Source organism: Thermoplasma sp. (assembly GCF_008709555.1).
In the GTDB taxonomy this organism is placed as follows: domain Archaea; phylum Thermoplasmatota; class Thermoplasmata; order Thermoplasmatales; family Thermoplasmataceae; genus Thermoplasma.
Genome location: NZ_VYIJ01000011.1, coordinates 1 through 49,174, shown reverse-complemented (window position 1 = coordinate 49,174; position 49,174 = coordinate 1). Strand labels below are relative to the sequence as shown.

Below are 49,174 nucleotides of genomic sequence, written 5' to 3'. Positions count from 1 at the left end.
GACAGTCCGTCCCCTCGTAATCTCCTAATGTTTCTGGTCTTAAACCTGTATACGCCATTAATGAAACCGATACCCTCGCTCTTGGAGTAGCCATTCTTAATATCTTTCCCAATTCTTCCTTATTTGGCACTCTCTCATTTTCTGACCTGATATTGCGGTTTTCATCTTTTATGTTGATACTTAGTTTTACGTTAATCCCATTGAATTTAAGCCACGAAATCAAGGGTTTCTCTGCATACGAAATATATGAACCAGCTTTGCCTTCTGCCTCAAATCTCCTTATGACGTCCATGATCCTATATCTAAAATCTTCCCGTCTTGCAAGTTCTAAGAGTTCCATAGGGTTTGTATTGTCTCTATCGCACCATAAAAGTAAGTGTCTAAAATAAGTCTCTGCGGTGATTACTGAATGTGCCTTCAGATTCTCATACCACCTTTTCAGTTGCAGATTAAATTCAGGGCTACCCTCTGTAATGTATTTTTTATATTTCGGCTCACGGGTCATAAGTAGATAATCTGAAATGGTATATAAGATATCCGTTTATTTAATTAAAAGGATAGGTAGGGATTCGAACCCTAGTAGATGGGATCTGCAGTCCCACGCATGACCTCTCTGCCACCTATCCGCACTAACGGCAATTATTCAACAATATTTTATCCTTTCCACATTGAAATAGCAAGAATGCCGATAGAATTCATGTTAATCCTATCGCTCTCTCATAACTTGCTACCATTTCATTCGCAACGGACCATATCGTGAGCTCTTGATCGAATATCGCGTATCTCTCCTGGACAAAAGAAATATCGCTGAGGAAATCCCCCTCCGAGAATCCACCGATTATGACAAGAATGTCTGATCTATCAATAAATTCCGATGGTTTCTTCATTTCACCCTTAGGATGCAGGAGGATAGTTCTATCGCGCCTTATTGAGTCTATTAAATCGCGCAGATTTGAATCCTCCATTGAAAGAAGTTTCTTCCCGTTATTTGTTATTATCCTCTTTTCAAAAAGATCCTCAAAAAGCCCTATGAACCTGTTATAAGATTTAGGCATCCTTGTGATGGGGCTTATATGGATAACTTGATTGTTTCTGGTATGGATGTATGTCCTCAGCTGATTCTTATGATTGAGGATAGACTCCTGCGTCATCTCCAGAAGCAGGTATATTATGTCTGGCCTACCACGTCTCTTGGATTCATTTGGAAAATAACGATCTATTGCTGTGTGCATGTAATTGGAATCGAGTATTATCCTATCGATACGCTTGTTTCTCTTTTTGGCAAACCGCCTTATGGATGGATCTTCTAGCATCTGCTCAGGTATTGTCTCTAACTCGGCGTCTGCGATGACTAAATGAAGCATGCCATTGGATGTTTATCGGAGATATTATGTTTCTTGTTTTGTCAAATGTTGATGGAAACATCCTCTATAGAAATGAAGCATATCATCATTCTCATTGCTAGAACAAACAACATTAATATATCAATTGATACTTTATATATTATGATAATCACTAAAGCTCTATCAAAAGAAGTGCTCGGCGAGTATTTCGATGAAAACTTATTTGAATTTGGGGGGCGATATCTTGGAAAAACTTACTGAAAAGCGCGATCAACCCACAGCTGATTCATCCGTTCAGAAGCTCTTATCCATAATTGTTGAAATGGACAGGAGCGGTATAATGGATATAATTTACAGGATGCTAGCAGATGAGGACGTCACCAGCGCGATTAAGAAGATGCTTTCTAGTGGCTTTTTGATGAATCTTATAGAGAATTCTGAAGTCATAATGAACTCTCTCACAACAATAGATCTCAGTATGTTTCCACACTACACCAATGCCATCAAGTCTGTAGAGATAGCAATCAAGACTGAAGACGTGGAACCGGTTGGAGGCTTGAAAGGCATACTTGACAAGATGAAGGATGAAGATACCCAGAAGGGGATCGGAATTGTGTTTTCACTGCTCAAGAGTCTTGGAAGAACCTGTTCCGAAGTTGAGGGTTGTCCCTTCCAAACCGAAGAAAATGATCAGCATTGATTGCGTTCCTTTTCTGTAATAATCATGGATGTTCCGTGTTGGTATGCCTTGAGACCTAAGCTGAGAATCAGTTAAGGGATGTTAGATGTTTAAGAGTAGCTGTAAATCTCTATCTTCTGACCTAAGATACATAGGTTTCTTCTAGTAGAAAAATTCATACAACAATACCGCAATAAACATTTTGAAAATTGTATTTACAAAATAGGTGTGGTGCGATCAGAATATATGGCTATGAAGATCGCAGCGCCCAGCTTGTCTATTATATATCTGTACATCTAGGTGTTTCTTCACTGAATGGAATCTCCGGTGCTTTAGCTGAGGAATAGCTCACTTTGAGAATCTTATTGCGATGTTTCCACCTTGTTTCAGTATCTCATGTATCAAAATTTAAATAACCCTCCTAAATATTGAATCGACGTTGTGGAACCAAGCTAACAAAAATGAGTAGGGAGGACTAGCCCGACTTTATGCCTGCCATGGCTGAATTATATTATGGTTCCCTATGATGCCTAGCAGGAACTTCTCAGGAGAACAATGAGAAGAGGTCAGAGATAAGGTGAATCAAGATGATATCAAATAAAGATGATGCAGAAGAGTATGCCACCAGAGCAAAGAATGCGGTAAATTCAGGCGATTATGATAGCGCAATAAGTGACATAGAAAAAGCCATAAAGGCTAGTCCAAGATCAGTTCCATATCACCTGATAAAGGCCGATGCACTCTATAGAAAGGGGGATTACGAGAGTGCCCTAGATGTATTGAATTTTGCAGAAAACATAGAAAAGAACAATCCCGAGATCCATTCACTCAAGAGTATCTGCTACGGATCAATGGGTAAATTCAACGACTCCAAGACAGAAGCCGCAAAGGCCATAAAAGCGGATCCAAGTTATCCATTCGCCTACTATAACAGAGCAAAGGCCGAGCAGTATCTCGAGGAGTACGATCTTGCAAAAAAAGACCTTCAAAAATATCTAGAAATGCAACCCAACGACCCAGACGCCTATCTCGATCTTGCCGATATGGAGTATCACGAAGGCGATTACAAGAAGGCCCTTCAAAATGTTAATACAGCAATAAAGAAGGATAAGGAAAACACCGATGCACATGATCTGAAGCTGAACATACTTCTTGCGCAGAAGGATATTGAAAGCTATCTCAAAGAGTTACTTGAAGCGTTCAAGGATACTGAGGACTTTAAGTACGTGGGCACCCTTGTCGAGACCCTTAAGAGTGTGGGATCCTTCGATACAGCTGAAGACATCCTTAAAGAGTTCATTAAGATCTACAAGGAAGAACCCTTTCTGTATGATGCACTTGCCAGAGTATATTATGACCAAAACAGAAAGGATGATGCCTACAAGACGTATGAAGACCTTCTCAAAGCTAACGCTGATAGAGAGGCAAAGATATACTGGTTCGACTTCCTCCTGGATGATGGCTCCTATGATCGCCTTATCGATGAGATAGATAAGAGCGGCCTGAAAGATGATGAGGTACTTGAGATCAAATACTTGGCCGAAGATCAGAAGGGAGACCACAATGCCGCGCTGCATACTGCGGAGGAACTCATGGAGCTGGACAGAACCCCTTACAATGTCAGCCTCTATGGATCCCAGCTTCGAAAACTTGGAAAGATTGACGAATCTATCAAGGCCATGTCCGAATTTGATGAGGACCCTGATGTCGCCTACGAGCTGTTTCTTTCATACATGGACAGAGATGATGTTGGTTCTGCATCCAGATACCTGAAGATTGCCATCGAGAATAGTGAAGATGATGAGGACATCATATCTAACGTACTCGAAGGGGTATCAAAGCTGATGGATAACTCTGATTTCCAAAGCGTGAACAGTTTCCTAGACGGTCTTGACAAGGAAAATGATGATCTCTCAATTCTTACTGATGCCATGCATGCTATCAATTCAGGTGTATTTGAGGGCTACGAAAAGGGCAAGGAAAAACTCCTTGGGATAGATGAACACCGCGAGGAGGTGTGCGAATTCGTAAACAATATAGTTCAGCTCACTGAGGGCAAAGCAAAGGTGTTTCTGGAGAAATTCATCGAAGAGAACTGCAGTGAAGAGGATGAAGAGGATTGATTGATCATCAGACAGCCCACCATATTTTGAAAAAGTAGGCCGACCATTTCATAATTTTAACCAGACATATTTTAATCTAACTGATTTATGGCTTTTGAAGAGCTCTGTTTATAACGATCAGATGTATCATAATGGCTTCTGTAATTTATTGAGCTAGTCCAAGTCTTGAATTTGGAAGTTCCTTGCCAGATGAGGTCTGCCCATGGGAAATTCGTATAATGCACGCACAATCTTAACAGGTATTCCTCTAATGAGATGCTCCTAAGCCAAACTAGGGATTTTCATTTTTCAGTCAAGATTCTATATATACGGGCATATACCGTAGAGGCGAAGTTACTTACAGGCATCGATTCCGTGGCAACCTTCACCTGATCATGGCACAGGTATGAATGCTGTCAATCGATTTTTACATTGGGGACACTCCCGTATCTCTAGTCTGTAGGATGGTTTTACAGCTTATCCATAACCAATAACTTCTCCATAATTTTGGTCCCCATAACGCCATCTATCGTTAGGAAAAGCTTGTATATCTCATCGCAGAATTCTCTCGTCTCAAAGTCTTATCCATACTCATGCCAAATTCGCAGGCTTATGTCAGACCTTGCTAAGGATCCGCCTGAAAGACCATTTATATATCAAAGCCATTCTAGAATGTGGAGATCAGAAGAATAGTTGATCCAGATCAAATAGATGGTTTCCTCAATGTCATAAGATCAGCCTGGAAGACGGATTCCGTGGATGGGGCCTTTAGAGATACGATCGCCTCCATGAGGTACCATGGCGGCCTTTTGTTGGGCGCATTCGATGATGATGGCAGGATAATAGGGATGTCGTTCGGATATCCGGGATTCAGAAATGGCAAAGTGTATCTTTACTCCCACATGGCTGGAGTTGTTGAGGGAAGGAAGTATTCAAATGTTGGCTACTCACTCAAGATGAAACAGAGAGAACTTGCCGGTTCTATGGGTTACGACCTGATAGCATGGACGTTTGATCCTTTCAATCCACTCAATGCATACTTCAATATTTCCAAGTTGGGTGCTATCACTCGTACCTATATCAAGAATTTTTACGGAACCATGAACGATGGCATAAACAGGGGAATGCGTACCGACAGGGTAGTTGCTGAATGGTGGATAAAACTGCCAATCGATAGAGAATGCAATGATATCGTCTTCGTCAACGATGCAGATCGCTACACGGATATACGGATACCCGCTGAGACTGGGTGTCTGGGCTTCTACGTGCCGCCAAGTGTGTCCTATTTCACTGAAGACCGTGCATCAGGATCAGAATTGAAGAATGCCGCGGCCGAGACGTTTAATCATCTATTCAGCATGGGGTTTTCCATAGTACATTATGAAAAGGGCAAGTCGAATTACTTCATTTTCAAGAAGTTGGAAAACATAAAAACTAAAGTTTTTGATTCAAACGTGGAATGATATGCAAATCATCTTTGAACATCCATTTCTAGAAGACAATTCATCCTCATCTTAAAATGCATCTAGCAGAATAGAAATATTGTGAATTTGTCCATTACCATGAATGTGATTTTTTCTGGGAACGTTTCTGATGATGAAATTCAGTTGAAATTTGCCAATTCTAGGAACTAAAAATTAGTAATACCATCTATTATATATTATGTTAAAATTGATAACAAATCATTTTTAAATAAAAAAGAAAGATAGTTAATTCATGTCTGATGTGAAGATTCTTATCCTTGGTGGGAGATTTGGTGGTCTTCAGACTGCCTACGACCTCAAGAGATATCTGAAAAACAAAGCAGATATCAAAATAATAGAAAAAAACAGGTACATCTATTTCAGACCCGCTCTCCCACACGTTGGGATAGGGCTGGAGCGCGCAGAGGATCTCCGTATAGATCTGGCACAGGTTCTACCGGACAGGGGTATAGGATACATACAGGGAACTGTCACGAAGATAGATCCTGAGAAGAACCTAGTTGAGTATTCACGGGAAGGATCTGGCGGTTACAAGGAAAAGTACGATTTTCTTGTGGTAGCACTTGGTTCGCATCTTGCAAGTGAGATGATAGCAGGTTTCGACAAATATGGATCAAGCGTGTGCGAGGCGGATCTTGCCGAAAACATGTGGAAGAAACTCAAGGATTTCAAAGGTGGAAATATAACTCTAGGTTCTGCAAAATTCATACAGGATACAAAGAACCGCCCGACCAGCACCCCTGACAGATATGCACCGATTGCAGATTCCGCATGTGAGGGCCCGGTTTTTGAGATGTCAATAATGCTCTATGATTACTTTAAGGCAAAGAATATGTTAGACAAGGTAAAGATGACCGTTTACTCGCCTGGGGAATATCTCAGCGATCTTTCAAGGACAAGCAGGACCACCGTCGCCGCAATGTACAAGGGCATGAACATAGAACTTGTAGATAATTTTGTGCTGAAAGAGGTCACTGAGAAGGAGGTCATAAGCGAAGATGGCAGAAGGTTGCCATCCGATATAAGCTTCATTCTGCCCCCATACACAGGACAAAAACTGGTAAAGGATGCTGGGCTTGGGGATGACGTTGGATTTGTCCTTACAGATACCGACATGAAATCGGTAAAGTACGACAATGTATATGCCGTGGGTGATGTTAACGCCCTCATAGTGCCAAAGATGGCCTTTCTGGCAGTGAAAACAGCGAGAATAGTAGCCGCAAACATAGCTAATAGGATGGGTATGTCCGTACCAGTGGAGATCTACGATCCAAAGATAGTATGTGTCGCAGATAGCCCATACGGTAACTATGCCGTGGCCGTTGCGGATTCCACCTTCTATGGAGGTAATCTCTCTGAGGCGGTGCCGTCTCCGGCTAACCATCTCAAGAAGACTCTGTTCACAAGGTATTTTCTCTGGAGCAAGGGCGACCTTGCAATGGATAAATATCTGACCAGCTGGTGATCATATGTCGTTGTTAAGTCAATTGGATAATTTAAGCAAAATTACGCCTGAGGATATAGAAATAATGCAGAAGCTCTCCAGAATAGCTCAGAAACTCCAGAAACTCGGACTGCTCGACGTCGTTGAGGGTGTTCTCGATGATGACAGAACCATAGGAGCCATAGCTTCATTTCTCACCAGCGACACGATGCTGGAGATTCTGGTAAACCGAGATAATCTTATCAAACTAATTGCACTGCTTTCCAAGAATGAAACATACGCAAACCTATCAGCAATACTGGAAAAGCTGAGTTGAGAACATAATATTTTCATTTATTCCATATTTTGCGGGCGCAGTCATAAAGGAAAAAGTAAATAAACGGGTTATAGATTGCGTTAAAATCAGGTGTAAGAATGGCAAGAATGCATACAAGGAAGAGAGGAAGATCAGGTTCAAAGAAAGTTTACGGTGTTCAACCTTCCTGGATACAGTACAGCAAGGACGAGATAGTAAATACTATAGTCAATCTCAAAAAATCTGGTGTACCTCCCTCTGTTATAGGTATAAGGCTTAGGGATCAATATGGGATACCGACTGTCAAGGCCGTCCTTGGAACAAAACTTGGAAAGATACTGGCAGAAAAGGGCCTGAAGGACGAAGTGCCTGAGGATCTAAGCAACCTCATAAGGAGATACAATAACGTTGCTAAACACGTTGAACTGAATCCCAAGGATCAGGCCAACAAGAGGGGAAGGGATCTGATAATGGCCAAGATGCTCCGCCTGGTTAAATACTACAAGAGAACCGGAGTACTTGACGAGAAATGGAACCTAAGTAAGGTTCTGAGATGATTGAAGATCTCTTACCAAAGGATCTTTTTGATAAGTACGCTAAGGCCAGGGATCTGATCCTTGGTGCTGATTTTTTGCGCTTAATAGTGCATTATGATGGGGACGGTACCAGCTCAGCGATCATACTCACAAACATGCTCAAGCGACTAAACAAGAAGTTTCACCTGAGCTATATCAAGGAATTGAACGAATCTGGATTCAAGTCACTGATAACCGACGACCCCACAATAGTTGCGGATGCTGGGTCCGATCAGCTCAGGTTTATACCTGACAAGGAAAATGTGGTTGTACTGGATCATCATTTCTATACAAAGGATAACTGGAAGGGCATAAATATAAACGCAAGGGATCATGGAATAGATGGGACGCACGAAGCCTGTGGATCGACCATGTCCTACATAATGGCGCTTGTCATAGATGAAAAAAATGCAGACCTGTTTCCGTTCTTCATGAGTGGACTTATCGCCGACAAGCAGGACCTAGGTGGTATATCAGGGTTGAATCTGAAGTTGGTGGAATCGTATGGGGCGAGGTTCAGAAAGGATCATACCCTGAATCTTGAGGGATCGACCCTGAAAGACTCGCTCACATATTCCACGGATCCGTTCTTCAGGAACATAACTGGGTTCCCGGACAGCGCAGAATCCTTCCTAAAATCCATCGGTGTTGATCCAGAAAAGAGGCCGCAGGATCTTTCTGAAGACGAGAAGAGACTTCTTGCAAATGCACTTGGCCTTAAACTGCTGGAACAGAAGGCCGGCTATGAGGCCCTTTCCTATATTGAGGGGGATCTCTATTACTTTGACGTTGGGTATTCATCCAAGCAACTGTCATCGATCATAGATGGTAACGGTAAGATGGGTAAGAATTCCGTTCCGGTGGCTTACTTCCTGGGCTATCAGGATTTCAAGCAGGAGATGGAAACCAATTGGAAACTCTTCAAGACAAAAATAATTGACTACACTTACAGGTCGCTAGGAGAGATGTTCACCACAGCACATATCTCCTATTTCTATGCGCCGGAGTCAGAGATGGCGGGTGCAATATCCGGTATAGTGATGCTCTATCTGGCTGATCAATCGAAACCGGTAATAGGCTTCAGCGTGGGAAAGGACGAAACCAAGGTGTCATCCCGCGGAACTAGAAAGCTCGTGAGCAGGGGGCTGAATCTATCCATTGTGATGCGCGAAGCAAGTGCAGCCGTAGGCGGATCCGGTGGTGGACATGATATTGCCGCCGGTGCCGTGATTCCAAAAGGTAAGGAGATACAGTTCCTTGAGGCCGCGGAAAAGGTTGTCGAATCCCAGATAGGTAGGTTAACGGTAAAGGCGAGGTAGAAATATTATTGTTGAAAATTTATATATAAATTTTACCGCAAAAAATTTAAATGATGATTCGATAATTATATGAATGCCAAGGGTTGGTATAATAACGTCTGATTTCAGATTCTATCATGATGTTATAAAACAACTTAGGTTGTGGAAGATACCTTTTGTCAGCCTTGATCTGAAGGGCAGTATCCCAGACGATGTTGTTGTTATACTGAGTTCGATCAGAGATGAGATCGATCTTCCAGACCAGGTGAAGGCACAGGATGGTATAGATGGCATAAGAAGGGCTATACCAAGGCTTCTTAACAAGACCATGTTCAAGGATCTCATCATAGGGATAGATCCCGGACCGAAGCCAGGAATTGCTGTTTTCGGGGATGATGTGCTTCTTGAGGCATTTGAATGTCCAACCGTGTCCTCTGTGAGGAAGTTCGTTGATTCCATAAGCATGAGCTACAGCTATGAGAATATAGTGATCAAGATAGGAAACGGAGACAAACCAAACCGAGAAATAATAATTAACAGACTGTCCGATATGGATATCTCCATCGAGGTCGTGAACGAAAAAAACACGAGCACCCCCCATAAAATCCATGATAATGCCCTTTCGGCGGCTAGAATAGCACAGATAAACGGGCTTTATCCCATCAAGAGGATACCAGTTAAGTTCAGCAGAAAGAACGTGTATGAGAAGGAATTTGTGACTTTGAAGAATGTCATAGAGGGTACAGGTGCGGCGGAAAGGAGAGGAACCAACAGCACCTGATAACTATCTCTAACCGTTATTCTGTGGAAAATTGGAAATGATGCGAGAATGAGTTTTGGAGAGTTTCATTTAAGAATAAAAATTGATCATTTCTTTGATTTCTTCCATTTCGGCTGGTTTCTTCCCCTGCCTGATCCTAGAACCATAACCACCATGAACACAAGCACAAACGCGAATACGTAGTATATCCAATTATAGTCTGGAGGGGTACCATAGTAGAACCTCGTGCTTATGGAGTTAGAGTTTCCATCTATCTTTATGTTTGCGTTGTTCAGAGTTACAGTCAATGTATGCGATCCGTGTCCCAGGTTTGGATTGACATAGGTGGCGTTGACCTCAACAGTTGAACCTGGCATTATTTTCTGAACGGTCTTCTGCATTACTGGCACTCCATCGATGTAGAATGTAGCGGTAACGTTATACACAAGATATGATGTTGGATTACTTAGGAATACATGAAAGTATATCGGTGATATCACGGAGATCATTATCATCTCAGAATAGTTGTACTGGACGCCGTCAAAATCGGCAGATGTGACTATGTACAGATAAAGTGTCTGTGGAGTTTCTGGAGCGGTGATCGTGGCAGTATAGTTGTATTTGCTTGCATAGTATTGATGTATGGTATTCGTCGGGCTGATCCCGGTAAGATTGGTACCTGCGATATATATGGTAAAATTGTAATTGCTGAATCCGGCCGTGCTAATTATCGTTATGTTGAACTGCTGGCCTGTGCCAACATCCGAAGGATAGCTTACCTGCGATGAGTAAAACGGAGCTGTTTGTGCACTGGCCACTGAACCGGCCAGCAGCAACACGAACGTAGCGATCATGACCGGTATAATGAAGTATCTGTTCATCTCTTACGCCTCCCCCTGTATGCGGATATGCTAAGTCCAGCAACGACAGTAACCGCTATGAGTATCAGACCTATGATCAGGCTAAGATATGGATCTGCGGTGTAATTATTTATTACACCATTTCCACTGGCCGTTACACTCGCCTTGGATAGCTGGGGATACGTGCCTGTGATCGTGACCTTATGTAATGAACCGTATCCGCTCACGTTAACGATCACCGACACCTGCGGGGCCGGTGTGGGTGAAGTAGGTACGAGCGTTATGTTGACTACCCTTGAGGAATATGCAGGAACTGAGATGCTGGCAGGGTAGTGCACAGAGTAATCGAGTTCAGAGATGTTAGCTATCTCAGAGGATGGTATAGTTAGATTGACTGTGATGTTGGTATTTCCTGTATTGTTTATTATTATAGGCAGCTCTAGATCCGTGCCGTTCACGGCACTGCTTCCAGACGATACGGTGAAGGAAGTAACTGATGGAAATTCTGCGTACAGGTATTTTGTGGTATTACCGCCAGTATAGCTTATATTGACGGGTATCTTGATCTGGCCTGAATTCATCATCTTAAGTGGAGTTATATTTACTGTAACGTTTTCCTCCTGGCCCGGCATAAGCTCCAGTTTTCCGCCGGTCATATTCTTTGCAGCGAACACCATGGCGAAACTGCTGGAATTGCCTGATGAAAGGGTTATGTTCACCATCGAGTTTCCTGTATTCATCACCGTGAAATTATAGGTCAATGGATGGTATATTACTGTACCATTATTCAGGCTGTAGCCGAATGTTTCTATCTTTGAGATCTGGCTCACCGAGAAGGAGAACACCTTTTCCTTCTCAAGATTGAGATTGACGTATGAAAGCGCATTAACATAGACAGTCGAAGAGCTTGCAAATGTTATGCTGACCGTCTCAGTTGGGAAGGACTCTGTGCTAGTTATCTGAGATGAGAATGTATAGTTGCCTACCGGAAGATAAACATATGAAATGGAGCTGTTCACGGTGAGATATGCATTGCCCGAAGTTATCGTGACGTTCAGATATCTCTGAACTCCATCCACTGCAGTCATCATGTATACCATATAGGCCCTTACCATGCTTGCATTATATTCCTCATAATTCTTGAAGGGAGCGATCGATACATATCCGAAGTACCCACTGCTATCTGATCTGTTTAGTGCATAAACCGTATAATCTCTGGTGGGAACATTGAATAACGCAACGCCCGTAGCGTTTGCATTGGAGTACTTATATAATGATCCGTTATAGTACAGGTATACCCTTGAATATGGAACTCCAGTATTCACATGCAAGTTCGTTAGGACCTGTGATACTGTAAGGTTTAATGTTTCATTCATGCTTGAACTGAGTGTTACGTTGGCCGTGCCGTTGGCATAGAAAGAACCCGTAGAGTTTGAGAAGCTCCCAGAGAATGATACCTCGTATTTAGCCATAGGAAGCACGAGATTACTGAGCCCGGACAGCCTAAATCCATCTCCATATACGCTGTAGACTCCAGATATGCCGAGGTCGTTACTTAGATTGAGGTAATAGCCAGCCTGCGTCGATATGTTGGTTATCTCGGTATTCCTCATTATATTAACATTAGAAAGTGAATAATTTGAACCACTGTAGTAATACTCCTCGTATGTTCCAACCGGAATTATTCCAAATTTAACCATGGTGCCAGGGGCCGAGAAGAGATATAAATTGCTTATTTTGCTTGAGACGTTTGCATATATAGCCACTTGCAGGGATATGGATCTGGATGCCAGTATGGGATAATTCCCATATTTTATGATGTTTGTTGAATTGTGGAACTCTAGGCTGTATATGCCGGGGAATACGGACCCTACTATGACACCATTAATCATTGAGAGGTTATAGCTGTATGGGCCCATTAGGTCAACGTATCCATTGAAGTCAGCCGGCTGGGATGCATTATAGATCGTCATGGATACAGGTACATTAATAGGGGTGAGGCCTATGGTCATCGCAGACGATACGTTAGTCACGGTATAATTGTAGAAGTTAGGCGATACTATCCTTATCTGAGGATTACCAGTGTTCAGTGAGTAAACAATATCAGTATATCCCGAGGTGATTATCGGTACAGCCTCTATGGGTGTATTATAGGAATATAACATTATATAGCCATTTCTCACCGATGAGTTGCTGCTGTATGAAGCGCTGATCCCTGCATTATAGAGCACAAGACCAGCCGAAGTTGAATTTACCAGATGCATCTGATATGAAACGCTCTTTGTGAGCGGTAGCTTGAGGATTGAGGAATAGCTCTGCCCAGCAATAACACTGGCAGAGTATATTGAATAGTAACCTGATGGCAGGCTCAGGTTGAACTGGGAACTGCCACTGTACTGATAATACAGGAAAGACTCTCCAGAGACAATTGAATAATAACCTGAACTTATAGACAGATTTGTTATGTTCGATTCTAGACTCACAGTCTCTGCTGGAACTCCCGTGATATTGATATTGGCATCTGAAGTCAACATGTACGTTGCAAGGAATGCATGTCCGTTTCCTGTTCCGTACAATGTGTACGAACCTGAAGGTATGATAACGCTGAAGCTTCCATTCGTAACGTTCAGAGAGGCCGTTACGTTGTCATAGTTTCCATCATATAGGAACTCCAGTTTGGTCAGGTTGGTTGTGTGACCTGAGACCCGCACCGCCATGTATGCAGGCAACGAAACATTAACATAGGAATTCCATCCAGGCAGTGACTCCCGTATATCCCCTGTCGTTGCGTTGGATGATCTTGCTGATATGGTGTAATTGCCTGATGGCAGATATATCAAATAATGCCCATCCTTATATGTGGCATTGCTGTCTTTAGTTCCATTGACATAAATGGAGAAATGGCTCATGGGTGCGTTGCCCAATAAAACCGTCAGGTTAACAGTATTCATGGGCACATATGCATTGTAGACGTATGATCCACCAACAGATGTGTTTGCAGTGAGTATATTTCCGTAGTAATGACCGTTTAATATGACAGAAATCGAGTAATCATAAGGAGGTATACCTCTGAACTCGTAGAAACCGTTAGCAGATCTTGTGCTTACCGTGTAATTGTATGTTGAATTGTGAAGTATCACAGTTCCACTGCTAACTTGAACAGTCGAAGTGGAGTTGTAAGATGACCTGTAGCTGTATCCTATATTTCCGCTTACAGTCGTGTTATTTATGACGAAATTATGACTCAAATAATAATCCGGTAAACCTGTTGTCAGGTTGAAGGATGTCGAGATGTGTTCAGCCTGAGCCTGAGTAACATCAACCTTCCAGTAAGATATAACATTTGAGCCTATCATGGTTAGATGATCGATCGTGCCCGTACTTATGACTACCGTATCATTACCGGGCAGACCGACCAGATTGAAGTATCCTGATGAATTGGTGACGACCTCCTGATGCGGTATTCCATACTGGTCAAATATGGTGACATATACGCCCCCAACACCATTGCCTGATTCTGTCGTGACCCTGCCGCTGATGTAGGCACCCGGGTAATATGCCACTATCGGGTCCGCACCATTATATATCTCTGATAGCGGCGGAAGGAGTTGGGCCTTACCTTTGCCTTCAGATGTAAGGGTATACGCTTCCTGTATCGGGACTATCTTCCAGGCGTTTGGATGCGCAGTTGTATTGTTATATGGATTGTATGGAACACCAAGGTAGACAAGCTCGAAGTTACTCATGTTCCAGGCTGGCATTATTTCGTATTGACCAACCCCGTATGATATTCCAGGAATTCCATTCGTCTGTCCAACCGCGGATGGGGGATATCCAACTAGGAACCGGTATATAGAGGTATTATAGAAGGCCGGCGTATAGGTGATGTTGAAGCCAACAGGAGTAACATCTGTTGGAAGCTGATTGAGTGGATACGTTCCCTGATCGGTCGAGGCATATATCTGATAATATGTGTATGGAACTATCTCTCCATCATAAGTATATGTAGCCTGATCCGTAAGGTAGGCTGGAGCATAGAATATTCCTGGATTATCGCCTGAAAATGGGAACAGATTGTGATCTATCTGTATGTACTGGATTGAGTAGCCAGTTGCGTCTTCAAGTGCAGTGTACAAACTATTAAGGGTGTTCAGGCTGAAAGAACTAGCCAGATACCCCCTCAGGAACCCGTAGTAGATGTTATCTGGAGTCGATGAATTTATGAAATTACCGTATATGGTTGTGTTCGAAAGAACCGTAGAGGTGAATGAAGCCGGATCGGTGTATGCCCTGTATACGGTATTAGCAGCGGCGTATCCTAAATACTGCGTTAGCGTTGAGTTTATAGGGGCAAAGGTGTGGTGGTTGACCTCATAACCCTTGATCAGCCTAGCTATCATTACACCGAGGATCTGGCTTTGGTTTCCAGCGAGCAGGATCTGACCAGCTGGGACATATCCCTGCTGGAAGTCGTCTGCAACGGTTGGGTGCTGGCCTTCAACCACTTCCTGGAAGCCGTAGTCCCACCAGTTAACGTAAGCAGGCCTCTGGTCTATAGGCACATTTGTATTCTGTGTAGCCAGCCATGCGAATGACTGGGCCAGGGGCTGAGATGCATTATCTATGTAAAAACCTGACGAACCGAAATACTGCGCGTTGCTGGAATTGTTCGCCCTGAGGAAGGCAGGAAGTTCATTGTATATCTGTGAATTAACAGTTGAAGCGCTGTTCTCTGGAATTGCCGCGTTCACCATGCCTATGCCAGAGGGTATGACGAGCACCAGCACCAGTATGACTGCGAAGCTTGCATGGACCCAGTTGATGTTTCCCTTTAGTGTTTTCTTAAGCGTGGCACTGCCGAGATTCCTCTTCCTCACTTCGGTCAGTTTTGCCATGTCTATGAAATATATCAGAACTGCTCCACCGAGTATACCGTATGCAGGTGCGGCTGTGATGTTGAACCTAGCCGCCTCGAAACTCATGTATATTGAGACTATGGAGAAAACGAGGATGAACATCAGTACATCGGTTCTCTCCTTGACATACTTGTATATCACGTATACAATTCCGCTCATGCCCAAAACGAATTGTGCTACGCCGAAGCTGTTAATATATTCGCCGAGCGGAAGCGGCGCTGCCTCTGCGATGGTCGTATAAACTCTTGTCTTTATAAAGTAGCCTTCTCCAGAGATGAGCGTGTTCATGGTTGATGGTTCTAATTTAAGCAGAACAAAGAATCCTGCCAGAGACACCGCTATGGTCAATGGTACAGTTATTATCCATGGCTTCCTTCCGATGATATTTATCAAGAGCAGGAAAGCTATGCCAAGAACAGCCATTTCAGCTTCTGGCGTGAACCATCCTGAAAGCAAGCCAGATCCGTAATAGTAGTATGCACCCATGGCAAGGCCAAGGAACGTAGATAATGTGGTTGCGTATGTGAGATAACCAGTTGGCTTTCTTGTCAGTAGGTTAATGACGGCCTGGACAACCACATATATAAGCACTATTACCTGTATATACGCATATCCCTGCCACGAGAGCATCAATGCGCCAAGGGATGCGCCAGAGAGGAGAGCGTAGATTGTAGCCTTCTTATTCTTTGTGTAGTATGAAATTATTGAAGGAAGGTACGATCTCACATTCAGGAGACTATCTATGAATATTCCTTTCTTGGCGTTCTTCAGCGCCATCTCAAAGAAGTATATGGTGAGAAATGCAAAGAGGAGTTCAGGTGTGTGCATCCTTCCATCAGTGAGTATGCCTGCAGAGAGGTTGCCCGGCATTAGTGCATAAAGGAAAGCCGCTATTATGCCCGCCTTCTTGCCGAAAGCCTCCTTTGCCATGAGATACACAGGTATTATTAGAAGGGCTCCAAATACCGCATCGAATTCAGCAAACGCATAATATGCCGCCTTATATACACCAAATATAGGAGACAATATCGTGGCTACGAATGCGATCATCCAATGGAAGAATGGCGGCCTTGGGTTTCCTGAACCCACCGGGTAATTCAAGAACAGCTCATGCAGGAGCTGGGTGTGATACGTCAATATGTATTGTATAATATAATAATTGAAATACGGATCACTGCCACCCGAGTTGTTGAGAAATGGGTAAGCAAAGGCCTGCGACCAGGAAAAGAAGTTTGCCATAAAGAGATAGAAGACAAAGATTATTCCAAGTATTATCTCTGTCTCATACCTCTTGAATATCGTTGAAAGGTCAAATTTGTTCTCATTTCTTTCCACAGTTTCAAACATATAGCGAAACCTCTAATCAAATCTCCATATAAAAAACTGATCGGTTGCAATGTATTGTGGCTTCTCCAGATGTTCATATTCTGGATGGTGAATGAAGATCTGGGGCAATACGACATAAGATATCTTAACGCAGAAATTTTTTTCCAGTATTCATTGTTCGTTTCTTTTTTCATATACGTAATTTAGATAACCGATGAAAATATCCATCTGCAGTTGATAAGTGTAAAATTATTTCTAAACGAAACACAATACGTAATACTGAAACCAGATATCGAAGGAAAATATGGAAGGGCAAAGGTTTCAATAGGCAGAAACGAAGGTGATTTTTACATTTATATAGAAGCACCTGATACAGGATCGCTGAGAACTTCATTGTCCTCAATTGCGAGACTCTTTCATGTGATGGATAGTGTGGAGGGATTGATCAATGGTTGAACCCAATATAAGCGCATATCTGCAGAACCAGCTGCGACAGGCGCAGGAATTAGAAGAAAATATTGAAAAACTGGCTACACAGAGATATCAGCTTGATCTTAGTCTTAAGGAGATGCAGAAAACTCTAGATGAACTCAATAAGCTGGATGATAACACACCCATATACCGTACTGTTGGATCTATTCTATATAAGGTACAGGACAAGAAGAAACTAGTCGACGAACTTGATGAACAGATAGAACTTGCAAAGATCAGGATATCGACGCTAGAGAAACAGCAGAAATCCCTAGAGGAAAAATATAAGGAGTTGCAGAACGCCATACGTGAGCGTTATAATCAGGAGAATAAGAAAGGTGCCACAAGTTGATCGATTTCCTAGATGTCCAGAAGGAAACCCCAAAGATAAAAGTAGGAATTGAAAAAGTAGGGGTAAAAAAAATAAATTTTCCATTGAAGAAAGGCGACGATTTTGCCTTCCTCACCATTAACCTGTTCGTAAATATACCACCGGAGAGAAAAGGGGCAGATATGTCTCGAGCGGTGGAATCGATACAGAAGGTTCTGAATAACATGTCGCCTACCGATAAAATAGGTGATATAGGCCTCGAAATATGCGAAGAAGCGCTGTTGAGATTCAATTATTCCGAAAGGGCCCACTGTAAGATTGATATAAGATATTATAAAAAGGATAAGGAAGGGTATCTCGAATATCAGATGTACGTGAATACGATACGGAGCAGAAAGGAGATTTTGAAAAACGAGATAGGTATATCTTACGTAAGCATGACCGCATGTCCCTGTGCGATGGAGACCACAAGGACACTCATAAGCATTGAGAACCCGAATCTGACAGAGGCACTATCATCAATTCCCACAATAACTCACAACCAAAGAAACATAACAAAGATCATAGTCGATAATAGGAGCGGAAGAGTGGACATGTGGGATATTGCAGGGGTCATAGAAAAGGTCCAGGGCAAACCCCTGGATTCTCTACTCAAAAGAGTCGAAGAGGGTAATCTGGTATATCGGGCGCATAAAAATCCGAAATTTGTGGAAGACGTGGTTAGGGAAATAGCGTATCAGGCTGCTAGGGATCTACCGCTCCCAGATGAAGCTGAAATAAGGGTCTCTTCAGAAAGCGACGAGAGCATACATCCACATAACGCGTACGCTGAGATACAAATTACTGCTGGAGATCTTAGAAAAATCTCTGGGCTTATCGATCCCAATTAAGGAGTTCATCATATTCTTTCTCCTATTAGTTCCATTATCTTTTTTCTCACCATTGAAGAACTGTTGAGATTTCCATCGTATTTCGATATTCTGATGATACGCGCATCAACTCCTATTTGCTCTAGTCTTCTTCTGAGATCTGCTTCGTTGAACTTCTGGTCGTATCCCAGGGTTATTACATCTGGCATAACCTCTATCACGGTCTTCATCATATCATCCTCATGGCCGAGAATTGCACGATCTACAGGTTTCAGCTCTGAGACAAGTTTTAGTCTTGAGTTTTCATCAAATATCGGTATCTTGCCATTCTTCCTTGCCGTAGAGTCCCTGGCGACAACCACGACAAGCTCATCTCCAAGCTTCTTGGATTCCCTAAGATAATGTATATGCCCAAGATGTATGATGTCAAAGACGCCCGTGGCCATGACTCTTGTCATTGATGCGCTATTTTGAGATTGTAGATAAACGTTTCACCTGTATATGTATCATATTGCAGAAACCTTACGCTACACTTCATAAAAATACTGCTATATCCATACAATGGATAAGGGGTTCAATGATACTGCGAAGATACAGAAGATCCGATCTGGATCAGATAGCTGAACTTGAAAAAAGAGCATTCACCGTGGGCCCATATTCCAAACGGTATCTCCGGATCGTGCTTGAGGATCCTGAGGCAATAAGCTTGGTCGCACAGATAGGTTCTGCCATATGTGGCTATCTGGTCGCACTTCCAGCCGAGGGGGGATCAATAGATATAGAGAGCATCGCAACGGATCCTGATTTCCAGAGGTCTGGAGTTGCAACTAGGATGATGTCGATGCTCATGCAGATCGCCTGCGAAAGATACGAAAGTATAATCCTCGAAGTTCGCGAGAAAAACAATGAGGCAATATTGTTCTACAGAAAAATGGGCTTCGAAATAACAGAGTTTCTAAATGGGTATTACAGGGAATATTATCTTGGATCAAGGAATGCCTACAGGATGAGGAAAGTATGCAGAAAATAATATGGGATCAGTCGAAATCTTTGTTTCTCTCCATATCCTTATAGACATCTGCAATTTTCTTCGCGGTATCAACAAGTTCCTCAAATGACACATTCAACCTTCCCCATTTGAAGGGCTTGTCGCACCATCTGGGTATCACATGCACGTGGAAATGCATGACTCTCTGATTTGCACACCAGCCGTTGTTTTGCCCTATATTTATACCATCAGCCCCCATGGCTTTCATGGCCGCTTTTGCCACCCTTTTGGCCATTAGCTGCACTTCTAAGTAGTACCTGTTATCAATATCGAATATGTTTTCAAAATGCTCCTTTGGAATAACAAGTATATGCCCAGGTTCTACCGGAGCGTTATCCATGAATGCAATAACCATATCATTCTCTGCCACAATTGCCGCATTTCTTTTGCTTATTATCTCATTGCAGAAGACGCATGAAGCATCCAATACCATTCTGAAACCCCTCCAATACCTGCTCTTGCTTCAGGATCGTAGACGCAGATCCGACTGCAATGATATCAAAGCTCATCACAGGCTCTCCCGAACATCCATCTGATCGAAATTTCACTTGACCACCCAATGAATTGGTCTTTAAAGATATTTGCTGTCTGGGAATAGAAAGCAGAATTGCATGATCGCCCTAAAAGGTCACTGATGGTGTTGCAACCGTGTTTGGATTATATGATCAATGGGAGAAATTAGCGATCAGGATTAGATCATTTGAACATGAAAAATTTAACCTTAACGTTGCATTTTTCGTGTGAGAACGCTAAAAGTTAAAATAGAATAAATCGTTATGATGAAGCATGTACGGAATGAACGGCAAGATCCTCTGGGCTGACCTTACTAATGAAAAAATGTGGGTTGAAGAAATTTCTGAGGAAGTATACAGAAAGTATCTTGGAGGCGTTGGCCTTGGTGCATATATTTTGAACAGGGAGATAAAGGGCAAGATAGACGCACTTGGTCCCGACAATATACTTGGATTTGTCACAGGCGTATTCAACAGCCATAATGCGCCTCTTGGCGGAAGGTTGGAGGTAGTCGGCAAATCACCCATGACAGGAACTTGGGGTGACTCCAACTGTGGTGGGAAGTTTGCACCTGAACTTAAGAATACTGGCTTCGACGCACTTTTTGTGAAAGGAATAGCAAAGCGTCCGGTTTACATCAAGATAATTGATGATAAATACTCCATAGAGGATGCAAGCAGCCTGTGGGGCAAGGATGCCTATGAAACTGAAACTGAGCTGAAGAAGATCGACCCCAAAGGGCAGGCCATGGTCATTGGGGTTCCAGGAGAAAAGATGCTGTATGCTGCAGCCATAATGAACGAGTATGGAAGAGCATCGGGTAGATCCGGACTTGCCGCCGTCATGGGATCCAAAAAGCTCAAAGGAGTGTTCGCGCGTGGAACGAAGAAGGTACCGGTGTATGATGAGAAGATGCTGATGGAGACCATCAAGAAAGCGCAGATACAGTTCAGAAACTCTATGAATCTTGTGAATCCATGGCATATGTTCGGTACCACACAGATAACTGAATCTTCCCATCTCAACGGTGATACACCGATAAAAAACTGGGCTGGCGTTGGTATAGTGGACTTTGGAGAGGAAAACGCGAAGAAGATCAGCGGTGAAGAGATAAGGAAAGATGTCTTGAAATCCTATGGCTGTGCACAGTGTACCCTCGCATGCGGTGGACATGTCAAGAGAGAGACAAGATATGGAACGGTCGAAGGTCATCGCCTTGAATACGAGGGTACCGGTGCCTTCGGTGGCCTGAACCTGATCGCTGACCTGGACGCCATGTCCATGTCGTTTGAACTGTGCAACAGATACGGGCTGGACATAATAACAACAGGTGCAGTCATAGCCTTCGCAAACGAGCTATACGAACGTGGGATACTGACCGAAAAAGACATAGGTTTCAAGATAGGCTTCGGGAACCCTGATGCTGAGGTCAAGCTGACCGAGCTCATAGGTAAGGGAGAGGGTATAGGAAGAATACTCGGAATGGGTCAGAGATACGCGGCAAAGGTTATAGGTAAAGGTGCCGAGGAATCTGCAATGGAGATCGGCGGCCAGGACCTTCCAATGCACGATCCAAGACTCATGCCAAGCCTTGGAAACACGTATATATCAGATGCAACCCCAGGAAGACACACGGCAGGAGGCATCGGCTTCAACGAGGGCTTCAAGCTTGTCCTTCCATTCAAGCACAAGGAGAGCTGGGCTAAGGTACCTAGGTACGAATACCACGGAAAGGCCTACTGGCAATTGCTCTCTGTTGCAGGCCAGGAAATACTGAACTCCACCGGCATGTGCCTGTTCTCAACGAACATATGGCCAAACAGCTATCCGTACACGGATCTCATAAAGGCCATAACCGGATGGGATATGACCGAGGATGATCTTGTAAACATAGGGTGGAGAATACAGATGGCGAGGCACCTCTTCAACGCTAAGCAGGGCATCAACCAGTACGAGATAAAACCACCAGGCAGGGTTATGGGATATCCGCCACTAAAGGCCGGACCCACGGCTGGCGTTTCGATAGATTACGAAACGCTGAGAAACGAATATCTTACCCAACTTGGGTTATCCAAGGACGGCAAGCCCGATCCGAACATACTGAAGAAACTGGACATAGAACCGGAAATAATTGCGGGTATATGAATTCAGGATCCCGCATAATACTGGTTTTTTTCTATTTTTCCTTTCAATCTAAGTGAGTTAAGCACAACTGTGCTTGAGCTCATGCCCATCGCAAATGCAGCCAGTATGGGAAGAAATGAGTATATGCCTGTACCAAAGACCGGAACAAGGACACCTGCGGCGACAGGTATCAGCGCTGAGTTGTATGATATGGCCCATATTATGTTCTGCTTCACCTTCGATATGGTCTTGGATGATATATCCAGTATGGCGGGTATGGCCCTGAGATCGTTTCTCAAAAGTACAAAGTCTCCCTGGTTCCTTGTTATATCAGAACCGGAACCCATTGCAACACCCACATCAGCCTGTTCCATGGCAACTGCATCGTTTATACCATCCCCAACAAACATGACATAGTCTCCTTTTTCTTGGTAACTACGGATAATTTCGGCCTTTTCCTCTGGCTTCAGCCCCGTGTATATCTCATCAGGACCGACCGATTCCACGACCGATACTGACCTTCTGTTCTTATCTCCAGTCAGCACGGATATTTTCATACCTCTGGCCTTCAGTTCCGCTATCGTTTCCCTTGCTTCAGGACGGATCCTGCTACCAACCACAATTAAACCGCGATCGACTCCATCCACCCTTATCCTAAGATCTCCGTTATCATCTGATACGACTGATACCGAATGACCGTTGCATCTACCCTCTATGCCGTATCCAGGGGTCTCTATGACCTGATCGACTTCAAGCTCCGAAACTGAACCTGCATACTCCACTATAGCTCTCGCTACCGGATGGTTTGAGTGAGACTCAATGGCTGCGGCCATCTCCAGGGCTTTTGGATCGCCCGAATATTCAAGCACATACATCTCAGGCAGGGTCAGCGTTCCGGTCTTATCAAACACAACCCTGTTGATCTTCGTTGCTCTGTCCATTGCGCCTGTGTTCTTTACCAGAATACCCACACCGAAGGAACTCTCCGAAGCTATCAAAAGCGTTATAGGTCCGGCAAGCCCGATTGCACATGGACATGCTATGACTATGACCGACACGAAGGAAAGTATTGCCACCTCTATGAAGTATGGATCACCTATTGATCTCAGATAGAAAAACCAGAAGAGAAATGAAATAGTTGCCGCCAGCAAAACCACGGGAACAAAGTAGGAGGAGAATATGTCTGCGAGCCTCTGTATCTTCGTCCTTCCTGATGAGGCCATCTTTATGAATGAATAAATCTTACCAACCGTGGAATTGGCACCGACAGCCTGCACCCTTATCACCAGGTTGCCATTCAGGTTCTTCATACCAGATGAAACTGAATCACCCGGGCCCCTATGGGTAGGCAGGGATTCACCCGTTATCATGGATTCGTCTATATCAGCTGACCCGCGTTCCACGACACCATCAGCTGGTACAACCTCCCCTGGACGCACCTCTATGAGGTCTCCTGGAACTATCTCAGAGGATCTGACATCATGGATACCACCATCATGGACAAGATGCATATTATCAGGGATGAGTGATATGATCCTGTTTCCTGCATCACTGGCCTTTTTCTTCGTCAAATTCTCCACGTATGATCCAGTAAGTATGAGAGAAACGATGAAATCTGATGAATCGTAATAAACCATCGAGTGCGGGATGGCATGCGGGAAGAATGAGACGAAGACGGAGAAGAAGAAAGCGGTTAGAACACCCAGAGATACAAGAAGATCCATGTTCCCGCTCCTGGATCGTATGGCGCTGATGGCCCCAGGATAGAATTGTGTGCCTGAATAGAATACAACCGGAATGGACAGGATCAACAGCAGAATGTCATGAAACACACCGCTGTAGATATAGGTAAGGACCATCACGGGGATCGAGAATATCCATGCAATCGCCAGCTTTATTGCAAGATTCCTTCCCTGCTTCTCAGGTTCCATGAATTTATCCATGCATGCCTTGGAGCAGAAATAGTACCTGGTTCCATCTTTGTCTATGTACAGATCTGAGGTTTCTGGAACGTACATTCCACATACTGGATCGGTCGCCATGGCGGATCAATTGCCTTGGTAAAGTTAAGGCTATTCTGTGCATTTTGCATGGGATATTTTTAAACGTATGCTGTACATTAGGATGTATGATAGATCCGGTATGTGGTATGAAGGTGGATAAGAACGCGAAATTCAGATCGTCCTACAACGGAAAGGACTACTATTTTTGCAGTGAACACTGCAAAGTGGAGTTTGATAAGAATCCTATAAAATATACAAGATAAAAAACTTTATTAACTTGTATAGGTTATAAATTCATGGCAAAATATGTATTTAAATGCGCCGATATTGGTATGAATTGTGGTTTTGAAGCCTCGGAAAAGAGCATCGATGAACTGATGCCTAAGATCGTGGAACATGCCAAGACTGCACACAACATAACGGAAATAAACGAAGACCTGAAAAATAAGGTCACCGCGGCAATAAAAAAGAAAATGTTCTGATGAAATTACGGCGATATTTTGAAGCCGTCATTGAATTAAAGACCAGCGTATGTACGTGTCCTGATCGTTTTTATCGTTTATGTGGGCTGATCCGGAAGACTCTAAAGATTCTGGAAAACCGTATTTTTAATTTGAAGAGATCATTGCTGATCTCTGAAGAATTCAAGCTCCATCAGAGATCTGGATCTTATTTCATCTGCCTTCGGATATTCAAATGTTCTTTTCCCGTGAGAAAGGTATTTCACTAGAAGGTTTTTCATTTCCCCTCCACAGACGCATTTCTTCTCCTGAATGTCGGCGGGCACTACCTCAACGCGGTGGCATGCGCTGCATCTGAGGACGTTTTTTCTACCTGACATCTTTCCCCGCTTCGTCTCTGGCTTTCCGTTAACTTCCACTATGTCCATGGCAAAATCGAATGGCCTGGCAGATGAGATAGAAGTGCCAACTCCGAATGCCTCTGCGCCGGCCTCCCTCAACTTTTTCACGGTGTTTTCATCCAGACCGCCAGATACCATGATCTTTATATCTTTCCTTCCGCGTAGCGCGAGCTCCCATCTTACCTCCCTTATAAGGGCCTCAAAGTTCCCTCTCCTTGACGAGGGGGTGTCCAGCCGTATATAATCAACCCTGTCGAATAGTTCGGCTACCTTTATCGCGGCAAATTTCTCGTCCATGTATGTATCTATAAGAAGCACTGATTTTTGGCCATTCTTTGTGTTCTCCAGAGTTAGCCTCCATGCATCCTCATCACCGAGCATTATGGAGAGCGCATGGGGCATGGTTCCAACGGGTTCATGGCCGATGAGCTTAGCCCCGAGGACGCCTGAAACGCCGTCTGCCCCACCTATGTAAGCTGATCTGTCTATCATTGGCGATATCGCAGGATGCATTCTCCTTATCCCAAAAGAGAAGAATGGAAGGTTCCCGGCAGCTAGCCTCACCTTTGAGGCCTTTGTAGATATTCCGGAAGCCTGGCATATGAAACCCAGGATGGCCGTCTCATAAGCACCAAAATCGCAGTACCTGCCCTCCACCCTTATAAAAGGCACCGGCATACCGTTTGCGTCCCTCGGATACAGAATCGTACCCTCAGGTATTGCATAAAGATCGACATCTTTCCCTTCAAGGAGCTTTACGACCTCGTCCAGTCCAGTGAAGTTTATCCATGTATCCAGCGGACCAGATACAGTGGCCTCCATGGCTACCCTGAGATCCCTGCATCTTTCACCGATTGCTGCTATGGTTCTCTCGAAATAGACATCAGAGGCCAATCCATTCCTTATATCTTCATCATCTGCTATGTTGAACACATTCATGATCTCAACTCCAATCCCTATGCATGACCTGATCATCTTCCATTCCAGCTCGGCAATGGCAGAGGTGCAATCAGGGCGTACCTGTCATCCTGCACGCCGTTAATAGCATTTTCCCAATGGGTGCATCTCTGCTAATCTATCTTTCTTAATGGAATTATGGTATCGTATGCTAAATATGTATGAATATTTACCTCAGAGTTCCTCCCCCTCACGCGTCGATCTGACGATTCATTATACCTGCTGTTAGTTTTCATCGGCTCAGATATGGATGGAGATACGGCGTGGAATCTGGCGATGATGCGGACACAGTTTATCGATGTTTCAGAGTTGATTTACCACCATATGGTTTTTTCGCCCGTATCCTCTATATGTATGCCGTTTCCCGTGAGTATGTTTCTTATCTGATCTGCCTCCTGAAACTTCCTTTCGGCCCTGAGCCTCTTCCTGAATTCTATAAGATCGTTCACGATGCCAGTGAGAGTCGCAGATTCTGGGAACAGTATACCGGCAAATCCATCCACCCACATGAAAACTCTCATGGCATCCTGCGCACTTGACCTAGACAAATTATCTATCTCTCTGTTCAGATCACCCGCGAAGTCAAGAAGGTCCCTGAATACAGACCTGAAATCAAAGTCGTCAGATGCCTCATTCACCATCCTGTTTATGATGGAGGACGGATCCACCGATAGATTCGATGATCCTGATACGCCAGCAAGTTTTCTGAACGTGCTGTTCAGGTATTCCACCTGTTTTCTTGATTCCTCGAGGAGTTCCTTGGAGAAGTCAAGCTGTGTCCTGTAATTTGCGTTGAGAAGCGCGTAGCGGAGATCCTCCGGCCTGTACTCCTTCAATACCTCTCTTATGGTGATGAAGTTTTTCAGGGATTTAGACATCTTTTCGTTATTCACATTTATCATGCCGGTGTGTATCCAATAATGGGAGAGATATTTCTTTCCGCTTATAGCCCTCATCTGTGCTATCTCGGCCTCATGATGCGGAAAGATTAGATCCGAACCACCGCCATGGATATCGTATTCCGGCCCAAAGTAGGTCTCGGTGATGGCAGTATCCTCTATATGCCATCCTGGCCTTCCCGGTCCCCAGGGTGAATCCCAGTAAGGCTCCCCGGGTTTCCTCTTCTTCCATAGAACGAAGTCTTCAGGGTTTCTCTTGTTTTCATTCACTGCAACCCTGTATCCGTGTATTATCTGATCAAGGCTCTGATTGGAAAGCTGGCCATAATCTGAGAACTTCTTCACCTCAAAGTAAACCCCGTCGGCCGTTTCGTAGGCATAACCACCTTCAATGAGGCGGTTTATCTGCGATATTATTTCCTGTATGTAAAGCGTTGACTTTGCGAAGTAATTGACAGAGTTGACCTTAAGCGCTGACATGTCTTCGAGAAATTCTCTGAAATATATCTCCGCAACCTCATGCGGTTCAATATTCATCTCTCTGGCCCTGTTGATTATCTTGTCATCTATATCCGTTATATTCTGGAGATAGAAGACAGAATAACCCAGGCTTCTGAGGAATTTGGCTACTGCATCGAAGAATATGTATGTCCTTGCATGCCCTATATGGAAATGATCCTGCACTGTTGGGCCACACACAAACATGTTAATGCGTCCTTTGTGCATCTCCGTAAATTCCTCAATGCCGCGCGTAAGAGTGTTGTACATCCGCATTAATGATCATTCCATAATCGGTCTTCATGATATATATATTGATCATGAATTTCTGAGATGCAGAAAATGTGAATTGGATCTCGATGACTTTGATAGCCTTTATATATCAACTGGTATATCATTATACATGTTATTTTCTGCTGTTGCTGATACATTTGAAAAGATGGAAAACACCACCAAACGGCTAGAGCTCACGGATCTTCTTGTGAACCTGCTAAGATCCGCTGACGAGGATCTGCCCCTGCTCGTATACCTCGTTGAGGGAAAACTTGGCCCGGATTATCTGGGTATTGAAACACAGATGTCCGATAAGCTCATCATAAAGGCGCTCTCCATGGCTTCCAACATATCAGAAGAGGACATATCCAAGGATTACGCCAAGGTCGGAGATATAGGAACTATAGCTCGAGAAATAGCAGAAAAGAGGAGCCTTAAACCCCTCGTACAGGAGGAGATCACGGTGAAATACATACATGATACGCTCATGAGGATGGCCAGATCCTCCGGTTCTGGGAGTACAAAGGCCAGAATAGACGCGTACATGGATCTTTTCCTGAACAGCACCCCAAAGGAGATAATGTACATAACCAGGATAATAACCGGTAAGCTCAGAATTGGCATATCTGATGCCACAATACTTGATGCCATAGTGAAGGCATTCGCTGATGAGAAGTACGCAGAAGATATAGAAAATGCCTTCAACTTTCATCCGGACCTGGGCTACATAGCGTCTGAACTAAAGAAGGGAAACATAGATGACATACTGAAGCTGGGCCCAACACCCATGATCCCATTCAAAGTGATGCTCGCTGAACGCCTCAGATCCGTTGAAGAGATACTAGACAAGATGGGGGGTAAGTGCGCGTTTGAATACAAATACGATGGCATGAGGACAGAAACTCATATTGAAAAGGGGAAAGTGAGACTCTTCTCCAGGGGAAATGAGGAAACAACAGATCAGTTTCCGGACATAACGAAGGCCGCCTCAGAGACCTTCAAGGTTGAGTCCGCAATCCTTGATGGCGAGGCTGTGCCATACGATCCGGATACCGGTGAACTCTATCCGTTTCAGGTCATATCACATAGACGTGGAAGGAAGTACGATCTGGACAAGGTATCGTCTGAGATACCGATAACTGTATTTCTCTTTGACATAGTTTATCTCAACGGCAAGGATCTGTCGAAAACACCGTACTCTGAAAGGAGAAGGGTGCTCGAGTCATTGTTCAATGAGAGCGACAGCTTCAGGCTTGCTAAGAGGATAGAATCGGGTGATCCAGCCGAGGTGCATCGCTTCTTCAACAGCGCCATAGAGGATGGATGCGAGGGCCTTGTTGCCAAGAGCACGTCTCCCGATTCTTTCTATAAGGCCGGAGCCCGCGGATGGCTATGGATAAAACTCAAGAGAGACTATCAGGCACAGCTATGGGACACGCTGGATCTTACCGTTGTAGGCGCATTTTATGGACACGGAAGGAGAAAGGGTACCTATGGAGCGCTGCTGCTCGCAACATACAATGATAAGAACGACACCTTCGAAACGGTCTGCAAGTTGGGATCTGGGTTCTCCGACGATGTTCTCTTTTCTCTTCCAAAGAGGTTCGAAAATTACGTATCAAAGGAGAAGCCTGCACGTGTCATAAGCAACCTTGAGCCTGATGTCTGGTTCTATCCATCCGTGGTGATGGAGGTTATCGGTGCTGAGATAACGGTAAGTCCGATACATACCTGTGCCTACGGTGAAATAGAGAAAGATTCTGGGCTCTCAGTGAGATTTCCAAGATTCACTGGAAAATGGCGCGATGATAAGAAACCTGAAGATTCAACAACATCAAGGGAGATCCTTGAAATGTATAAGGAACAAAAAAAGACTATAACGGAGGAGAAGAGTTAAAAAATTACTCTTCTTCTTCGTCTCTGTTTGACCGACCGTAGCCGCCACGCCTGAAGTTGTCTCTGCGTGGTCCGGAGCGGTGGAAATTGTTCTCGTATTCCTTTTCGCTTGCGTCGAAATCTTCGTTCACTTCTGTTACTTCCTCATCAGAAACACTTAATGAACCGTATTTGCCAACGTTGAGCCTTATGTGACCCCTTACGAGAGAAACATATCCGTTCCCTATGGCTAGGGTCTCACCGGTTCTCGCCTGGCTTGCCTGATCGCCCCAAAGGGACAGTATAACCTTTCCCGTATCGTCTCCGATGGTTACTTCTGTTACAGATCTCTGGTCTCCAAACTTCGTTTGTATTGTTTTTGGTTCTCCAACAGACAAAACCTTTCCAACCACATTCACTCTCCTTGAGGAGGGTGTTAGATCCTTTATCTTCGTTATATCTTCCATACTACTTACTATCCTGTCTCTAGAACGTCTCTAGAAAGACCATCCACTCATTTCATATCTCTATTTAAAGATTCTGGTTATGCTCTCTCACATTCTAAATAATCAGTGGCGCTTGATTCTTTAATTCTACAGGCAATTGGCGATTGTATGATACATCCAGATTTTATTCAGTTCATTGTTAAATGATGTAGATCATATTGGCCACGCATAAAAATATAAAATAGGAACACGCGTACACAGATTCACACAGGCAATTTTATGCCTGTAGCCCCTTCTCATATTGCCGCTCGTATTCCGAGGGCAGCTCCTCTATGGTTTTTATTGGTACATTCTTCCTGAGGAAATTCCAGAGGTAAACATCTATATCGACACCTATACCAGTCAGATATTGATTCATCCTGCGTTCGAGATCACAGCCCTTCGTATCGAGATCGGTAAGAAGTATGATCCTCCTGTACTTTCTGGCTATGGTATCAGAGAACTCTATCAGGGACGTCCCTCTGTTAAGAATAAGAATCTCACCATTGAATCTAAGCCTCCTGAGTGATTTCAGATCGTTTCGACCCTCCACAACTATGGGAATGCTTATATTCTTTACTCTATACTTTTCTATGAGCTCCAGAAATCTGTTTCTGGCAGACGTGATTGCACATCTTCCGTTCTTATTTAAAGATTGTGTTCATTGCTAATCATTAACATTTATATATGAATATTCGTTATATTAAGTAAGGTGAGTATGCAGTATATGAATACATGCATTTCTGAGCTGTCTGTGGTATGGGTAGAGATGTGCGAGGGGCATATGTGTGGGCTTGTCTAGGAGGTGTTTGGAGACGTCCATAGACAGGTATGATTATTACCTGAAGCTGATACTTAACAGCTCTGTGGGAGAATATCCGTATATAATGGACGAATATCAGAATGACAGAGATATCAGTGAGTCTGAGGCCGAATCTCTGGACAGGATCGTTATAAAGTACATGGGCAACTACAGGAAAACGGATGTGAAGATCATAAACGTCGAGACTGGTATGGAGGAGACGGCTCCGCTTACGATGATCGATGATTTCGGAGGAAACGCGATTTACGGTGGAGAGATCTCCATGTTCGGACTATTGTGGAAAATATATTCGCCACCACAGTACTATGAGAGGCCTGTTGTCAATAAATGGTATTACAACGAGAAGGTGGCGTCAATACTTAACGAGACTCTTCGTGAGGCTGTTCCCGGCAAGATAAAGAACTACTTTGACATACCACCGTGGGTATTCAGCACAAGATATCAGAACATATCAAGATATGTTCCAATCTACGATATAATAATGGATGCCATAAACAGGTCTATAATACCTGGCTGGTACTATCTTTCAAAGGCTGGTCTGAACCAAGAATTCATTGAGGCTATAAGGAACAGGACTTTTCAGCTCTGAGATTGATAAATAATATCTATCATTGAAAATATCTTGATTTAAATACATATTTTAAGATTGAAAATCAGATTATTGATCATCGCAAGTATAGGATATTGCAAATATTTAATATTTTAATTCTAATAAATATAGTTTAATATGATTAATTTAAATATGGTTCTTCACACTTTTATGTGGGTAATTTTCGATCAGGATGCATCGCCAAAACGCCTTACAGATATGTTGGCAGTGTAACCAAGGATGATTAGTACAGGGATTTCAAACGTTTTATTAAATATCCACTGTTATCTGAGGCTATCTCAACATTATTGCCAGGTGGACCCACATGAAAGTCCGATGACCCTTAAATATTAAAAATAAAAACATTTTTCCGAGAGTTGCGATTATCATCTATGGATCTTAAAAGCTTGTTCTATCCTGAATCAGTAGCCGTGATTGGTGCGTCTGCTGATAAGACGAAGATTGGTTATCAGATAGTGAGGAATCTCAAGGAAGGCGGATATCAGGGTAAGGTTTACCCTGTTAACCGTAAGGGCGGAAACATCTTAGGTTACACGGTTTATCCAAGCATTGGAGATGTGCCGGACAAGGTAGACCTTGCGATAATATCGGTACCTGCAGAACACACACCTGAAGCGGCAGAAGAATGCGGAAAAAAAGGAGTTTTTGGTATCATAGTCGTTGCATCAGGCTTCTCAGAGGTTGGAAGGAAGGATCTTGAGGATGATCTCGTTGCTGTATGCAAAAAATACAACATGAGGCTACTTGGCCCTAACGTGGTCGGCCTGATGAACAATGTTCTCAAGCTGAACGCGTCATTTGCACCATATCTGCCATATCCAGGAACAATAGGGATGGTGTCACAGAGCGGTGCACTGATAGTCGGCCTGGATGCGATGACATGGAGCAACAAGACCGGCACAAGTTTCCTAATAAGCATAGGGAACATGGCGGATCTTGACTTTTCCGATCTGGTCTCATTCCTTGCCGATGACCAGAATGTATCGTGCATATCCCTCTATACAGAGGGCCTCAAGGCAGGCAGGAGATTCATAGACACCGCCAGAGCAATAAAGAAGCCAATAGTAATGCTTAAGTCTGGGATATCCAAGCATGGTTCGGTTGCAGCAGCTTCCCACACGGGATCACTGGCCGGATCTCACCGTGTATACGATGGTGCTCTTAAACAGGCGGGAGTTGTCCGTGCAAATTCCATAGAGGAGCTGTTTGATCTTTCCCTTACGCTATCACTGCAGCCATCAATGACGGGAGACAACCTTATGGTTGTGACAAACGGCGGAGGCATTGGGGTCCTGGCCACGGATCAGGCCGAACTCTCAGGGATACCGCTGCAGACTCCATCGGACGATCTTCAGGCAAAGATAAGGCAGGTCATACCGTCGTTCGGTAGCACAAAGAATCCCATAGACATGAGCGCAATGGCTACCCCTGAGATCTATGCGGACACGATAAAAACCGTGATGGAAGATGAGAGCGTCGACGGACTTGTGGTGCTATACTGCGAGGTTGCGAACCTGGATCCTTCTGACGCCGCAAAGGGCATAATAAACGGCGTTCTGTCATCAAACAGGAAGATACCTGTTGTCGCTGGTTTTATCGGCGGAGAACATTCGAAGAATGCTGGGCTTTACCTTATAAAGAATGGAATACCCACGTTCGACTCGCCCGACAAAGCTGTTAAGGCCATGGCTGCACTAAGAAACCACAAGAGGATGAATGATCTCATCTGCCTTGGCCCGGCAAGACCAAAGGATCTGAAACGTGACGGAGTCGGAGACAAACTTAAGAAATACGCAGAGGCTGGAATAAAGAGCCTGAATGAACTAGAATCCAAGGAGATATTCGAATCCTACGGAATAAAGGTTAACAGGACAGAGCTTGCCAGAAGCAGGGATGAACTTAAAACTCTTCTGAAGGACTTCAAGTATCCAGTCGTACTGAAGATACAGAGCCCAGACATAGTACACAAGACCGATGTCGGTGGTGTCATAGTGAACGTCAAAAGCGATGACGAGGCTCTCAAGGCATACGACACAATAATATCAAATGTGAAGGCAAACGCCCCACAGGCAAAGATCGATGGCGTCGTGGTGGAAGAGATGTTCAAGGGTGATCTGGAGACCATCATAGGAACGGTAAATGATCCCACGTTTGGACCCACCGTGATGTTCGGGCTGGGTGGCACTGCGGTAGAGGTTCTTGAAGATGTATCGTTCAGGGTTGCGCCTGTCTGCGAAAAGGAAGCCTATGACATGATAAGGGACACGGTTGCAGGAAAGATGATGCAGAAGTTCAGAGGCAGGGGTCCTTTAAATGTGGACGCAGTTGTCGATCAGATAGTGAGGTTCTCATGGCTTGCGTATGACCATCCGGAGATAAAGGGCATAGACGCAAATCCTATGATCGTCAGTGAGGATGGCGCGATAGTGGTTGATGCAAGGATAATGCTATAAAAATTTGAAGGATCAGCGATAAATGCTGATCCTGTGGTCTTTTTTGGCTTTTATTTGATCAGTTCTTTTCGTCTTCTATTCTGTGCGATAGTTCTCCGATGCCGCTTACGCTGATCGATACCGTATCGCCATCTGAAAGATACCTGGCAGCTGTGAAGGCGGCAACGCCGGCTGGTGTACCCGTGGTTATGAGGTCGCCAGGTTCCAGCGTTATGGTTTGCGATACCGTTGATATCAGCTGTGCCACGCTGAATACCATATCATCCGTTGTTCCAGACTGACGCAGCTCACCGTTGACTCGGGTCTCAATCTTCAGGGGAAACTTCACTTCATCCCTCGTCACTATGTACGGACCTACAGGAAGGGCATCATCGAACGCCTTTCCCTGCACCCAGTTGTAACCGTATGGATGCATCTCTGGAAACTGGTGATCCCTTGCACTCACATCATCAACTATGGTGAAACCGAAGATGTGATCCTCTGCTTCTTCTACAGAAATTCTCTTGCCTCTTTTTCCGATCACTATTCCTATCTCGCCTTCATAATCCAGCTTTTCTATCTCCTTTGGCCTGTGCACTGCGCCGTTATGAGCAACAAGCGCATTTGAGAACTTGGTGAAGAAATATGGCTTTGGCGGAAATTTTGTCTCTGATTCCTCCGAATGCGAACGGAAATTCACCGCGGGAAGGAAAATCTTGCCTGGATTCACAGCAGGTAAATAGACGATCTCACCATCATAGCCCCTGGAGGATATATCTTTCCCATACGAGGCTATGAACTCATTTATGTTGGATATCCCGTCTATCAACCTGATCTCGTTTCCATCAACGGTGAATAGCCGCTCTGTTCCGTCAACTTTGCATCGTCCAACCTTCATAGATCCGCATGCTTATACCGGATAATTCATTATCGATTTCTTAATGGAAAAATAATAGTAGAATACTGGAATTGGAGATCGATGGCTTCTAACATAAGGATAATCTTTTACGGTACCGGTGGCAGCTGGCCAACACCATTACGTGCTATGCCTGGTGTTGGCGTGAAGGTGGATGACGTTCTGAATCTCTTCGACTGCGGGGAGGGTACGCAGAGGCAGATAATGAAGAGCTCAACCTCATTTATGGATATAGACAACATATTTATAACACACTTCCATGGTGATCATTTTCTAGGCATAATGGGCCTTGTGCAGAGCATGTCTTTCAACAATCGATCTAAGCCTCTGAACGTATTTGGACCGCAGGGGGCCATAAAGATCCTCTCAAACGCGTTGAACGTGGGTTATTACACCCTTCACTTCCCACTCAAGATATATGAACTTGAACCAGACAGGGCCTATGATATGGGAAAATTCGTCATAAGGACCCTGCTCAATGATCATCCCGTACCCGCCATATCATACAGCATAGAGGAAAAGGATCTTGTCAGGATAGACCCTGAAAAGGCCAAGGAGAAAAACATACCATCGAGGATCATTGAGAAAATACGTGAGAATGGAGTGTACACATACCGGGGGAATGAATACAGAATAGACGATATATCCGGCGGTATAAGAAAGGGGAGAAGAATAGTGTACACTGGTGATACTAGACCCATGGATCGAATGGTAGAGTTCGCCAGAGGTGCTGATGTCCTGATACATGACACAACTACAGATTCCAGCTTCGAGCCCATGGTAAACGAGTTTGGGCACACCTCGTCAAGACAGGCGGCCAGGATAGCCAAGCAGGCTGGAGTCGGAAGGCTCTTTCTATATCACTACAGCCCACGTATAACGGATACCTCAGTTCTCCTTCAGGATGCGAGAACAGAATTCGAAAATGTTTATGAAAGTAAGGATCTGATGGAATATGAAGTGAGGGTAAGGCGTGAGGGCGGGCGAGATCCAGATATGTAGAATTTAGCATTTAGTTAACTTTTCCATTATATTGAAACGTTATTCAAAATATTTAAATATTTTAGTATGATGCTAAACTATGATAATCAATCTGTGGAACCCAACCTACGAAGGAATATACGCCGCCATCTTGATATCGTATCTGCTTGGGATTGTTCATGGTATAACCCCTGATGAGCACACATGGCCCATAACATTTTCCTATGCCGTTGGGAGCTATTCCACCAAGGGTGGTGCCAAAGCCGGTCTACTGTTCTCCTCCGGATTCACCCTTGAGAGGGCAATAATGTCCGAGATAGCTGCACTCGCTCTTGCCAGTTTCATGCTCGTTCCATACTTCAACAGCATAGTTTACATCGTGGTTGGCCTTGTGATGGCTCTGAGTGGGTTCTACATAGCAAACAAACTCAAGTATCCTCACGTACACATCATAGAGGAATCTATCTACCATCTCTTTGGCATACACAAGGGCCACGAGGAGAAGGAGAAGATGGAGCTTGAGCACATGGAGAATCCCATAATGACGAAGGTAGATGGGGAGTACAGGCCAATTCCGTTGAAGCTGGCCTTTGTACATGGCCTCATCGCTGGGTTCGGTTTCGGAGCCTTCGCGCTCATCATATATTTCGTCATAGCTCCCAACATGCCCATATACCTCGGCTTCGTTCCAGGCCTCATGTTCGGCCTTGGAACCATGACTATGCAGGTCCTGGCAGGGACGGCATTCGGGCTGTGGCTAACGAACAAGAAGAACCTCACTGTGAAGGGCATAGCGTATGTTGCAAGAGGCATAAGCCACTTCGTGCTCTCATACGGTGGTCTGGTCTTCGTGATAGCTGGAGTAGCAACGCTGATCTTCCCTGCCCTCTGGGATTACCAGTTAATCACAGGGATCAAGATACACAACCTGGACACCATAGGCCTACCGTTTTTCCTTGTCGTAATATCCGTAGTCGTTCTTGGCTACATAGGGTACAGGATAAATCTCAAGAGGGCGATAGAGCTTGATTACGTTGCCAAGAGCGATAAGTCAACTGAAACAACGAAGGCAGGATCCTGAAACGTTGGCAATCTTTAACTACTTTCTGGTGATTTGCAGCTATGTACAAGGGTATCATAACGCCCATGATAACACCCATGGGCGCCAATGGCGATATAGATTACAGTGCAACTGAAATTCTCATCGATGAACTTGCGAGCTTTGGCGTTGATGGCCTCTTCCCCATGGGATCGACCGGCCTGTTTCCAATGTTCAGTAAGGAAGAAAAAAAGAAATTCCTGAGTTTTGTCAGGGATCATTCTAAGAAGATGGAGGTATATGCCGGCGTTGGATCCTCATCAACTCAGGAATCTGTAGAGCTTTCGAAATACACCGAGGATATAGGCATAAAGGTAAGGGTGCTGATGCCAACATACTATATCAAACCAGACGAAGACTGGATGTACAAGCACTTTTCCACCGTGATATCGGCTGCATCAAACGATCTGTTCATATACAACATACCGCAGCTCTCTGGATCATGGATCAGCGAGAGCCTCCTGGAAAAACTTTCAAGAGAGTTCTCGAACGTGAAGGGCATAAAGGACAGCTCCGGCGACATGCGATTCTTCTCAAGGATAATCCGACACAAGAGCCAGAAATTTGACATATTCCAGGGACAGGATGATCTGCTGTTTCTGTCCCTTTCCATAGGTGCCAGCGGCGGAGTCTGCGGCCTCTCAAATATATCACCATACATAACAGACCTGTACCGGGAGTTCATTGCAGGGAATGCAGGAAAGGCAAAAGAGATACAGTTGAACCAGGTCAACCCATTGATGTACACCATAAATGAAGCGACATTTCCGTCAGGTTATTATTATGCTTTCTACAAGATAAACAATATAAAGGGCGGGTACAGGATACCGATGCTTGAACCAACGCCGGATCAGAAGAGGAAGATAGACCAGGAGATAGCAAAGATTCCGGCTAAAAAATAATATTCCAATTACGCATTTTTTATAAATTTTACGAATATCGTCTAAAATCTCCCGGCGTGTACTATGCACTGAAAGATTTATATCCCCTGATAGTTTGTTCCTCTAATGGAATTCCAGAAGTTCAGGACGATGCACTTCCCCAGGGATGTGTATATAGGGCATGACGTGCTCGATCACATCGTTGACGTTGTTGGGGAAAACTGCAGGAATAGAAATGCGATTATCGTATCAGGGGATATAACCTACGAACTTGCTGGAAGAAAGGTCCATGATCTCCTTGAAACGTATGGCTATGAAGTTCGAGCCTTTCTAGTAGGAAATGCCAATTATGATACCTTAGAAAAACTTGAATCCGAATCACTCGATTTTCAGGCAGGCATAGTGATAGGTGTTGGTGGTGGGGCGAAGATAGATCTGGCAAAGAAACTCGCGTTCGACAGGAAACTTCCTTTTGTGAGCGTTCCGACCGCACCAAGCCATGATGGCATAGCATCACCAAGGGCATCGCTCAGGAGAAATGGGGTATCCTATTCAGAAGAAGGCGCAATGCCCATAGGAGTAATCGCTGACACTGCAGTTATGATAAAGGCCCCTTACAGATACCTGGCAGCTGGTGCAGCAGATGTCATATCCAACCTCAGCGCGGTCAAGGACTGGAAGCTGGCACACAGGCTCAAGGGCGAGGAGTTCAGCTCCAGCGCCGCGGCCATGTCAGAGTATTCAGCACAGGAGGTTCTTTCCCAGATAAACGAAATAAAGAAGTACGAGGAATCCTCTGTATGGCTTGTCACGAAAAACATATTGGCCTCCGGGACGGCCATGGCCATCGCTGGGAATTCTAGACCTGGGAGTGGAAGCGAGCATCTGTTTGCCCATGCTCTGGAGGCGGCTGGTGTAGAAAACATGCTCCATGGCGAGATGTGTGCCATGGGTACGGTCATTTCCATGTATCTGCACGATGAGAACTGGCAGCAGATAAAAGAGGCTTTTGATACTTTAGGGATATCCATAAGAACCAGAGACTACGGTATAAATGATGAGACGGTGATAAACGCGTTGAGAACCGCACACTCCATAAGACCAGAAAGATACACAATTCTGGGTGAGAGCGATATGTCTTACGATGCAGCTGTTAAGGCCCTGGAACTTACTGGAATAATATGAGGTGAGAACTCTGCCAAAGATAAGCCTTATAGGTAGCAACATAGCAAAAGAGGGTCTTGAATTTGTTTTCGCCGGTCCTTTGGCGGCCTGCTCTGACTGCAGGGTAAAGAACGTATGCTTCAACCTTGAGCAGGGTCACAGGTACCGGGTGACGAAGGTCAGGGAACAGGTAAATCCCTGTATAATTTTCAGCGGTGACAAAGTTAATACTGTAGAGGTTGAGGAACTGGAAGACTACGTGAACGTTCAGGACAGCAAGAGAATACAGGAGGGTGCAATAATATCACTCAAATCTATGAACTGTGACTACATAACATGCCCAAACATAGAAAAATGCAACCTGCATTATTTCAAACCCGATTCAAAGGTTATGGTCAAGTCCATAGGAAAGGAGATAAGCTGTCCAAAAGGATACAAGATGAAGCAGGTTTCGATCACATACAAATAACCATTCAAAAGGCGAAGATAGGTTAATGGTTGCGACGTATCGTTCATATCGATCCGCTTATTTGTCATTATGTTGATGATACGATAGCAAAGCTATTATAGAGCTTTTTAATGTAGTTTTTACCAGATTTCTATGAAGTATACAAAATTTGAGAAGGCAAGGATTATTGGTGCAAGAGCTCTTCAGATTGCCATGGGTGCTCCTGTGATCATTGACGTCCCGAAAAACATAATAGATCCTGTTGACATAGCAATGCTCGAATTCGAAAATAATGTCATACCGATAACAATTAAAAAAGCTTCAAAAATTTTAAATTAAACTTTTGCGTTTTCCACGTCAAATTCACCTGCACTCTTAAGGATCTCTGGCTTCCTTCTTGAATAATACATAGTAACTATGAAGCCTCCCACAACTACCCAAAGTATAGTTATTATGAACGATGCGAAGTATGCATCGTTAACTGGATCCGGATTCGTTATCCACTTCGCCCAGATGTTTGACACCGTGAAATATATGACTATTAGCCCTATGATTGTCGCAACAGCTGGTGCCAGCGCATGCTTCAGGAATTCAAACCTGTCGATACGCTTCGTGTAATAGGTGAGAGACGTGTTCGCCATTATATGTACTATGATTATCGATATTCTCGTTCCTGCTTCAAGTATGAAGGCTGCGATCTTAGGCCCGAAATACAACCCCATAAGGACATCGAGCACAAAGGACGTGAGGCTCCAGACTATGATAGCCATATAAGGCGATCTGTATTTCGGATGCACTCTGGCCAGTGACTTTGGAAATATCACATTATCGCTGGCAGCCGAATACCACCATCTGCCAACCGCTGTTGCCTTGGACACACCGTTTGTGAGATAGCTGTTGACGGTGAATATTATCAGAAGTATGACGCCTATTGGGCCCAGATACTTGCCGAAAACAATTATTCCCGCATCAGGAGCGCTTGCAAATGATCCGATGTTGTTTATTCCCCATCCAACTGTCAAGGCGTACGTGGCCGGTATTATGGCTATGGCCGTCAGTATCATGGCGTAGAGTATGGATCTGCCTATGTTCTTCTTCGGATCCTTTATCTCTTCCGACACCGTTGTGACTATGCCTGTACCGGTGAAATCCAGTATTGAGAAGACTGCACCGAACATTATGGCGGAGAAACCCACACCAAGATTGCTGGGGAGCGTGAATGGCACAATCGAATTGTGCGGCCCAACCTTAAGTATTATGATTGCAGCTCCGATCACAAGGAACAATACTTCGGCAAGCCCTGCAACAGCGTTATATCCCAGTGAAGGCTTTATCCCAATGTATGTGACTATGGTTATGTAGGCCGTGAATGCACCGGCAAAGAGTATCCAGATGTATGGTATGGCCGTTATCCTTGGGGATATGAAAAATATAAATGATTAAAGCCCGAGTATACCGAAAGCTGCTCCCGTTATATCATAGTACATGAAGCTCAGCGCGGTAACAGGCCCCAGTTTACCGCCCTCTGTGGATCCTGCCGCAAAGGCATAGTAACTTCCCGCATTCGCCTTGTACTTCGAGAACTGATACGGTGTAACCATAAATATGGCATAGACGAACCATCCAAAGATCACAGAAAGTATCGTCCTAGAACCGGCAATGGAGAATGTGGCGACGAGCAGTATCGCGATATCAGCAGCAGGATCCACCTGTCCCATCGACTGAAAGATGCCCTGCATTATGCCTATGGAGTTCCTTTTCAGTCCACTTCTTCTACGCACCATCTCTTAACCTCTTCAAAGTGGGATCGGCGAAAAAATCAACTTTGACGCCGGCCCTGTTTCTATATTACATTCATGTTATATAAACATAACTGAAATATTATGGGAATGCGTTATTCTTGTTGAATTATAAAGATAATATATCAATTATTTAATTTTGAAGATACGGCTTCGAGATCGATCTTCTCGAACGGGATCGAACCCCTGTGAACCGAAAACCCATGCATCTCATACAGATGGCTGTACGAACTATCAATACTGAACGGTATACCCAGTATATCCCATATCTTGATAGCCGACGACGGTATGTAAGGATACGCCATCACGGTCAGGAACTCGGTTATCTTCAGGGATAGGTAAAGATCGTGATTGAGCTTCTGCCTGTCATTCTTCACAGTTTTCCATGGTTCTGACCTGTTGAAAAATCCGTTTGCATATATCGCCAGATCCAGCCATCTTGACAGGGCCCGCTTCACATGCACACCTGAAAGGTCGTCAAGCCAGGATTCAAACGATCTTCGTGCATATTGGAATTCCTCATCACCATTGACATCAACAGGATCGAGGGTCAACCCGTATTTGTCTATGAAAGACACAATGCGGTACACCAGGTTTCCATATTTATCGATAAGATCCGAATTGACTGTACTGACAAGCTCTTCGAGGGAAAAATCTGAATCGCCGGTCTCCGGCAGTATCGATGCCACGTAATACCTCAGGTAATCTGCAGGAACGGCTTTCAGCAGATCGTCTACGCTGTAACCTATCCCCCTGCTCTTGGAAAACTGCTGCCCCTTGAACGTCAGGTATTCGTTGGCAGGTATATCGTATGGGAGGTTGAATCCACCATAACCCATCAGCATCGCTGGCCATATTAAGGCATGGAAGGGTATGTTATCCTTTCCGATGAAATAGTAGTTCCTAACCTCTGGATCGAAATAATACTCCTTCCAGAGGTCCGGATTGCCGATCCTCTTTGAGTATTCCCTGGCCCCTGTTATGTAGCCGATCAGAGCCTCAAACCAGACGTATATCCTCTTTGTATCGTATCCATCCAGAGGTATCCTGACGCCCCAGTCTATGTCCCTGGTGATCGGGCGTTTTTTCAACCCGCCGGAGATGAAATTCTGCGTGTATGCGAGTACGTTTGGTTTCCAGTAGGTCTTTGTGGAGATCCAGCTCTTGAGCTTCTCTTCGAGAAGATCCAGCCTCAGAAAGAAATGCTCTGTCTCCCTGAACTCCGGCGTCTCTCCGCTCAGTATGCATTTGGGATCTATAAGATCCTGTGGATCAAGCGTCCTGCCGCAGTTATCGCACTGATCGCCTCTCGCCTTAGGATAATGGCAGTAAGGGCATGTTCCTTCGATATAGCGGTCAGGCATGAACCTGCCTATCTTCCTGCAAAATGGAGCTATCATCGTTCCCTTCTCGATATATCCCTCGTTCAACAGTTTGAGGAAGAATTCCTGAGCGTTCTCCGAGTGCTCGGGCCATGTCGTCCTCATGAAGATGTCGAAATTTATATTCAGGTTCTCAAACGTCCTGAGATGCTCCTCGTAGTAAATATCTGCTATCTCCTTCGGAGACCTTCCCTCCTTCTCAGCCCTGACTGTTATCGGTGTACCATATTCATCGCTTCCAGAAACATACAGGACTTCATTCCCGATGAGCCTATTGTACCTCACAAAAACATCTGCACCCAGGTATGCTCCTGCTATGTGACCTATATGAAGGGGCCCGTTTGCATATGGAAGTGCGCAGTTGACAAGTATCCTGATCTGAACCACCTCACACTTAATTTATTTCTGATATTATTGATTTTCTAATATCCCTGAAAAAATGCATGCGGGATTTCAAATGTCAGTGACCGGATATCACATTCCTGATCCTCTCTTCAACGAAATCCCTACCGAGGTTGAAGAGGAAATAGCCAAGCCTTGGTCCTCTGTCCTTGCCTATGAATATTCTGTAAAAGAGCGTGAATACAGATTCCGGAGAAATTTTGAATTTTTCCGCGATCTCGTATACCTTATTATGTATAGACTCTGAGTTCCATGGCATGGCATCGATGTCCTTCATGAACTCCGCGAGGATCGCGCGATCATTATCATTCACTTCTACAGCATGATCAACCGGCAGGATCCTGAATTTCACGCTATCCGGTGCGTATCTTTCAAGCCATCTCTTTGCATACTCTATCTCCTTTCTGAAATCTGCCTCCACGAAATCTGAGGTTGCGCTCATCCTGACGGCTCTGAGTATCTCATCCTCAGTTCTGTATATCTGGACAAGAGTCACAAGATGCCTGAAGTCAACAGGATACGGTTTTCTGTCTCTGTTTACCAGCGAGTATTCGACCATGGCTGTCTGATCCTCATCGAGGCCCTTTCTGTTTCCAAAGTAGGCATCCTGAAGCTTTTCAAGCTCGTCTGCCAGCGCCAGTATGCCCATCCCTGGGTCGAAATCTATGTGTCTCCCCGGGTTTACACGGGCGATCATATAGCGGAGAAGATCGGGTGGTATAACCTCCATTATCTCGGACGCCGCTATGGCCAGACCGGTGGATGAATGCATCGCGCCCTTTCCCTTAAGTATTATGCGCTCGTATATCAGCGGAACCGGTGGATCGATGCCAAAGACCTCCCTGGCTATTCTCTTTCCTGTATCATACGAACCCCCGGGTGCGCCGTGGTCTTTGCCGAATGGCTCAACCGTGACCTTCAGGGCGAACCATTTCGCAGGCCATTCGACTCTCCATGGCATCTTTCCCTCAGCCCTTCTCACATCGGCAAAGCCATGATACCCGCATTTGCATACGTACTCTGCATAGGGATAGCTGTAGGATACCACAGTCGTTGTGTTTATTCTGCCGCATTTCTCGCACAGAGGCTCATACGGATAGAAATCGCCTTCTATCTTCCTTCCGGATACTGTTTCGAGTATTTCCTTTATCTTATCCCTATTATTTATCGCAATGTCGCATGCCTGAGCCAGCATCCCACTGTCGTAAAGGTCCGAGGTTTTTATGACACGTGCTGGTATATTGGCCTCCTTCATCACACGAACGAATGGATCGAGATAGTAATCTGAATACTTACCAGAACCCTCAGGAGCAGGTATATTTTTGAGAGGATATCCAACATATTTCTCATATTCCCTGCTCAGAAATGGATAGACCTTGCGAAGGGGATCCATATCATCGCACAGGTATATGAAATCAGCTTCGAGCTCCCTCTTCGCTATGGCCTTGTACAGGAGGTCACCTGTGAGTATCTCACGCATGTTGCCAATATGTATCGGACCAGATGGGGATATGCCGGTAGAGACCCGCTGGGGCCCAGATAGGTCCTTGACCAAAGCGTCTGCCCAGAACAACCTTATCACTGGCTGTGAATGAGAAGACAATAAATAATACTTTCATGCACCCCAGATCAGATGGCCGAGGGTGAATGTAAAAATGAAAATATAGATCGTATTTTTCAGGGAAGGTTCCTCAAGATTCAGGATCCTCCGATGACCTGAGTCCTTATGAGCGATCTCACAGGTACACCGTTCAGATCGTTGACGCTCATCTTCGAGGCCAGTAGGACGCATAGAACAGGCTTTCCTCCCTCCTTTGTTACGTCCGTTATAGTGCGTCTCATCGTTTCGCCGGTGCTGGCAACATCATCTATTATGACGACCCGCTTACCCTCAACCGATGCAAAGTTCGAGCTGAATACACCCTCTTTCCTGGCTGGATGCGGCCTGTAAACTATCAGCTCCTTATCCATGAGATACGAAACAAGGGTTGCGTAGGGTATGCCGTTTATTGCTATGCCAAGTATCGAATCCACCTCAAATGAATTCTTGTTCATCTCCTCTCTTATTATGTCACTCATTATCTCCGCTATGCTTATCATTCTAGATCCAAATACGCCCACGCTCCTCCAACCGATCTTGACGTCCTGCACCGCACCTTCCTTGAGGAATTCCTTGCTGAGAAGCCATGTGACAGTGTTAACCGAAAGGTGAAGTTCAGTCGAGATTTCCTTATCGCTCATACCCTTATTTTTCAGCTCAAGGGCCCTCTTATAGAGTTCTTCAATACTCTTCATATCAATACCTCATACCATTGCAGTATTCTAATATAGTTATTTAATTCTATTCTGACTATGAACTTTTTCATCTGCTGAAATCCATGCTGATGTTTTTCGTCTCTATTCCATAGATTGCCCATATGACGGTGGCTATGAATCCAACCGTCCACAGTATAAGATTGAACATTATGTACTGATCAAGCGAGAACGACGCGGTCGTGTATATGGACGCTATGTATGCCAGCATAGGAAAGATACGTACGAGACCGATCGAATAAGACCTATGTGCTGTTCTGAACAGTTCAGGTTCCAGTGTTGTTCTGGAAGCCCATGCGAACTCGGAAAACATCATGTTCATGAAGAGAAGCGGCAGGAACACGGTTGGATATGATATGTATCTGATCAGGGCCAGTATCAGAATCATCGTCACCATTCCACCAAAATATGAAAGCATGGAATAGCGCTTCCTTCCCATGTTGACAAGAAACATCGCTATGAATCCGGCCACTGATGCGCCAGCCATTGCATAAACTATGATCTCGCTGGTGAAATTGGGTTCGCTGGAGAAGTAGTAAGGGCCTATTATGTAGGCCATCAAACCGAAGGTAAGATACTGTGAAATACCTATTATACCGAGGAAAATGACCGTAAAGAGATAATTTGGCTCCCTCACCGATATTCCCTCATCTTCGACGCCGATCTCTCGCCTTATCTCATATGCATCTTCTTCTCTGCCCTTCTCCTTAAGCCACCTGAACGATTCAGGCACGCGAGACCTTGTGTATACTGCCAGAAAGACCGTGGCAACAGCCAGTATGAGGAAATAGATCTTTTGCGTATGGATGCTTGATGAGTAGAAATAGAGGAAGAGAAAAGCTATTACGAAGCTTCCCACATTGTTCATGTTTGGAACCAGGACCAGATACCTTCCACGGTTCTTCACAGGAACATCCTCTGCAATCAGCGAGAGTGCTGTTACCTCCTCACCACCGACGCCTATTTCAGCCAGGGCTATGCCGATTATAAGCGGGACGACTGAGTATGCAAAGTAGATTATGAATATACCAAGGAGATATAGAACGATTGTTGAAATGTATACAACTTTCCTGCCAAAGAGATCGGATAGCCTGCCAAGAGACAGATCTCCTATAAGCAGAAATATCGACGGAACCGCAAGAAATACTGCCTCATAAGTTCTGGGAAGCGATGATATGAATGGCCACTGTGTTGCCAGCGGGGCCACGCTCGCTATTATTCCCCATATGAACATTCCAGCAGAAGCAGATACAAGCAAATTTCTAAGGCTATATCCTCGGCCAGAATCTGGCCTCCCACCATCTCTCTTCATTTCGTTCATCATACGATTCCCTCCGCCGGTATTACCCGGATCAGGTTCCAGGGGTCGATCCACTTGGATCCTCTCAGCCCCGTCGGGAGCTCCCCCTCGCCTAATTCATGTTGGATCGCATCCAGATGGATAGGTTTTGCCTGCTCCACAGGATGGATCAAGCGATCGGCACGTATGTATTATATATACCTTTATCTACTTTTCGAGCTCTTTTCGGATAGAGATCCTATGCTGGCGTTTAAAAAATGAACTTTCATAGCTGCATTTCAGTATGCAAAAAAACTTACTTGAAAATCCTTTAGATACAAAAATATATGTAATAAAGCATAATATAAGCTATGAAATCGAGTGATGGGGATGAATGATAAGACCTGCAACTCAAAGGCGATCCAGGTGTGGCGCCTTTACGTTGATCTATGGAAACTCTGGTACAAAAAGGCGGAGAGGGACCTAAACAGCATAAACCTTTCAGTCACGGAGTTTACAATAATGAGGCAGCTCTCCGATAATGGCCCAATGTCAATGGCTACCATAGCAAGTGCCATAAATGTCACTCCAGGATGGGTCACTGGCGTGATAGATAAGATGGAAGATAAGGGCCTCGTTATGAGGAAGAGGGAAGAAACAGACAGAAGGATAATAAAGATATCACTTACGGATCATGGAAAAGAAGCCTATGAGGGGGCCAAAAAGAAACATTTTGACTTCATAGAGAGATCATTGGCCGGTCTTTCAGAATCGGATCTGGACACAGCAAATTATGTTCTCTCAAAAATGATGGATAGCATAAATTCCGTGGAGTAGATTCTTCTAAAGCCGGCCTACAGCCAGGTATCGTGATCGAGCGTTCCCTTTTTTCAAAGCTCACCAATCAATCATCCTTCCATACTGATCACAACAAGGCACGAAAGGTTTAATTTAGTGCAATTATTACCCTTCTATTCACGTTAAGTGTGCATGAGGGATTAGATGGCTGGCGAAAAAGCACAAAAGAAAGGAAAAGAAAAGTGGAAGGAGAAAACATGGTATACGGTAGAGTCTCCGCCATATCTTGGTTCCAAAGAGGTAACCGTGGCGCTGGGCGAAGATGCTGATTCAATGGTAAATAGGATCGTAGAGGTTCCCATATCGGATCTCACGGGGAACTTTAAAAAATCAAATGAAAAGGCGCTATTCAGGATCACAGGCTGTGAAGGAACAAAATGCAAGACGATATTTATCGGCCATTACATTGGCGATGATTACATAAGAAGGCTTGTGAGACGCAGAAAGGAGAGAATCGACATCATAGAAGATGTAAAAACTTCCGACGGCAGTATCATAACCGTTAAGATTGTCGTCGTAAGCGATGGCAAGCTCACAAATACAAAGAAGTCTGAGATCAGGAAGGCTCTCACGTCCTTCATAGTATCAAAGGGATCTCAACTGAGCTATGCCGATTTCGTGAGATATCTTATAGGCGATGACGCATACAATGACATGGTAGAGGCGACCAAGAACATATATCCGCTCAGAAAGATAGAGATAAGGAAATCAGAGCTTGTCTCTCTGTCTGGAGTGCAGGAACCGCAGAAGAATGAGCCTGCTCCGGGTGGAGAGGCCATAGCCCAGAACTGAATACGATGCCGGGGTGGCTCAGCTGGAGGAGCGCCGGACTCATAAGTTAAACTGAGAAATCCGGAGGTCTCGGGTTCGATCCCCGATCCCGGCATACTTCTAAAAGTTCAATGCTTTACACTTTCCGTAATTAATATCAATTGTTTTTAATTTAAACCTGAGCCATAATGATTGTATCATTGGTGGATGGTATACGCTCGATCTGAAAAATACACCGTATTAATTTCATACATCAGATAGATCATTGGCATGCATTGCAACCTTTCGCGCTTTACTAACTAGTTCTTTGTAAGCGCCTTGTATATAGATTCTAAAGCGTCGGCCTGCTTTTTATAACTATCCATAAGAATGGAGTCCTTGTACGAATCAATAGACTCTTTCCTCAGATCTTTCACATATTTTTTCAGTAGATCCATTATCATTTGTTCTCCGCGGAAGCATTCCTTGTTCTCTTTGTACAAATCCATGAAGAGATCGGCTTTTAAGCCTATCTTTTCGCCTGCCTCCCTCTGCTTGATGATGGTATCGAAAACTCTTCTCATGAGACTGGAAGGGTCATCACTGGAGAGACTGCATAATACGGAGACCAATTCCAATACGGTTTTATTAACATTCTTCCCATTCTGACTTCCAAGGAGATCCCGGAGTTATTCTTCGAACAATTTGAAGAGTGTATCCTTCAGACTTTCTAATTCTTGTGGATCA

General features: G+C 44.4%; 42 protein-coding genes, 2 tRNA genes, 2 pseudogenes and 1 riboswitch. Of the genes and pseudogenes, 27 read left to right on the top strand and 19 right to left on the bottom strand.

Features of this window, described 5'->3' with window-relative positions:
- From F6Q11_RS05350 to F6Q11_RS05340, 3 genes and pseudogenes are all read right to left on the bottom strand, one after another.
- Positions 1–505: pseudogene (locus tag F6Q11_RS05350) on the bottom strand (site-specific integrase); the annotation flags it as partial.
- A 49-nt stretch (positions 506–554) separates the two neighbouring features.
- Positions 555–626: transfer RNA gene (locus F6Q11_RS05345), tRNA-Cys, on the bottom strand.
- Positions 627–695: 69 nt separating this feature from the next.
- On the bottom strand, positions 696–1,364 hold the full coding sequence (locus F6Q11_RS05340) for a 16S rRNA (pseudouridine(914)-N(1))-methyltransferase Nep1 (RefSeq protein ID WP_297026926.1): 669 nt from the start codon (positions 1,362–1,364) through the stop codon (positions 696–698).
- Between the two features lie 223 nt (positions 1,365–1,587).
- Between F6Q11_RS05340 and F6Q11_RS05335 the strand changes: the two genes are divergently transcribed.
- The 8 genes from F6Q11_RS05335 to F6Q11_RS05300 all read left to right on the top strand — a co-directional run bounded on the left by F6Q11_RS05335 (position 1,588) and on the right by F6Q11_RS05300 (position 10,001).
- Positions 1,588–2,043: a DUF1641 domain-containing protein gene (locus tag F6Q11_RS05335; RefSeq protein ID WP_297026924.1), complete on the top strand. Its 456-nt coding sequence runs from the start codon at positions 1,588–1,590 to the stop codon at positions 2,041–2,043.
- Positions 2,044–2,609: 566 nt separating this feature from the next.
- Positions 2,610–4,145: a lipopolysaccharide assembly protein LapB gene (locus tag F6Q11_RS05330; protein ID WP_297026922.1), complete on the top strand. Its 1,536-nt coding sequence runs from the start codon at positions 2,610–2,612 to the stop codon at positions 4,143–4,145.
- Positions 4,146–4,798: 653 nt separating this feature from the next.
- A complete protein-coding gene (locus F6Q11_RS05325; protein ID WP_297026920.1) occupies positions 4,799–5,587 on the top strand; it encodes a hypothetical protein in 789 nt (262 codons plus the stop codon).
- A gap of 253 nt (positions 5,588–5,840) precedes the next feature.
- On the top strand, positions 5,841–7,073 hold the full coding sequence (locus F6Q11_RS05320; protein WP_297026919.1) for an NAD(P)/FAD-dependent oxidoreductase: 1,233 nt from the start codon (positions 5,841–5,843) through the stop codon (positions 7,071–7,073).
- Between the two features lie 4 nt (positions 7,074–7,077).
- Positions 7,078–7,368, top strand: a complete 291-nt coding sequence (locus tag F6Q11_RS05315; RefSeq protein WP_297026917.1) for a hypothetical protein — start codon at positions 7,078–7,080, stop codon at positions 7,366–7,368.
- Between the two features lie 98 nt (positions 7,369–7,466).
- Complete coding sequence (locus F6Q11_RS05310) at positions 7,467–7,904, top strand: 30S ribosomal protein S15 (protein ID WP_297026916.1); 438 nt, start codon at positions 7,467–7,469, stop codon at positions 7,902–7,904.
- On the top strand, positions 7,901–9,241 hold the full coding sequence (locus F6Q11_RS05305; RefSeq protein ID WP_297026914.1) for a DHH family phosphoesterase: 1,341 nt from the start codon (positions 7,901–7,903) through the stop codon (positions 9,239–9,241). The genes F6Q11_RS05310 and F6Q11_RS05305 overlap by 4 nt, the downstream gene beginning before the upstream one ends.
- A gap of 73 nt (positions 9,242–9,314) precedes the next feature.
- The gene (locus F6Q11_RS05300) at positions 9,315–10,001 is read left to right on the top strand and encodes a hypothetical protein (protein WP_297026912.1); all 687 of its coding nucleotides are present in this window, start codon (positions 9,315–9,317) and stop codon (positions 9,999–10,001) included.
- 86 nt (positions 10,002–10,087) lie between these two features.
- Here the strand turns inward: F6Q11_RS05300 and F6Q11_RS05295 are convergent, their stop codons facing one another.
- Positions 10,088–10,861 carry a CARDB domain-containing protein gene (locus tag F6Q11_RS05295; protein WP_297026910.1) on the bottom strand — a complete coding sequence of 258 codons (774 nt, stop codon included), beginning with the start codon at positions 10,859–10,861 and terminating at the stop codon, positions 10,088–10,090.
- Positions 10,858–17,103 (bottom strand): glycosyltransferase family 39 protein, encoded by a 6,246-nt coding sequence (locus tag F6Q11_RS05290; protein WP_297026908.1) that lies wholly within the window; start codon positions 17,101–17,103, stop codon positions 10,858–10,860. Before F6Q11_RS05290 ends, F6Q11_RS05295 begins: the two co-directional genes overlap by 4 nt.
- Positions 17,104–17,316: 213 nt before the next feature.
- Here F6Q11_RS05290 and F6Q11_RS05285 point away from each other — a divergent pair, with 213 nt between their 5' ends.
- Genes F6Q11_RS05285 through mptA form a run of 3 tightly spaced genes read left to right on the top strand, consistent with a single transcriptional unit; the run spans position 17,317 to position 18,774 of the window.
- Complete coding sequence (locus tag F6Q11_RS05285; protein WP_297026907.1) at positions 17,317–17,538, top strand: KEOPS complex subunit Pcc1; 222 nt, start codon at positions 17,317–17,319, stop codon at positions 17,536–17,538.
- Complete coding sequence (locus F6Q11_RS05280) at positions 17,531–17,905, top strand: prefoldin subunit beta (RefSeq protein WP_297026906.1); 375 nt, start codon at positions 17,531–17,533, stop codon at positions 17,903–17,905. Before F6Q11_RS05285 ends, F6Q11_RS05280 begins: the two co-directional genes overlap by 8 nt.
- Positions 17,902–18,774, top strand: coding sequence for a GTP cyclohydrolase MptA (gene mptA, locus F6Q11_RS05275; protein WP_297026903.1), 873 nt, complete (start codon positions 17,902–17,904; stop codon positions 18,772–18,774). The genes F6Q11_RS05280 and mptA overlap by 4 nt, the downstream gene beginning before the upstream one ends.
- Positions 18,775–18,782: 8 nt before the next feature.
- On the opposite strand, the gene F6Q11_RS05270 is transcribed toward mptA, so the two are convergent.
- A complete protein-coding gene (locus F6Q11_RS05270; protein WP_297026900.1) occupies positions 18,783–19,211 on the bottom strand; it encodes an FAD synthase in 429 nt (142 codons plus the stop codon).
- A 119-nt stretch (positions 19,212–19,330) separates the two neighbouring features.
- On the opposite strand from F6Q11_RS05270, the gene F6Q11_RS05265 reads away from it, so the two are divergent.
- Positions 19,331–19,783 carry a GNAT family N-acetyltransferase gene (locus F6Q11_RS05265; protein ID WP_297026899.1) on the top strand — a complete coding sequence of 151 codons (453 nt, stop codon included), beginning with the start codon at positions 19,331–19,333 and terminating at the stop codon, positions 19,781–19,783.
- Between the two features lie 7 nt (positions 19,784–19,790).
- Here F6Q11_RS05265 and F6Q11_RS05260 read toward each other — a convergent pair whose 3' ends face one another.
- Positions 19,791–20,234 (bottom strand): HIT family protein, encoded by a 444-nt coding sequence (locus F6Q11_RS05260; RefSeq protein WP_297026897.1) that lies wholly within the window; start codon positions 20,232–20,234, stop codon positions 19,791–19,793.
- Positions 20,235–20,587: 353 nt separating this feature from the next.
- Here F6Q11_RS05260 and F6Q11_RS05255 point away from each other — a divergent pair, with 353 nt between their 5' ends.
- Positions 20,588–22,459, top strand: a complete 1,872-nt coding sequence (locus tag F6Q11_RS05255) for an aldehyde ferredoxin oxidoreductase family protein (protein WP_297026895.1) — start codon at positions 20,588–20,590, stop codon at positions 22,457–22,459.
- A 2-nt stretch (positions 22,460–22,461) separates the two neighbouring features.
- Here F6Q11_RS05255 and F6Q11_RS05250 read toward each other — a convergent pair whose 3' ends face one another.
- A complete protein-coding gene (locus F6Q11_RS05250; protein ID WP_297026894.1) occupies positions 22,462–24,480 on the bottom strand; it encodes a cation-translocating P-type ATPase in 2,019 nt (672 codons plus the stop codon).
- Positions 24,481–24,566: 86 nt separating this feature from the next.
- On the opposite strand from F6Q11_RS05250, the gene F6Q11_RS05245 reads away from it, so the two are divergent.
- Positions 24,567–24,704: a YHS domain-containing protein gene (locus tag F6Q11_RS05245; protein ID WP_297026893.1), complete on the top strand. Its 138-nt coding sequence runs from the start codon at positions 24,567–24,569 to the stop codon at positions 24,702–24,704.
- A gap of 33 nt (positions 24,705–24,737) precedes the next feature.
- Positions 24,738–24,923 (top strand): DUF1059 domain-containing protein, encoded by a 186-nt coding sequence (locus F6Q11_RS05240; protein ID WP_297026892.1) that lies wholly within the window; start codon positions 24,738–24,740, stop codon positions 24,921–24,923.
- A gap of 140 nt (positions 24,924–25,063) precedes the next feature.
- Here F6Q11_RS05240 and F6Q11_RS05235 read toward each other — a convergent pair whose 3' ends face one another.
- Both F6Q11_RS05235 and cysS read right to left on the bottom strand, forming a co-directional pair.
- A complete protein-coding gene (locus tag F6Q11_RS05235) occupies positions 25,064–26,242 on the bottom strand; it encodes a nicotinate phosphoribosyltransferase (protein WP_367119333.1) in 1,179 nt (392 codons plus the stop codon).
- Positions 26,243–26,574: 332 nt separating this feature from the next.
- Entirely contained in the window at positions 26,575–27,933 is a 1,359-nt protein-coding gene (cysS, locus tag F6Q11_RS05230) for a cysteine--tRNA ligase (RefSeq protein ID WP_297026888.1), read from the bottom strand.
- A gap of 127 nt (positions 27,934–28,060) precedes the next feature.
- On the opposite strand from cysS, the gene F6Q11_RS05225 reads away from it, so the two are divergent.
- Entirely contained in the window at positions 28,061–29,827 is a 1,767-nt protein-coding gene (locus F6Q11_RS05225; protein ID WP_297026886.1) for an ATP-dependent DNA ligase, read from the top strand.
- A 4-nt stretch (positions 29,828–29,831) separates the two neighbouring features.
- Here the strand turns inward: F6Q11_RS05225 and F6Q11_RS05220 are convergent, their stop codons facing one another.
- Together F6Q11_RS05220 and F6Q11_RS05215 are read right to left on the bottom strand one after the other, a co-directional pair.
- Entirely contained in the window at positions 29,832–30,272 is a 441-nt protein-coding gene (locus F6Q11_RS05220; protein ID WP_297026884.1) for a single-stranded DNA-binding protein, read from the bottom strand.
- 256 nt (positions 30,273–30,528) lie between these two features.
- Complete coding sequence (locus tag F6Q11_RS05215) at positions 30,529–30,843, bottom strand: toprim domain-containing protein (RefSeq protein WP_297026882.1); 315 nt, start codon at positions 30,841–30,843, stop codon at positions 30,529–30,531.
- 235 nt (positions 30,844–31,078) lie between these two features.
- On the opposite strand from F6Q11_RS05215, the gene F6Q11_RS05210 reads away from it, so the two are divergent.
- Both F6Q11_RS05210 and acs read left to right on the top strand, forming a co-directional pair.
- Complete coding sequence (locus F6Q11_RS05210; RefSeq protein ID WP_297026881.1) at positions 31,079–31,702, top strand: hypothetical protein; 624 nt, start codon at positions 31,079–31,081, stop codon at positions 31,700–31,702.
- A gap of 392 nt (positions 31,703–32,094) precedes the next feature.
- On the top strand, positions 32,095–34,176 hold the full coding sequence (acs, locus tag F6Q11_RS05205) for an acetate--CoA ligase alpha subunit (RefSeq protein ID WP_297026879.1): 2,082 nt from the start codon (positions 32,095–32,097) through the stop codon (positions 34,174–34,176).
- 58 nt (positions 34,177–34,234) lie between these two features.
- Here the strand turns inward: acs and F6Q11_RS05200 are convergent, their stop codons facing one another.
- A complete protein-coding gene (locus F6Q11_RS05200; protein WP_297026877.1) occupies positions 34,235–35,053 on the bottom strand; it encodes a fumarylacetoacetate hydrolase family protein in 819 nt (272 codons plus the stop codon).
- Between the two features lie 81 nt (positions 35,054–35,134).
- On the opposite strand from F6Q11_RS05200, the gene rnz reads away from it, so the two are divergent.
- The 6 genes from rnz to F6Q11_RS05170 all read left to right on the top strand — a co-directional run bounded on the left by rnz (position 35,135) and on the right by F6Q11_RS05170 (position 39,983).
- Complete coding sequence (gene rnz, locus F6Q11_RS05195; RefSeq protein ID WP_297026873.1) at positions 35,135–36,073, top strand: ribonuclease Z; 939 nt, start codon at positions 35,135–35,137, stop codon at positions 36,071–36,073.
- A 79-nt stretch (positions 36,074–36,152) separates the two neighbouring features.
- A complete protein-coding gene (locus F6Q11_RS05190; protein ID WP_297026872.1) occupies positions 36,153–37,133 on the top strand; it encodes a hypothetical protein in 981 nt (326 codons plus the stop codon).
- Positions 37,134–37,174: 41 nt separating this feature from the next.
- Entirely contained in the window at positions 37,175–38,053 is an 879-nt protein-coding gene (locus tag F6Q11_RS05185; RefSeq protein ID WP_297026870.1) for a dihydrodipicolinate synthase family protein, read from the top strand.
- A gap of 105 nt (positions 38,054–38,158) precedes the next feature.
- Entirely contained in the window at positions 38,159–39,217 is a 1,059-nt protein-coding gene (locus F6Q11_RS05180; protein ID WP_297026868.1) for an NAD(P)-dependent glycerol-1-phosphate dehydrogenase, read from the top strand.
- Position 39,218: 1 nt separating this feature from the next.
- Positions 39,219–39,665, top strand: coding sequence for a UPF0179 family protein (locus tag F6Q11_RS05175; protein ID WP_297026864.1), 447 nt, complete (start codon positions 39,219–39,221; stop codon positions 39,663–39,665).
- A 132-nt stretch (positions 39,666–39,797) separates the two neighbouring features.
- Positions 39,798–39,983 carry a DNA-directed RNA polymerase subunit K gene (locus F6Q11_RS05170; protein ID WP_010901567.1) on the top strand — a complete coding sequence of 62 codons (186 nt, stop codon included), beginning with the start codon at positions 39,798–39,800 and terminating at the stop codon, positions 39,981–39,983.
- Here the strand turns inward: F6Q11_RS05170 and F6Q11_RS05165 are convergent.
- From F6Q11_RS05165 to F6Q11_RS05145, 5 genes and pseudogenes are all read right to left on the bottom strand, one after another.
- A pseudogene (locus F6Q11_RS05165) lies at positions 39,980–41,362 on the bottom strand (amino acid permease). The gene F6Q11_RS05170 and the pseudogene F6Q11_RS05165 sit on opposite strands and share 4 nt — an antisense overlap.
- Before the next feature lie 206 nt (positions 41,363–41,568).
- Positions 41,569–43,212, bottom strand: coding sequence for a methionine--tRNA ligase (gene metG / locus F6Q11_RS05160; RefSeq protein ID WP_297026862.1), 1,644 nt, complete (start codon positions 43,210–43,212; stop codon positions 41,569–41,571).
- Positions 43,213–43,285: 73 nt separating this feature from the next.
- Entirely contained in the window at positions 43,286–44,809 is a 1,524-nt protein-coding gene (gene lysS / locus F6Q11_RS05155; RefSeq protein ID WP_297026860.1) for a lysine--tRNA ligase, read from the bottom strand.
- Positions 44,810–44,925: 116 nt separating this feature from the next.
- Positions 44,926–45,522, bottom strand: a complete 597-nt coding sequence (locus F6Q11_RS05150) for an orotate phosphoribosyltransferase-like protein (protein WP_297026858.1) — start codon at positions 45,520–45,522, stop codon at positions 44,926–44,928.
- Positions 45,523–45,589: 67 nt separating this feature from the next.
- Positions 45,590–46,864: an MFS transporter gene (locus F6Q11_RS05145; RefSeq protein WP_297026856.1), complete on the bottom strand. Its 1,275-nt coding sequence runs from the start codon at positions 46,862–46,864 to the stop codon at positions 45,590–45,592.
- Positions 46,852–46,958, bottom strand: a riboswitch (TPP riboswitch). Its footprint overlaps the gene before it by 13 nt.
- Before the next feature lie 251 nt (positions 46,959–47,209).
- Here F6Q11_RS05145 and F6Q11_RS05140 point away from each other — a divergent pair.
- From F6Q11_RS05140 to F6Q11_RS05130, 3 genes are all read left to right on the top strand, one after another.
- Entirely contained in the window at positions 47,210–47,656 is a 447-nt protein-coding gene (locus tag F6Q11_RS05140; RefSeq protein ID WP_297026854.1) for a MarR family winged helix-turn-helix transcriptional regulator, read from the top strand.
- A gap of 165 nt (positions 47,657–47,821) precedes the next feature.
- Positions 47,822–48,469, top strand: coding sequence for a 30S ribosomal protein S3ae (locus F6Q11_RS05135; protein ID WP_297026852.1), 648 nt, complete (start codon positions 47,822–47,824; stop codon positions 48,467–48,469).
- Positions 48,470–48,476: 7 nt separating this feature from the next.
- A tRNA-Met gene (locus tag F6Q11_RS05130) sits at positions 48,477–48,563 on the top strand.
- A 184-nt stretch (positions 48,564–48,747) separates the two neighbouring features.
- Here the strand turns inward: F6Q11_RS05130 and F6Q11_RS05125 are convergent.
- Positions 48,748–49,011 (bottom strand): hypothetical protein, encoded by a 264-nt coding sequence (locus tag F6Q11_RS05125; protein WP_297026850.1) that lies wholly within the window; start codon positions 49,009–49,011, stop codon positions 48,748–48,750.
- Positions 49,012–49,174 lie beyond the last annotated feature (163 nt).

Coding starts and splice junctions, on each gene's coding strand:
- F6Q11_RS05340 (WP_297026926.1), bottom strand. CDS start 1,364: ATGCTTCATTTAGTCATCGCAGACGCCGAGTTAGAGACAATACCTGAG.
- F6Q11_RS05330 (WP_297026922.1), top strand. CDS start 2,610: ATGATATCAAATAAAGATGATGCAGAAGAGTATGCCACCAGAGCAAAG.
- F6Q11_RS05320 (WP_297026919.1), top strand. CDS start 5,841: ATGTCTGATGTGAAGATTCTTATCCTTGGTGGGAGATTTGGTGGTCTT.
- F6Q11_RS05315 (WP_297026917.1), top strand. CDS start 7,078: ATGTCGTTGTTAAGTCAATTGGATAATTTAAGCAAAATTACGCCTGAG.
- F6Q11_RS05310 (WP_297026916.1), top strand. CDS start 7,467: ATGGCAAGAATGCATACAAGGAAGAGAGGAAGATCAGGTTCAAAGAAA.
- F6Q11_RS05305 (WP_297026914.1), top strand. CDS start 7,901: ATGATTGAAGATCTCTTACCAAAGGATCTTTTTGATAAGTACGCTAAG.
- F6Q11_RS05300 (WP_297026912.1), top strand. CDS start 9,315: ATGCCAAGGGTTGGTATAATAACGTCTGATTTCAGATTCTATCATGAT.
- F6Q11_RS05295 (WP_297026910.1), bottom strand. CDS start 10,861: ATGAACAGATACTTCATTATACCGGTCATGATCGCTACGTTCGTGTTG.
- F6Q11_RS05290 (WP_297026908.1), bottom strand. CDS start 17,103: ATGTTTGAAACTGTGGAAAGAAATGAGAACAAATTTGACCTTTCAACG.
- F6Q11_RS05280 (WP_297026906.1), top strand. CDS start 17,531: ATGGTTGAACCCAATATAAGCGCATATCTGCAGAACCAGCTGCGACAG.
- F6Q11_RS05270 (WP_297026900.1), bottom strand. CDS start 19,211: ATGACAAGAGTCATGGCCACGGGCGTCTTTGACATCATACATCTTGGG.
- F6Q11_RS05265 (WP_297026899.1), top strand. CDS start 19,331: ATGATACTGCGAAGATACAGAAGATCCGATCTGGATCAGATAGCTGAA.
- F6Q11_RS05260 (WP_297026897.1), bottom strand. CDS start 20,234: ATGGTATTGGATGCTTCATGCGTCTTCTGCAATGAGATAATAAGCAAA.
- F6Q11_RS05255 (WP_297026895.1), top strand. CDS start 20,588: ATGTACGGAATGAACGGCAAGATCCTCTGGGCTGACCTTACTAATGAA.
- F6Q11_RS05250 (WP_297026894.1), bottom strand. CDS start 24,480: ATGGCGACCGATCCAGTATGTGGAATGTACGTTCCAGAAACCTCAGAT.
- F6Q11_RS05245 (WP_297026893.1), top strand. CDS start 24,567: ATGATAGATCCGGTATGTGGTATGAAGGTGGATAAGAACGCGAAATTC.
- F6Q11_RS05240 (WP_297026892.1), top strand. CDS start 24,738: ATGGCAAAATATGTATTTAAATGCGCCGATATTGGTATGAATTGTGGT.
- F6Q11_RS05235 (WP_367119333.1), bottom strand. CDS start 26,242: ATGAATGTGTTCAACATAGCAGATGATGAAGATATAAGGAATGGATTG.
- cysS (WP_297026888.1), bottom strand. CDS start 27,933: ATGCGGATGTACAACACTCTTACGCGCGGCATTGAGGAATTTACGGAG.
- F6Q11_RS05225 (WP_297026886.1), top strand. CDS start 28,061: ATGTTATTTTCTGCTGTTGCTGATACATTTGAAAAGATGGAAAACACC.
- F6Q11_RS05220 (WP_297026884.1), bottom strand. CDS start 30,272: ATGGAAGATATAACGAAGATAAAGGATCTAACACCCTCCTCAAGGAGA.
- acs (WP_297026879.1), top strand. CDS start 32,095: ATGGATCTTAAAAGCTTGTTCTATCCTGAATCAGTAGCCGTGATTGGT.
- F6Q11_RS05200 (WP_297026877.1), bottom strand. CDS start 35,053: ATGAAGGTTGGACGATGCAAAGTTGACGGAACAGAGCGGCTATTCACC.
- rnz (WP_297026873.1), top strand. CDS start 35,135: ATGGCTTCTAACATAAGGATAATCTTTTACGGTACCGGTGGCAGCTGG.
- F6Q11_RS05190 (WP_297026872.1), top strand. CDS start 36,153: ATGATAATCAATCTGTGGAACCCAACCTACGAAGGAATATACGCCGCC.
- F6Q11_RS05185 (WP_297026870.1), top strand. CDS start 37,175: ATGTACAAGGGTATCATAACGCCCATGATAACACCCATGGGCGCCAAT.
- F6Q11_RS05180 (WP_297026868.1), top strand. CDS start 38,159: ATGGAATTCCAGAAGTTCAGGACGATGCACTTCCCCAGGGATGTGTAT.
- F6Q11_RS05170 (WP_010901567.1), top strand. CDS start 39,798: ATGAAGTATACAAAATTTGAGAAGGCAAGGATTATTGGTGCAAGAGCT.
- F6Q11_RS05150 (WP_297026858.1), bottom strand. CDS start 45,522: ATGAAGAGTATTGAAGAACTCTATAAGAGGGCCCTTGAGCTGAAAAAT.
- F6Q11_RS05145 (WP_297026856.1), bottom strand. CDS start 46,864: ATGATGAACGAAATGAAGAGAGATGGTGGGAGGCCAGATTCTGGCCGA.
- F6Q11_RS05140 (WP_297026854.1), top strand. CDS start 47,210: ATGAATGATAAGACCTGCAACTCAAAGGCGATCCAGGTGTGGCGCCTT.
- F6Q11_RS05135 (WP_297026852.1), top strand. CDS start 47,822: ATGGCTGGCGAAAAAGCACAAAAGAAAGGAAAAGAAAAGTGGAAGGAG.
- F6Q11_RS05125 (WP_297026850.1), bottom strand. CDS start 49,011: ATGAGAAGAGTTTTCGATACCATCATCAAGCAGAGGGAGGCAGGCGAA.